Origin of the sequence: Microbacterium sp. che218 (genome assembly GCF_040436305.1) — a bacterium.
In the GTDB taxonomy this organism is placed as follows: domain Bacteria; phylum Actinomycetota; class Actinomycetes; order Actinomycetales; family Microbacteriaceae; genus Microbacterium; species Microbacterium algihabitans.
On record NZ_AP031501.1, the window covers coordinates 625,017 to 682,687 of the forward strand.

Here is a 57,671-nt window from a genome sequence, read left to right on the forward strand (position 1 = left end):
GACGCCCTGGCATCCGTCGACCTCCCCGTCGCCGAAGTGCACATCTCGAACATCCGCGAGCGCGAGAGATTCCGGCACTTCTCCTACATCGAAGACGTCGCCGTCGTGCACGTCATCGGCGAGGGCGTGCCGGGCTACGCACGTGCCGTCGAACGTCTCGTCGAGGTCATCTCGGGCCGCGCCGACGGCTGACGGCGCGCATCACGTAGACTCTGACGTCGGGCTCTCGCCCCACATCGACTCACGAAACGGAATATCGGCACTCATGGCATCCACCGCAGACATCAAGAACGGCGTCGTCCTGAACATCGACGGTCAGCTCTGGAGCGTCGTTGAGTTCCAGCACGTCAAGCCCGGAAAGGGCGGCGCGTTCGTCCGCACGAAGCTCAAGAACGTGATGAGCGGCAAGGTCGTCGACCGCACGTTCAACGCCGGCGCCAAGATCGACCTCGAGAACGTCGACCGTCGCGACTTCACCTACCTGTACAACGACGGTGAGGGCTTCGTCTTCATGGACGTCGCCGACTACGACCAGATCACCGTCGGCTCCGCCACCGTGGGCGACGCCGCGAACTTCCTGCTCGAGAACCAGCAGGTGCAGATCGCGCTCAACAACGGCAACCCGCTCTACATCGAGCTTCCGCCGTCCGTCATCCTCGAGGTGACCTACACCGAGCCCGGTCTGCAGGGCGACCGCTCCTCGGCCGGCACCAAGCCCGCCACCGTCGAGACCGGCTACGAGATGCAGGTTCCGCTGTTCCTCGAGACCGGCACGAAGATCAAGGTCGACACTCGCACCGGCGAGTACCTCGGCCGCATCAGCTGACCTTGAGCGCCCGTACCAAGGCGCGCAAGCGCGCCCTCGACATCCTGTTCCAGGCCGACGTGCGCGGCGAAGAGCTCGCGATCATGCTCGCGACCGAAGCAAAGCGCGCCGCCTCCGAGCCCGCCCGCGAGGCCTCGTGGCTCTACGCCCGCGACATCGTCGACGGAGTGATCGACAACCGCGACGCGATCGACGAGCAGATCACGACGTTCTCGAAGGACTGGTCGCTGCAGCGCATGCCCGCCGTCGACCGCGCTCTGCTGCGCATCGGCACGTGGGAGATCCTCTACAACGACGACGTGCCCACGGCCGTTGCGATCGACGAGGCCGTGGAGCTCGCGAAGGAGTTCTCCACCGACGACTCCGGTTCGTTCGTGCACGGCGTGCTCGCGCGGATCGCGCGCTCGTCCTGAGCAGTCCCGACGTGGTGCGACGCGGCCCCGACCCCCGGTCGGCGGTCGCGTCGCGTCGTTTCACGAGCGGGGCGGATGCCGTGTGCGTGCAGGTTAACGGACCGGTGTCGGGTCGCGCCGAGTCGGGGCATGGCGCGGCGGATGCCGCGTGCCCGCCGACCGGCCTGCCTGCGGCGGGTCGCATCGTCCGACCTCGCGGCGGGTACTCACGCATAAACGCTGTCGGCGCGCGTAAACGCGAGCTGCACGCGTTTATGCGCGGGGAAAGCGTTCATGGGTGGGCGGGGGCGACCGTGCGCGGGGCGCGCGCGTCCGTGTCGGAGGTTGACGGAAGGATCGCGGCGTGACGTCGTGGCGTGAACTCATCCCCTCCGGCGGCGCTCCATCGTACGAGGCGCTCGCGCTGGGCGTCGAGCTACGTCAGCGCGAAGCGTACGACCCGGCGCGGTGGGAGGCGCGGGCGGTCGTGCCGGTGACCCCGCGACTGCTCGCGCAGCGCCAGGACGACCTGCAACTCGCGGCCCGTCCGCTCGTGCGGGGGTCGCGTGAGGCCTGGATCAAGGCGGATGCCACGTGGGAGACGGTCCGCCGCTCGCCCGTCCGCTTCGATCCCGCCCACGTGAACTGGTTCGCCGAACTGTTCGCCCTCGCTCAGGCCTTCCGCACGACCGGCCCCTTCGCGCCCGTCGGCGACACGATCGCGCTCGACACCGTCACCTCGCCCCTGCTGTGGCCGCACCTGGCGGCGGCGGAGCGGCTCGGCATCCCGCTCGTGTCGATGAACCCCCAGCAGAGCGTGCGGCTCGCGAGCGAGGCGACCGCGCGGGTGGCGCTCGACGCCGTGGGCGGGGGAGCGCTGCGGATCTCGGCCGACCTCACGCTCGACGGCGGCACCGTCGACGCGACGCGAGCGCGCGCGATCGGGGCGTCGGGGCTGTTCGCGTTCGAGCTCGATCGCGACCCGGTGCCGATCGTGCTCGCTCCGGTCGCGTTGCCCGAGCCCCTGCCAACTCTCCTCGGCACCGCGGGCGTCGACGTGCCCCGCGGCGAGGCCGACGAGTTCGTCGCCGAGGTGTACCCCCGGCTCGCGCGTCGCGCGCCGCTGTCGGTGGGAGCGGGGGTCCCGACGCCGCCGCCGGATCGTCCGATCCTCGAGGTCGCGGTGACGTATGCCGATGACGACGTCGCCTATCGACTCGAGTGGGTCTACCCGGGTGCTCGTCGCGTGGCGTACGACGCCGCAGACGACACTGAGCGCGACCTCCGCGCCGAGGCGCAGATCGGCGAGCGGTTCGAGACGGCGTGGATGGCGGCATCCGACCTCCCCGTGACGCCCCGCGCGAACCTGCACGACGCGGATGCCGCCGTGTTCGCGACCCGGGTGCTCCCCGCGATCGACGTGCTCGACGAGGTGCGGGTGCGCACGACCGGCACGGCGCCGACGTTCCGCGAGCTGAGGGGCGACCCGTCGCTGCGGATCACGGCGGTCGAGTCGCTCGATCGCGACTGGTTCGACCTCGGCATCGTCGTGACGATCGAGGGGCGCCTGATTCCGTTCGGGACGCTGTTCTCCGCGCTCTCGCGGGGGCGCACGCGCATCAAGCTCTCGGACGGCGCGTGGTTCTCGCTCGCCCATCCGGCTCTGCAGCGGCTTCGCGACCTGCTCGAAGAGGCGGCGGCGCTCGATGAGTGGGAGACCGGTCCGCGGCTTCCGCGCACGCACCTCACCTTGTGGGCGGAGTTCGAAGACCTCGCCGACCAGTCCGAGGCAGCCGTCGAGTGGCGCGGCCTGGCACGCGCGTTGCGGGATGTCTCCGAGGTGCCGGAGGTGCCGACGCCATCCGGGTTCCGCGCCGAGCTGCGCCCGTACCAGCGCGAGGGGCTGTCGTGGCTCGCGCTTCTGCACCGGCACCGGCTCGGCGGGATCCTCGCCGACGACATGGGGCTCGGCAAGACCCTGCAGTTGCTCGCCCTCATCGCCCACGCGAAGGCATCGGGCGAGCAGCGGCCCTGGCTCGTCGTGGCACCCACCTCGGTGCTGCCGACCTGGCGCGACGAGGCGTCGCGCTTCGCCCCCGACCTGCGGGTCGGGGTGGTCGAGGCAACGGCCGTTCGTCGTGCGTCCGCGATCACCGACATCGCCGGGCGTGTCGACATCGTGGTGGCCCCCTACGGGGTCGTGCGGGCGGATGCCGCGGAGTTCGGCGCTGTGCACTGGGCCGGCGTCGTGCTCGATGAGGCGCAGTTCGTGAAGAACCCCGCGACGCGGGTCCATCGCGCGATCGCGGCGTTGCAGACCGACGCGGTGTTCGCCGCCACAGGGACGCCGATCGAGAACGGTCTCGACGACCTGTGGGCGTTGCTCTCGCTCACCGCTCCGGGGCTGTTCCCCTCGATCCGGCAGTTCCGCGAGGACTACACCCGGGCGATCGAGCAGCTGCCCTCCGACGCCCCGACCGCCCTGTCGGCGGCCGCGGCGAGCGCGCACCGCGAGAAGACCCTGGATCGACTACGCCGTCGGGTGCGGCCGTTCCTGCTGCGGCGCACGAAGGACGTCGTGGCATCCGATCTCCCTCCCAAGCAGGAGCAGGAGATCGCGGTTCCCCTCGGTCCCGCGCATCAGGAGCTCTACGACCGTGTGCTGCAGCGCGAGCGGCAGAAGGTGCTCGGGTTGCTCGACGATCTCGATCGGCAGCGCTTCATCGTGTTCCGCTCGCTCACCTTGCTGCGCATGCTGGCCCTCGCGCCGGGGCTCGTCGACGAGCGCGATGCGCATCTGGGGTCGGCGAAGCTCGACGTGCTGCTGGACCGTCTCGTCGAGGTGGCCGCCGAGGGACACCGTGCCCTGGTGTTCAGTCAGTTCACGTCGTTCCTCGATCTGGCGGCGGAGCGACTGGATGCCGCCGGTCTCGCGTACGCGCATCTCGACGGATCCACGGCTCGCCGGGGCGACGTGATCGACGGGTTCCGCGAAGGGGATGCTCCGGTGTTCCTCATCAGTCTGAAGGCAGGTGGTTTCGGTCTGACCCTCACCGAGGCCGAGTACGTGTTCCTGCTCGATCCGTGGTGGAATCCCGCCGCCGAGAATCAGGCGATCGACCGGGTGCACCGCATCGGTCAGACCAAGAGCGTGTTCGTGTACCGCCTCATCGCGGCGGGCACCGTCGAAGAGAAGGTGCGGGCGCTCCAGCATCGAAAGGCTGCTCTGTTCGACGCGGTGATCGATGACGACGACGCGTTCGCCGCAGCGCTCGACGCGGACGACATCCGGGGGTTGCTCGGGCCGTGATCCACCCGTCGGCTCAGGAGAACAATCCGTCGACGATCGTTCCCGCGGCGTCGAGGAGGTGGTCGGTGCCGGCAGCGATGTTCAGCACCCCGTTCACGAGGGCGTCGGCATCCATCACCTGCAGGAGCCCCTCCCCGATCTGCCCGATGACATCCTCCGACGTCTCACCGAGCTCATCGAAGTCGGCTGCGGGAGTCGCCCCCACAGTCGCTGCGCGATCCGCGCGCCGCTGCGGGAGCGGGTGATGTCAGCGCCGGTGGGTCGACGTCCCTCGGGTGTTCGGCACCGATCGCCGGTGCTTCTGCGGAACCTGCTGCGGAGTGTTTCCACCCACCTGCGTTGTTCGTGGGCCCCCGGTCGGACGCCGACGAAGCGGCATCCGGGATCTCAGCCGAGCTCGCCCGTCACGAACTGTGCGGTGCCGTGACCGAACGACCAGTCGGCGTCGCCGTTCTCCGTGATGCTCACGACGAGGTCTTCTCCGCCGATGTCGAGGCGGTCCTTCAGGTTGCGGGCGAGGGCACGGTACAGAGCGACCTTGGCGTCTTCCGTGCGCGCCTTCGACGCGAACCGCACGATCACGAGTCGCTCGGTGCGGCTTATCCCGAGACCGGTGTCGAGGGCCACGATCTCGAACGGTTCGTGCTGGGTGAGGATCTGGTACCGGTCGGTGTCGGGGACGTCGAACGCTTCGACGACGGCGTCCTGAACGGCATCCATCAGCGTGCGCAGCTGCGTCTCGTCGTACTGTCCGCGGATGGTGTCGATCATGGCAAGGGGCATTCGGGGGTCCTTTCTTCGGTACGCCCGGCACGGTACTCGGGCCCGGTATGTGGGGGAGCGGCTTGACGAGGACATCTCGACACCGGTGCACTCCCCGGGCTCTCGCAGTCCGCCCCGCGTAGACTCGACGGGTTCCGCCCACGACACAGGAGCGTTATGAAGATCACCGGCCTCGGCCACGCGGGAATGTTCATCGAGACGCGCGGCGGCAGCATCATCTGCGACCCCGTCATCGGTCCGAGCTTCTTCGGCTCGTGGTTCCCGTTCCCCGACAACCGCGCCCTCGACTGGGAGCGGTTCGGCAAGGCGGACTTCCTCTACATCTCGCACCGCCACCGCGATCACTTCGATCCGGCGATGCTCGAGCGGTACGTGTCGAAGGACATCAAGGTGCTGCTCCCCGAGTACCCCACCGATGACCTCGAGCAGGACCTCATCGCGCTCGGCTACACCAACCTCGTGCGCACCGAGGCGGGCGTTCCGCTGCAGTTCGGTGACCTGAAGGTCATGGTGACGCCGCTGCGCGCGCCCTCCGACGGTCCGATCGGCGATTCGTCGCTGTCGCTCGACGACGGAACCGCGTCGATCCTGAACCAGAACGACTCGCACCCCCTCGATCTCGACACGCTGTTCGACTTCGGCAAGCCCGACGCGTACTTCACCCAGGTGTCGGGTGCGATCTGGTGGCCCATGGTCTACGACCTGCCGCAGGATGCGAAGCAGAACTTCGCCAAGCTCAAGCGCGATGCGCAGAACAAGCGCGCGATGTACTACATCGACAAGGTCGATGCCGAGCACGTGTTCCCGATGGCCGGTCCGCCGATGTTCCTGCGCGAGGAGCTGTTCCGCTACAACGGCACCGGCATGGACGACGACTCGATCTTCACCGACCAGCGCGAGTTCCTCGCCCACATGAAGGAGCAGCGTCCCGACCAGAAGGGGTACCTGTTCCTTCCGGGCACCGAGGTCGAGGTGCAGGGGTCGGATGTCACGGTCACCCAGACCCTGTACACGGATGCCGAGATCGAACGCGTCTTCGGCGACAAGTGGAACTATCTGGCCGAGCAGCGCGACAGCCGCCAGGCCGAGGTTCAGGCCGAAGAGGCGACGCGCGCCGAGGTCATCCCGCCGGCCGAGATGCTGGCCGCCCTGAAGGAGTGGTGGGAGCCGCTGCTGCGTCGCGCCCGGGTGATCCGGAACGGCGTGGGCGGCATGGTGCGGTTCCGCATCGGCGAGCTCGACATGGTCGTGGACTTCCCGAAGGCGAAGCTCCGCGAGTACGCCGGCGAGGAGTGCATCTACTGGTACACGATCCCCGCCGACCTCGTGTCGACGAACATCCGCGATCACGAGATCGACTGGTCGAACTCGATCTTCCTGTCGATGCAGTTCGAGGTGGGGCGCTCCGGCAAGTTCAACGAGTTCCTCACGACGTTCCTGAAGTGCCTGTCGCGCGACCGGATCGAGTACGTCGAGAACTGGTACGCCGAGCAGTCGGACCAGACCGAGGATGCCGAGATCGACGGCTGGACCGTTCAGCGTCGATGCCCGCACCTGCGTGCCGACCTGACGAAGACCGGCAAGATCGAGGACGGCGTGCTCACCTGTTCGCTGCACGACTGGAAGTGGGATCTGGCGTCGGGTCGGTGCCTGACGACGACCGGTCACCCGATCCGTTCGACCCGCGCCGCCGAACCGGCCGAGGTCGCCGCGAGCTGACCCGTGCCGGGTTTCCATCACGTCGAGGTGTGGGTCGCCGACCTGGCCTCGGCGCGTGCCGAGTGGGGATGGCTGCTCACCGCGGTCGGATTCGAACGGACCGGCCAATGGACCGAGGGCGAGACGTGGAGTGAGGGGGACGGCCCGTACGTGACACTGACGACATCGCCGAACCTGTCGGGACCCCAGCATGATCGGCGTGCTCCCGGCGTGAACCATCTGGCGTTCCTCGGCGGCTCTCGGGCGCAGGTGGATGCCGTGATGACCGCGGCGAGCGCTCACGGGTGGCGGCCGCTGTACCAGGAACGCTATCCCTTCGCCGGTGGTCCTTCGCACTACGCGGGGTGGCTGGAGAGCTCCGCGGGGTTCAAGGCGGAGATCGTCGCGGACGAGGACTGACCCGACCGGGTACCTGGTGCTCGGTCACGTGCGTCGCACTCACGAGCGTCGTGCGCGATCACGCGCGTCGCGCTCCGTCACGAGCGTCGCACTCCATCACGAGCGCCGGCCTCCGTCACGAGGGTCGTGGTCCCTCACGCGCGACGCGCTCGGTCACGCCGCGACGCGCCCCGAAACAAGCGACGCGGTCTGTCACGCCACGACACGCCCCGTCACAAGCGTCACGCTGGGCCACGTGCGTCGTGCGCGGTCACGCCGCGCCTTGCTAGGTCACGCCGCGTCGAAGCGACGCGGAGACCTCGACCGCAGCAGCGTGGGCGCTCGCACCTCACCCGTGCGCGGATCGGGAGGGGCGTGCAACCAGTAAGAGTCCCGCCCGGTCACGGGATGCCGCTCGCGCACGATCCTCTCGCCCCGATTGTGCAGACCCAGGTGGTGGTTCCGGCAGAGCGGGACACCGTCGTCGACGTCGGTTCTGCCGCGATCCGCCGCCCAATGGTCGATGTGATGCATCTCGCACTGCGAGATCGGGGCACGGCATCCGATACCGACGCACCCGCCGTCGCGCACCGCGATCGCGATCCGCTGGGCGCGGGTGAAGAGGCGCTGGTGTCGACCGACGTCGAGCGGCCGCCCCGCGTCTTCCAAGGAAACCGGCACCGCACCCGCATCGCACAGGTAGCTCTCGACGACCCCGCCGGGGAGGGCTTCGCCGCCGTCCTCGAGGTGTCCGACTCCGCGCACGGTGGTCACGACACCCAACGCCTCGGCACCACTGGACTCGGTCTCCGCCAGCGCCGGGGCCTCCGCCAGCGCCGACGTCTCCGCCAGCGCCGAGGCCTCCAGCACGATCCGCACCCCGGGCTGCCGGTCGCCGAATGCCTGCGCCGGATCGGCGGCGGCGCCCGTCCGCATGACGGCCATCAGCGTGTCGTAGGCGATCTGCTCGCCCGACCGTTCGTCGGAGGTCTCGGCGACCACGGCGTCCGGATCCCCGAACCGCGGACCCCGGCGCGGACGCAATGCCGCCTGGAGGATCGCATCGACCCAGGCCGCCGCATCATCGTCGAACACGAGTCGTCCGTGCCGTTGCCCCTGCTCGTCGATCCACGAACGATACGACCGGGCCGCGAAGCGCTCCTCGAACCGCAGGGTCACCCCGACGGGATCGAGGCGATCCCGCGCGATCCGCGCGGACGCCCGCAACTCCTCGACCGGCAGGTGCGGCGCCTCGTCGATCAGCCGCTCGACGGCCGCCACCCAGGCGCGGGGGAGGAAGTCCGGATCGAGCTCGGGATACCTCTCGACGGGAGGCTCACCCAACCCCACGCGGATCGCCTGGAACTGCGCGTGGCTGAGCGCCCCGCCACGCAGCGCCCCACTCATGCGGTCGAGCCACTCACCGCCGTCATCTTCCGACACGGTCTCAGATCGACCGCCGTCGGGCCCGCCCGACGGAGCAAGCGAGGGGAGCAGATCGCCCCCGGTTCTCACCGACCGCAACACCTCGCGCCTACTCCGCCCGGTCAACGTCTGCAGCAACTCCGTGGCGTTACGGTGCCCCTGTCGTTGCGCCAGCCCTGCCCCGCCTCGCTCGCGCGCCGACCGCGCGTCGATCACCCGGGCCGCACAGGCCGCCAGCACGTCGAGGGCGTTCCGCGCCGCGGTGATTTCGGCCATGACCCCGACGATCTCGCGATCATCGAGCGCCTCGATCTCACGCCCCGCGATCAGGCCCACAGCGCGCTCGCTCGCCACCCGAAGGCGGTCGACCGGCGCGCTCAGTTCCATAGAACAAATGTACGAACGATCGAACGCCCCCGCCAGAGCCGGAGCGCGACACCACCCGCAACCGCTCGAGGTTCACCCGCCCGCACCCGCTAGACTCGACGACGAATCACAGCAACCTTTAACCCCGTCCCGTGAGGCGGAGAAGGGAGCGGCGGATGAATACGCGCACCGTCATGCACGATGCCGATATCGCCCGCGCTTTGACGCGCATATCGCACGAGATCCTGGAGTCCAACAAAGGACCGGAAGGACTCGTCCTCCTCGGCATCCCGACCCGCGGCGTCACGCTCGCGAATCGGATCGGCCCCCTCGTCAGCGAATTCGGCGGCACATCCGTCCCGGTCGGATCGCTCGACGTGACGATGTACCGCGACGATCTGCACCGCAACCCCACGCGGGCCCCGCGCCGCACCGAGATTCCCGCCGGTGGCATCGACGGCAAGGTCGTCGTGCTCATCGACGACGTGCTGTTCTCGGGTCGCAGCATCCGCGCCGCCCTCGACGCGCTGCAGGACATCGGCCGCCCCGCCGCCGTGCGCCTGGCGACGCTCATCGACCGTGGCCACCGCGAGTTGCCGATCCGCCCCGATTTTGTTGGCAAGAACCTCCCCAGCGCCCGCGACGAACGCGTCAACGTGCGCCTCGCCGAGATCGACGGCATCGAAGAGGTGACGATCGAATCATGAGGCACCTCCTCGACACCCAGCACCTGTCTCGCGAAGACGCCCTCGAGATCCTCGACGTCGCCGAAGACATGGCCGACACCCAGCGCCGCGAGGTCAAGAAACTCCCGACGCTGCGCGGCAAGACGGTGGTCAACCTCTTCTTCGAGGACTCCACCCGCACGCGCATCTCGTTCGAAGCCGCCGCCAAGCGCCTCTCCGCCGACGTCATCAACTTCTCGGCGAAGGGCTCGAGCGTCAGCAAGGGCGAGTCGCTGCAGGACACGGCGCAGACGCTTCAGGCGATGGGGGCGGATGCCGTGGTCATCCGCCATGGCGCGTCCGGCGCCCCGCGCACCCTGGCCACATCCGGCTGGATCAGCGCCGGCGTGGTGAACGCCGGCGACGGCACCCACGAGCACCCCACGCAGGCCCTGCTCGACGCCTTCACGATCCGCAAGCGCCTGTTCGGCGACGACAGCCGCGGCCGCGGGCTCGACGGCATCCGGGTCACGATCGTCGGAGACGTGCTGCACTCGCGGGTCGCGCGGTCGAACGTGTGGCTCCTGCACACCCTGGGCGCGCACGTGACGTTGGTGGCACCGCCGACGCTCGTGCCGCAGGACGTCAGCCGCTGGCCCGTCGAGGTCGACTACGACCTCGACCACGCGATCGCCGCCGGTCCCGACGCGCTGATGATGCTGCGCATCCAGCTCGAGCGGATGTCGGCGGCGTATTTCCCGACTGAACGGGAGTATTCCCGCCGGTACGGGCTCGACGCGCGACGTTTGCAGGCGCTTCCGGGCGGTAGCATCGTTCTACACCCCGGTCCGATGAACCGAGGTCTGGAGATCTCCGCCGAAGCCGCCGATTCGCCTCGCTCGACGGTGCTCGAGCAGGTCACGAACGGCGTCTCCGTGCGGATGGCCGTGCTGTACCTGCTGCTGGCGGGCGAGCGCCCCGACACCGAGAAAGAGGACCTCCGATGAGCCACGCCCCCGCACAGACCCTTCTGGTTCGCGGCGCGCGCGTCGAGGGTCGCGACGCCACCGACCTGCTCGTGCGCAACGGCGTCATCGTCGAGACCGGCTCCGGCCTCTCGCACCAGGGCGCGACTGTGGTGGATGCCGACGGTCTCGTCGCCCTGCCTGGTCTCGTCGACCTGCACGTGCACCTGCGCGAGCCCGGGTACGAGGCATCCGAGACGATCCTCACCGGTTCCCGGGCCGCCGCCGCCGGGGGATTCACCACCGTCTTCGCCATGCCGAACACCTCCCCGGTCGCCGACACGGCGGGCGTGGTCGAGCAGGAACTCGCCCTCGGCGAGGCCGCCGGCTACGTGCACGTGCAGCCGATCGGCGCCGTGACCGTGGGGCAGAAGGGCGAGCGCCTCGCCGAGCTCGGCGCGATGGCCGACTCCCGCGCCCGCGTCCGCGTGTTCAGCGACGACGGCTTCTGCGTGTTCGACCCGCTGATCATGCGGCGAGCGCTGGAGTACGTGAAGGCGTTCGACGGCGTCATCGCGCAGCACGCGCAGGACCCGCGCCTGACCGAGGGCGCGCAGATGAACGAGGGCGCCGTCTCGGCCGAGCTGGGTCTCACCGGTTGGCCGGCGGTCGCCGAGGAGTCGATCATCGCGCGCGACGTGCTGCTGGCCGAGCACGTCGGCTCGCGCCTGCACGTGTGCCACCTGAGCACCGCGGGCTCGGTCGACATCATCCGCTGGGCCAAGAAGCGCGGCGTCAACGTCACCGCCGAGGTCACCCCGCACCACCTGCTGCTGACCGACGAGCTCGTGCGCGACTACGACGCGCGGTTCAAGGTGAACCCGCCGCTGCGCCGCGAAGAAGACGTGATGGCCGTGCGCGAGGGCCTGGCCGACGGCACGATCGACATCGTCGCCACCGACCACGCCCCGCACCCCGCCGAGGCGAAGGCCTGCGAGTGGGCGGCCGCGGCGAACGGCATGGTGGGTCTCGAGAGCGCGCTGCGCGTCGTGCACCACGCCATGGTCGAGACCGGCCTGCTCGACTGGGCCGACGTCGCCCGCGTGATGTCGGCGAACCCGGCACGCATCGGACGCCTCGACGGACACGGCACTCCCGTCGCCGCGGGGCAGCCGGCGACCTTCACGCTGTACGACCCGCGCCCCTCGCGCACGTTCGGTCTCGGCGACCTCCGCGGGCGCAGCACCAACTCGCCCTACCTCGGCCGGGAGCTGCCGGGCGAGGTGCGCTGGACCGTGCGCGCCGGCATCCCGACCGTCGTCGACGGTGCCGTGCTCGACGCTCCCGGGGTGCTCGCATGAGCCGCGAAGGCGCCCTCGTCGTGATGATCGGCGTGGCCCTCGTGCTGCTGGCCGTGCTCGCCTGGGCCTGGGTGCGACGAACGCGGCGCGATGCGCGCTACACGGCCCCGGTGGGGGAGCTGCCCGCAGACGCCGTCGAAACGGCGGTGTTCTCGGGGCTCTACGTCGCCACGACCCGACACGACGAGCCGCTCGAGCGTCTCGCCATCAAGGGTCTCGGCTTCCGCTCCCGCGTCGACGTCACGGTCACCTCGGCCGGCGTCGCCCTCGACCTGCAGGGCCAGCCCCGCATTGCGCTCACCCGCGACCGCCTCGTCGACGCAGCGCAGGCCACGGTCGCCATCGACCGCGTGGTCGAGCGCGACGGCCTGACGCGCGTCAGCTGGCGCATCGACGACGACACGATCGTCGACACCTACCTCCGTCCTCAGGACGCTTCGGCCAAAGCTCTGGCCGACGCCATCCGCCCCCTCACCTCGACAGGAAGCGACGCATGACCGCCCTGATCCCTTCCTCGCGCCTTTCGCGCGACCCGGCCGTCCTCGTACTCGAAGACGGCACCCGCTACACCGGCCGCGCCTACGGCGCACGCGGCGAGACCCTCGGCGAGGTCGTCTTCGCCACCGGCATGACCGGCTACCAGGAGACGATCACCGACCCCTCGTACGCGGGCCAGATCGTGCTGCAGACCGCCCCCCACATCGGCAACACCGGCGTGAACGACGAAGACCCCGAGTCGCGTCGCATCTGGGTCGCCGGTTACGTCGTGCGCGACCCCTCGCGCATGGTGTCGAACTGGCGCGCGAACCGCTCGCTCGACGACGCGCTCGTCGAAGACGGCATCGTCGGCATCTCCGGCATCGACACCCGCGCCGTCACGCGCCGCATCCGCTCCGAGGGCAGCATGCGCGGCGGCGTCTTCTCGGGCGAGGCCGCGGACCTGGATGCCGAGGAGCAGCTGCGCCGCGTGCGCGAGGCTCCGGGCATGGCGGGCCGCAACCTCTCCGCCGAGGTGTCGGTCAGCGAGGTCGAGGTGACCCCCGCGACCGCCGAGCGCATCGGCAACCTCGCCGTGCTCGACCTGGGGGTGAAGCAGTCCACGATCGACAACCTCGCCGCGCGCGGTTTCGACGTGCACGTGTTCCCGCAGTCCGCGACGATCGACGAGATCCGCGCGATCGAACCGGTCGCGGCGTTCTACTCGAACGGCCCCGGCGACCCCGCGGCATCCGACCAGCACGTCGAACTGCTGCGCGCCATGCTCGGCGACGGTCTGCCCTTCTTCGGCATCTGCTTCGGCAACCAGCTGCTGGGCCGCGCCCTCGGCTTCGGCACTTACAAGCTGCCGTTCGGTCACCGCGGCATCAACCAGCCCGTGCTCGACAAGACCACCGGCCGCGTCGAGATCACCTCGCAGAACCACGGCTTCGCCGTCGAGGCGCCGCTCGATGAGATCGTCGACAGCCCCGCTGGCTTCGGCCGCGTCGAGGTCAGCCACATCGGCCTGAACGACAACGTGGTGGAGGGCCTGCGCGCCCTCGACATCCCGGCGTTCAGCGTGCAGTACCACCCCGAGGCCGCCGCCGGCCCGCACGACGCCAACTACCTGTTCGACCGCTTCCGCGAGATGGTTCTCGCCACCCAGGAGAAGAAGAATGCCTAAGCGCGACGACATCCACTCCGTCCTCGTCATCGGTTCCGGCCCGATCGTCATCGGTCAGGCCTGCGAGTTCGACTACTCCGGCACCCAGGCGTGCCGCGTGCTGCGCGAAGAGGGCGTGCGCGTCATCCTCGTCAACTCCAACCCGGCGACGATCATGACCGACCCCGACTTCGCCGACGCGACCTACATCGAGCCGATCACCCCCGAGGTCATCGAGTCGATCATCGCCAAAGAGAAGCCGGATGCCGTTCTCCCCACCCTCGGCGGGCAGACCGCGCTGAACGCGGCGATCCAGCTGCACAAGCGCGGCATCCTCGAGAAGTACGACGTCGAGCTCATCGGCGCCGACTTCGACGCGATCAACCGCGGTGAGGATCGTCAGATCTTCAAGGAGCTCGTGCTCGAGGCGGGCGCCGATGTCGCGGCATCCGTCATCTGCCACTCGATGGACGAACTGATCGCCGGCGCCGAGAAGCTCGGCTACCCGCTGGTCGTGCGTCCGTCGTTCACCATGGGCGGCCTGGGCTCGGGCTTCGCCTACGACGAGGCCGACCTCCGCCGCATCGGCGGCGCGGGCCTGCACGACTCGCCCACCAACGAGGTGCTGCTCGAGGAGTCGATCCTCGGGTGGAAGGAGTACGAGCTCGAGCTCATGCGCGACACCGCCGACAACACGGTGGTCGTCTGCTCGATCGAGAACGTCGACCCGGTCGGCGTGCACACCGGTGACTCCATCACGGTGGCGCCCGCGCTGACCCTGACCGACCGCGAGTACCAGAAGCTGCGCGACATCGGGATCGACATCATCCGCGCGGTGGGCGTCGACACCGGTGGTTGCAACATCCAGTTCGCGGTCGACCCGGCGACGGGCCGCATCATCGTCATCGAGATGAACCCGCGCGTCTCGCGTTCGTCGGCGCTCGCGTCGAAGGCCACCGGCTTCCCGATCGCCAAGATCGCCGCGAAGCTCGCGATCGGCTACCGCCTCGACGAGATCCCGAACGACATCACCAAGGTGACCCCGGCGAGCTTCGAGCCCACGCTCGACTACGTCGTGGTGAAGGTGCCGCGGTTCAACTTCGAGAAGTTCCCGGCCGCCGACACCACGCTGACCACCACCATGAAGTCGGTGGGCGAGGCGATGGCGATCGGCCGCAACTACACCACGGCCCTGCAGAAGGCGCTGCGCTCGCTCGAGAAGCGCGGGTCGAGCTTCCACTGGGGCGAGGAGTCGCGCTCGGTCGAGCAGCTGCTCGAGATCTCGAAGACCCCGACCGACGGCCGCATCGTGGTGCTGCAGCAGGCCCTGCGCAAGGGCGCCACGCCTGAGCAGGCGTTCGACGCGACGGCCATCGATCCCTGGTTCATCGACCAGATCGTGCTGATCAACGAGGTCGCCGAGTTCATCGGCGACGCCGAGAACCTGGATGCCGACACCCTTCGCGTCGCGAAGGAGCACGGCTTCAGCGACGCACAGATCGCGCAGATCCGCGGGCTCGACGAGGCCGAGGTGCGCGAGAGCCGCTACGCGCTCGACGTGCGCCCGGTCTACAAGACCGTCGACACCTGCGCGGGGGAGTTCCCGGCCCTCACGCCGTACCACTACTCCTCGTACGACGCCGAGACCGAGGTCACCCCGTCCGACCGCACGAAGGTCGTCATCATCGGCTCGGGCCCCAACCGCATCGGTCAGGGCGTCGAGTTCGACTACTCGTGCGTGCACGCCTCGTTCGCGCTGTCGGATGCCGGCTACGAGACCGTTATGGTCAACTGCAACCCCGAGACCGTGTCGACCGACTACGACACCTCCGACCGCCTGTACTTCGAGCCGCTGACGCTCGAGGACGTGCTCGAGGTGCTGCACGCCGAGGCGCAGTCGGGCACGATCCTCGGTGTCGTCTGCCAGCTCGGCGGACAGACACCGCTGGGTCTGGCCAAGGGGATCGAGGCCGCCGGGTACACGATCCTCGGCACGAGCCCCGAGGCGATCGACCTCGCCGAGGAGCGCGAGCTGTTCTCGCGCCTGCTCGACGAGGCCGGGCTCGTGGCCCCGCGCAGCGGCACCGCGATCGACGTCGAGGGCGCCGTGACCGTGGCCGAGGAGATCGGCTACCCGGTGCTGGTGCGCCCGAGCTTCGTGCTCGGCGGGCGCGGCATGGAGATCGTCTACTCGACCGACGCGCTGCGCGACTACTTCGTGCGCGTCGCCGACCAGGCGATCATCGGACCCGGCCTCCCGCTGCTGGTCGACCGCTTCCTCGACGACGCGATCGAGCTCGACGTCGACGCGCTGTTCGACGGCACCGACCTGTACATCGGCGGCGTCATGGAGCACCTCGAAGAAGCCGGCATCCACTCCGGTGACTCCTCGTGCACCCTCCCGCCCGTGTCGCTCGGTCGCACCGAGGTCGACCGCGTCCGCGAAGCGACCCTCGCCATCGCGAAGGGCGTGGGCGTGCGGGGTCTGCTGAACGTGCAGTTCGCGATCTCGGCGGGCGTCCTCTACGTCATCGAGGCGAACCCCCGCGCGAGCCGCACGGTGCCGTTCGTGTCGAAGGCGCTGGGCATCCCTCTCGCCAAGGCCGCCAGCCGCATCATGGCCGGCAACACCATCGCCGAGCTCATCGCCGAGGGTCTCCTGCCCGAGCAGGACGGCTCGCGCGTGCCGCTCGATGCTCCGGTCGCCGTCAAGGAGGCCGTGCTGCCGTTCAAGCGGTTCCGCACCGCCGACGGGCACACGGTCGACTCGGTCCTCGGACCGGAGATGCGCTCGACCGGTGAGGTCATGGGCATCGACCGCGACTTCCCGACCGCGTTCGCGAAGTCGCAGGAGGCCGCGTACGGCGGCATGCCGACCTCGGGAACCGTGTTCATCTCGGTCGCCGACGCCGACAAGCGCGCCGTGATCCTGCCCGCCCACCGTCTGCAGGAGCTCGGATTCTCGCTGCTCGCGACCGAGGGCACCGCGGAGATCCTGGCGCGCAACGGCATCCGGGTGAAGGTCGTCGAGAAGTACTCCGAGACGCAGGGGTCGGACCAGCAGAACGTGGTCGACCTGATCAACGCGGGTGAGATCGACATGATCGTCAACACCCCCTCGGGCGGCACGGCGCGTGCCGACGGCTACGAGATCCGCGCCGCGGCCGTGGCCGCCGACAAGGCCCTGTTCACCACGATGGCCGTGCTCGGCGCCGCGGTGAGCGCCCTGGGTGCGATGAAGGACGGCTTCGAGGTCCGCAGCCTGCAGGAGTACGCCGTGGATCGCGCGGCACGCCTGTGAGCGAGACGTTCGGTCAGCGACTCTCCGCCGCCCTCGACCTGCACGGCGCCCTGTGCGTCGGCATCGACCCCCACGCCGCCCTGTTGTCGGCGTGGGGGCAGGATGCCACGGCCGAGGGCGCGCGGGAGTTCGGCCTGCGCACCGTCGAGGCCGCCCACGGGCGGGTCGGCGTAGTCAAGCCGCAGGTGGCGTTCTACGAGCGCTACGGCTCCCGCGGGTTCGCCGCCCTCGAAGACGTGATGGCCGCCGCGCGCGACGCGGGGCTCCTCGTGATCGCCGACGCCAAGCGCGGCGACATCGGCACGACGATGGAGGGCTACGCGCACGCCTGGCTCGCGCCCGGTTCTCCTCTCGAGGCGGATGCCGTGACCCTCTCGCCCTACCTCGGCGCCGACTCGCTGCGCGAGGCGTTGGCGATGGCCGTGCACCACGGCAAGGGCGCATTCGTGCTGACCGCGACGAGCAACCCCGAAGCCCGAGCTCTGCAGAGCGCGATCGTCGACGACGGCCTCGCCGTGGGCGATCACGAGCACGTCGCGGCCCGCGTGGCGCACGACGTGAACCAGGCGAACATCGGCGCCCCCGGAGCCCTCGGCCCGGTCGGCGTCGTCGTCGGCGCCACCGTCGACCGCTCGGCGTTCGGGCTGGGCGACGTGGCGCTGGCCGGCATGCCGATCCTCGCTCCCGGTTTCGGCGCGCAGGGGGCAGCGCCCGCCGACCTGCGCCGCTTGTTCGGGTACGTGGCATCCGCCGTCGTCGCGAACGAGAGCCGCAGCATCCTCGCGGTCGGACCCGACCGTCTCGCCGCCCGCATCGACGAGCGCGCCGCGCTCTACCGGGAGTCCCTGCATGGCTGAAACCCGTCGTCCGCCCGAGGTCGACCGCGCCGCCGCCTCGCGCCGCGCCGTCGAGGCTCGTCGCGAGCGCGCCGCGCTCAAGCGCGACGTGTCGACCCGCGTGATCTCTCCGCAGGAGCTGCTCCGCCGCGGCCTCGCCGACCCGCTGTCAGCGGCCGGGGCGATGCGCGTGACCGAGTTCCTCACGGCGATCCCCGCGATCGGCGAGAGCAAGCGCGACCGCATCCTCGCCTCGCTCGGCATCTCGCCGGTGAAGCGTCTGGGCGGTCTGGGCTCGCGTCAGCGTGACGCACTGCGCTCCTACCTCGACACGCGCTGGCCCGAGCCCGGTCCCCGCGAGGGACGCAGCCGCCTCATCGTGCTCGCCGGCCCCACGGCCGTCGGCAAGGGCACGGTCGCCGCGCACATCAAGGAGAACTACCCCGAGATCCACCTCTCGGTCTCGGCGACCACGCGCAGCGCCCGCCCGGGAGAGATCGAGGGCGAGCACTACTACTTCGTCGACGACGCCGAGTTCGACCGTCTGGTCGAGGCGGGGGAGTTGCTGGAGTGGGCCGTCGTGCACAACAAGAACCGCTACGGCACGCCGCGCGCTCCGATCGAGCGCGTTCTCGCCGACGGCGGCACCGCTCTGCTCGAGATCGACCTGCAGGGCGCCCGTCAGGTGCGCGCGGCCGATCCGTCGGCCACCCTGGTGTTCCTCCTGCCCCCGAGCTGGGACGAGCTCGTCCAGCGCCTGGTCGGGCGGGGGACCGAGGATGCCGAGGAGCGGGCCCGTCGCCTGCGCACGGCCCGCGTCGAGCTCGCCGCGCAGAACGAGTTCGACTACCGCGTCGTGAACGACGAAGTGGCTCACGCGGCCGCCCAGGTCGTCGACCTCGCGTCGGCGCAGCACTGAGCCTCCCGGTTCGGGGCGCGATCTGCGCTTCGGGGCGGGAATTTCCCGCCCCGAGATACCGATTCCGCCCCGAACCCGCTCACCCCGACCCACCCGACGCCCCTCGGCACACGCCGCGCCGGCGTCGGCTAGAATAAGAGGATGCTTCGGCGCTCGAGCGCCGCATCCACCCCATCCCGCCGAACCAGGAGGTTCCCCATGGCCGGACGTGACAAGGGCATCATCGACCCGCCCATCGACGCTCTGCTCGACAAGGTCGACTCGAAGTACCAGCTCGTGATCTACGCGTCCAAGCGCGCGCGCCAGATCAACGACTACTACTCCGACCTGCACGAGGGAAACCTCTTCGACAACGTGGGACCGCTGGTCGACTCCACCGTCGAAGACAAGCCCCTCACGATCGCGCTGCACGAGATCCACGAAGACAAGCTGCGCCTGCGCGCTGCGGAGTGATCCACAGCCGACGCATTTCGTGATCTGTTCACAGATGTGACAATGCCCCGGGCGGCCCACCGCCGCCCGGGGCATACTTGTGCCCGTCCCTAGCCCTCAACTTCCCCGGAGTCGTCTTGACCGACCTGCGCCTGTTCACGTCCGAGTCCGTCACCGAAGGACACCCCGACAAGATCTGCGACCAGATCTCCGACAGCATCCTCGACGCGATCCTCACCGACGACCCCACCGGTCGCGTGGCGGTCGAGACGCTCGTCACCACGGGGCTCGTGCACGTGGCCGGCGAGGTGTCCACGAGCGCTTACGTCGAGATCCCCGCGATCGTGCGCGACGTGGTCAACCGCATCGGCTACACCTCGAGCGACACCGGCTTCGACGGCGAGTCGTGCGGCGTGAGCGTGTCGATCGGCGCGCAGTCGTCCGACATCGCCGCGGGCGTCAACAAGGCGTTCGAGCAGCGCGAGCGCGGCTCCGTCGATCCCCGCGACCTGCAGGGTGCGGGCGACCAGGGCATCATGTTCGGTTTCGCGACCAACGAGACGCCGCAGCTCATGCCCATGGCCGCCTGGACCGCTCACCGCATCGCCGAGCGCCTGGCATCCGTGCGCAAAGACGGCTCGCTGCCGTTCCTGCGTCCCGACGGCAAGACCCAGGTCACCCTCGGCTACGACAGGCACGTGCCGCGCACGGTCGACTCGGTCGTGCTGTCGACGCAGCACCACCCCGACATCTCGCAGGAAGACCTGCGCGCCGAGGTGCAGGCCGCGGTCATCGACCCGGTGCTCGCCGAGACCGGGCTCGCGCTGCCCGACGTGAAGTACTACATCAACCCGGCGGGTCCCTTCGTCATCGGCGGACCGAAGGGCGATGCGGGCCTGACCGGCCGCAAGATCATCATCGACACCTACGGCGGCGCCTCGCGTCACGGCGGCGGTGCGTTCAGCGGCAAAGACCCGTCCAAGGTCGACCGCTCGGCCGCCTACGCCATGCGCTGGGTCGCGAAGAACGCCGTCGCCGCGGGTCTCGCCGACCGCCTCGAGGTGCAGGTCGCCTACGCGATCGGCAAGGCCAACCCCGTGGGTCTGTACGTCGAGTCGTTCGGCACGGCGCACGTGGACGACGAGGTGATCGTGAAGGCGATCCGCGACGTGTTCGACCTGCGCCCGGCCGCGATCGTCGAACAGCTCGACCTGCTGCGCCCGATCTACGCGAAGACGGCGACCTACGGCCACTTCGGCCGCGAGCTGCCCGACTTCACGTGGGAGCGCACCGACCGCGTCGACGAGCTCCGCACCGCCGCCGGACTCTGAGAGTGCGTGGGGGAGTGCGCCCCGGCTCGATGATCGACGCAGCCCCCGGGGACCGGTCTCGTGAGTGAGCGGCGCGTCGCGCGCGTGCAGCTCGAGTCGCCCGTGCCCCAGCTCGACCGGCTGTTCGACTACGCCGTCCCGCACCCGCTCGTCGCCGATGTCGCGCCGGGCGTGCGGGTGAAGGTGCCGCTGCGCTCGGCCGGTCGCATGATGGACGCCTTCGTCATCGAGGTGGTCGCCGACGACGGCACCGAGCGGCCGCTGTCGGCAGTCGAGGCGGTCGTCTCGCCCATGCCGGTGCTGCCCGAACGGCTCTACACGCTGGCCCGACGGGTCGCCGACCGCGCGGCGGGCTCGGTGAGCGATGTGCTGCGCCTGGCGGTGCCCAAGCGCATGGTCCGCGCCGAGAACGCGTGGGCCGCAGCCCCCGCGCCCGAGACGCCCGAGGTGGTGCCCGCGGCCCGAAAGCGCGCCACGGCCCTGCTGCAGCCCTACCCGGGGCTCGCCGACGCCCTCGACGCGGGGGAGCGACTGGCCGTCGACGCCCCGCCGCATCCGCATCCGGAACTTCCGCGCGGTGCCTGGGCCGACCTGCTCGCCGCGTCCGCCGTGCACACGCTCGCGCGGGGACGCAGCGCCGTGCTCGTCGTGCCCGACTACCGCGATCAGGCGCAGCTGCTGGCCGCGCTGGCCGAGCTCGTGATTCCGGATGCCGTGGTGCGCGACGACTCCGACCAGTCCGGTCCCGCGCGCTACGCCCAGTACCTGCGCGCCCTCGCGCCGGTGCCCTGCATCGTCGTGGGCCGCCGCTCCGCCGTCTACGCCCCCGCGCACGACACCGGCCTCGTCGCGATCTGGGACGACGGCGACACCCTGCTCGCCGAGCCCCTGTCGCCGGGCGTGCACGCCCGTGACGCCGCCCTCGTGCGCCAGGAGCTCGAGGGATCGGCTCTGCTGTTCGCCGGCCACACCCGCACCACCGACGTGCAGCGCCTCGTCGAGGTCGGCTACGTGCGGGAGGTGCCGCAGGCGCGTCGGCAGAGCCCCCGCGTCGTGCTCAGCGCCACGCGCGAGGGCGAGCAGCGGCAGTCGCGCGTTCCGTCGTCGGCGTTCGCGGCGGCGCGCGAGGCTCTTCAGCACGGCCCCGTGCTCGTGCAGGTCGCCCGTCCCGGTTACGCCCCGTCGCTCATCTGCGCCGATTGCCGACGCCCCGCGCGCTGCCAGCACTGCGCCGGCCCGCTGCGCGCCGCCCGACCGGGTGCCGTGCCCGTGTGCGCGTGGTGCGGACGCAGCGCGCACGCGTGGGCCTGCGGGCACTGCGGCTCGACCAAGCTGCGCATGGCCTCCTCGGGCAGCGAGCGCACCGCCGACGAGCTCGGCCGCGCCTTCCCGAACACGCGGGTGATCGTCGCCGACGGTGCCCATCCCGTCGCCGAGGTCGATGCCAGTCCCGCCCTCGTGATCGCCACGCGCGGGGCCGAGCCGCTCGCGCGGGGCGGCTACAAGGCGGTGATCCTGCTCGACGGCGACCGGATGCTGCAGAACGAAGCCCTGCGCATCGCCGAGCACTGCCTGCGCTGGTGGTCGAACGCCGCCGCCCTGGCCGCCCCCGGCGCCCCCGTGCACCTGGTCGGTGTCGCGGGGCCGGTCGCCCGGGCGCTCGCGACCTGGACCCACCCGGCGTACGCGCGCGGAGAACTCATCGAGCGCCTTCCCCTGCGGATGCCGCCCGCCGTGCGCGTCGCGAGCGTCGACGGACACGCCCGGAGCGTCGACGTGCTGCTCGAATCGCTGCGCGAGAGCGTGCCCAACCTCGACCCGCTCGCGATCCTCGGCCCGGTCGACACGTCGGAGACGCCCGACGTCGCGACCTCCCGCGCGCTGGTGCGCTTCGACTACGCCCACGGCCGCGCCGTCGCCGAGGCCCTGCGCGCCGGGGTGATCGCCGACGCCCTGCGCGCGCGCAAGTCGCGCAAAGATCGCGGCCCCAAGCCGCGCAGTACGCTCAGAGTCCGCCTCGACATCCCCGAGCCCGACCTCTGAGCGGGTCACGCACCCGTCACGACCCCGAGACTCTGAGGAGACCCATGCGCCTCGTCTTCGCCGGCACACCCGCCGTCGCCGTCCCTTCCCTGCGCGCGCTCGCGTCGGGGCCGCACGAGATCGTCGCGGTCGTCACGCGCGACGACGCGCCCCTCGGCCGCAAGCGCGTGCTGACCCCGTCGCCGGTCGCGCAGGCCGCAGACGAGCTCGGTCTGCCGATCATCAAGGCCGACCGCCTCGACGCCGACGTCACCGCCCGCATCGCGGAGCTCGAGCCTGAGCTCGGGGTGATCGTGGCCTACGGCGGGCTCGTGCGCGAACCGCTGCTGTCGACGCCCGCGCACGGCTGGATCAACCTGCACTTCTCGCTGCTCCCGCGCTGGCGCGGCGCCGCCCCCGTGCAGCGCGCGCTCATGGCGGGCGATGCGGTCACGGGCGCGAGCGTCTTCCAGCTCGTCGCCGCACTCGACGCGGGCGACGTGTTCGCCGAGGAGCGCTACGAGGTACCGGCCGGGGCCACCTCGGCCACGGTCCTCGACGACCTCGCCGAGATCGGCGCTCCGCTGCTGGCCCGCGTGGTCGACGGCATCGCCGACGGCTCGGCGACCGCGACTGCGCAGCAGGGCGAGCCGACCCTCGCTCCCAAGCTCACCCTCGACGACGGTGCCCTCGATCTGACCCGGGATGCCGAGAGCCTCCTGCACCAGATCGCCGGGGTCACGCCCGAACCCGGGGCCCACACCACTTTCGACGGGGCGCGCTTCAAAGTGCTGCGCGCCGCCTACGCCGACGCGCCCCCGTTGCCGCCGGGCCGGGTCGCGGCATCCGGAAAAGACGTCGTCGTCGGCACGGGCACCACGCCGCTGCGCCTCGACACCGTGCAACCCGCAGGAAAGGGAGCGATGAACGCGAGCGATTGGTTCCGCGGCCTCCGCACCGACGAGCCGGAGCTCGGCGCATGAACGTGCAGGGAGCCCGTGCCGTGGCCTACGAGGTGCTGCGCGCCGTCTCGGGCGACGAGGCCTACGCCAATCTGCTGCTGCCGCACGCGATCACCCGTCAGAAGCTGGACGCCAAAGACGCAGGTCTCGCGACCGAGCTGACCTACGGCACCCTGCGCCGGCGGGGCACGTACGACGCGATCATCGCCGCAGCCGCCGACCGCACGGTCGACCGGATCGACCCGGCCGTGCTCGACGCCCTCCGCTTGGGCGTGCATCAGCTGCTGTCGACCCGCGTCGCCTCGCACGCCGCGGTGAACGAATCGGTGGAGCTCGCGCGTCGGCATGGCGGGGGCCGCGGAGCCGCCGGCTTCGCCAACGCGGTGCTGCGCCGGGTGTCGCGCGATAATCCCGGGCAGTGGATGCAGACCATCTCGGCGGCCGCGCGCAGCGACGACGAGCGCCTCGGCCTGACCACCTCGCACCCCGTGTGGATCGTGCGGGCGCTCCGCCGCGCGTTGACCGCCGAGGGGCGCGCCGACGAGCTCGACGGACTGCTCGAGGCCGACAACGTCGCCCCGCGCGTGGCGATGATCGCCCTGCCGGGCCTCGCCGAGGTGCCGGAGGACGCGACCCCGACGAAGTACGCCCCGACCGCCTTCACCACCCGTGGGGGAGACCCCGAGGGACTGATCCGCTCGTCCGGCGGCACGATCCGCGTGCAGGACGAAGGGTCGCAGCTCGCCGCCCTCGCCCTCAGCCGTGCCCTTCCCGTGCGCGAGGGCGAGCGCTGGCTCGACCTGTGCGCGGGGCCCGGTGGGAAGACCGCGCTGCTCGCCGCCGAGGCCCTCGCCCACGGAGCGACGCTGGACGCCAACGAGATCGCCCCGGCCCGAGCGGGGCTGGTGCGCCAGGCCGTGGCATCCGTGCCTCTCGAGGTCGAGGTGAGCGAGGAGGACGGGCGCGAGCGCGCGGCGCGGATGCCGGGGGAGTACGACCGCATCCTCGTCGACGCCCCGTGCACCGGCATCGGCGCCCTGCGACGCCGGCCCGAGGCGCGCTGGCGCAAGACGCCGGCCGACGTGCCCGACCTCACCGCGCTGCAGCAGGAACTCGTGCTCGCCGCCTTCGAGGCCCTGAAACCCGGGGGAGTCGTGGCCTACGTCACGTGCTCCCCGCACCTGGCCGAGACCTCGGGCGTGCTGGCCGAGGTGAAGCGCGCGCTCGGCGATGCGGTCGAGGAGCTCGACGCGCGCGCGGTGGTGCGCGAGATCGCCGAGATCGAGATCGACCTGCCCGACCAGGCCGACGGGTCGCTCCGTGCGCAGCTGTGGCCGCACCGCCACGGCACCGACGCGATGTCGATCGCGCTGCTGCGCAGGCGCTGACCGGCGTCCCACCCGCGCGGGGCGTGGGGGGTCAGTTCTTGTCGCCTGGACGAGCTCTCGGCGACACTCTTCGACCCCTCACGCGATCGGCGACGACGACGGCGCGCCCATAATGGTCGGGTGCCTACCGACGCCCCGCGCATCAACCCGAGCATCCTCGCCGCCGACTTCGTGAACATGGAGGCCGAGCTCGCGCGCATCGCGGGAGCCGACTTCGTGCACGTCGACGTGATGGACAACCACTTCGTGCCGAACCTCACGTTCGGGCCGCAGATGGTAGGCCGCATCCAGGAGACCAGCCCCGTTCCGCTGGACGTGCACCTGATGATCGACGACCCCGACCGCTGGGCTCCGGCGTACGCCGAGCTGGGTGCGGCATCCGTCACCTTCCATCTCGAGGCCGCGGCGTCGCCCGTCACCCTCGCCCGGCAGCTGCGCGCGATGGGCGCGCGCGCCGGAGTGGCCGTGAAGCCCGGAACCCCGGTCGAGAACCTCTTCGACTCGCTCAACGAGTTCGACCAGATCCTCGTGATGACCGTCGAGCCCGGTTTCGGGGGGCAGTCGTTCATGCCCGAGACCATGCCGAAGCTCCGCTCGCTCGCCGACGAGGCGAAGCGCCGCGGCGCCAGCGTCTGGCTGCAGGTCGACGGCGGCATCGGCGAATCCACGATCGCCCAGGCCGCCGAAGCCGGGGCCGACACGTTCGTCGCGGGCTCCGCGGTGTTCGGCGCCGACGACCCCGATCGCGCGATCCAGTCGCTGCGCGCCTCGGCCGCCCGCCACCGCCACTGAACACCGCACGCGGCGCCCGTTGAGGTCGAGCTCCCGCGCCGCGCTCGCGTCGAGCCCGCGGCGTGCCCGCGTCGCGCCGCGCTCGAGCGCGCTGCGCGCCGGCCCTGCCGCACCCACGCATAAACGCGATCCACACGCATGAACACGCTCTCCTCGTGTTTCCGCGCGCAGAAAGCGTTGATGCGTGACAACGCCACGGCATCCGGATGCCGAGACCCCGCGCCCCACCGCACACACACCCCGCGGACAGACCCACCCCCGCCGACCCGATACCCTGGAACCGTGAAAACTTTCGACGACCTGTTCGCGGAACTCAGCGCCAAGGCCGTCGAGCGACCCGCCGGCTCCGGCACCGTCGCTCAGCTGGATGCCGGCGTTCACGCCATCGGCAAGAAGATCGTCGAAGAGGCCGCCGAGGTGTGGATGGCCGCCGAGTACGAGTCCGACGCGGCCGCGGCCGAAGAGATCTCGCAGCTGCTCTACCACCTGCAGACGCTCATGCTCGCGAAGGGCCTGTCGCTCCAGGACGTCTACCGACATCTCTGAGCCGCGCTCCTCCACCTCCAGCTCACACAACACGAAAGCCCCCGTCATGCTGCGAATCGCCGTGCCGAACAAGGGGTCGCTCGCCGAGACCGCCGCCGAGATGCTCTCGGAGGCCGGTTACACCGGACGTCGCGACTCGAAAGACCTGTACACCGTCGACCCCGTGAACGAGGTCGAGTTCTTCTACCTCCGTCCGCGTGACATCGCGACCTACGTCGGCTCGGGTGCGCTCGACGTCGGCATCACCGGCCGCGACCTGCTGCTCGACGCCCGCATGCCCGGCGCGCGCGAGGTCGAGTCGCTCGGCTTCGCCGGTTCGACGTTCCGCTTCGCCGGCCGCCCCGGCCGTTTCACCGACATCGCCGACCTCGAGGGTCTGCGCGTCGCGACGGCCTACCCGGGCCTGGTCGACGCCTTCCTCGACGAGCGCGGCATCGCCGTCGACATCGTCCCGCTCGACGGTGCGGTCGAATCGGCCGTGCAGCTCGGAGTGGCGGATGCCGTGGCCGACGTCGTCTCGACCGGGACCACGCTGCGCCAGGCAGGTCTCGAGATCTTCGGGCCGGTCCTGCTCGAGTCCGACGCCGTGCTGATCGCCGGTCCCCAGGAGGCCGAGGGCACCGAGACGTTGCTGCGGCGCCTGCGCGGCGTGCTCGCCGCCCGCACCTACGTGCTGATCGATTACGACCTGCCCGCTCACCTGATCGAGCAGGCGGTCGCCGTGGCCCCGGGCCTGGAGTCGCCTACGATCTCGCCGCTGCGCGACCCCGAATGGGTGGCCGTGCGGGTCATGAGCCCGCGCCGCGACGTCAACCAGGTCATGGACGCCCTCTACGCGATCGGCGCGCGCGCGATCCTCGTCACCGAGATCCTCGCCGCGAGGCTCTGATGACCCTCGCGCGTCGCGTCATCCCCTGCCTCGACGTCGCCGCGGGCCGCGTCGTCAAGGGCGTCAACTTCCTCGACCTGCGCGACATGGGCGACCCGGTCGAGCTCGCCAAGCTCTACTTCGAGCAAGGGGCCGACGAGGTCACTTTCCTCGACGTGACCGCCACGGTCGACGAGCGCTCGACCACCTACGACGTCGTGCGCCGCACGGCCGAGCAGGTCTTCATCCCGCTCACCGTCGGCGGGGGAGTGCGCTCGAGCGACGACGTCGCCCGCCTGCTCGCGGTCGGCGCCGACAAGATCGGCGTCAACTCGGCCGCGATCGCACGGCCCGCCCTGATCGATGAGATCGCCGACCGCTTCGGCGCGCAGGTGATCGTGCTCTCGCTCGACGTCAAGCGCGCGGCATCCACCCCCTCGGGCTTCGTCGTCACCACCCACGGCGGCCGCACCGAGACCACGCTCGACGCCCTCGAGTGGGCGCGCGAGGCGGTCGAGCGCGGAGCCGGCGAACTGCTCGTCAACTCGATCGACGCCGACGGCACCAAGCAGGGCTTCGACCTCGAGCTCGTGCGCCTCATGCGCCAGGTCGCCGCGGTCCCGGTCATCGCCTCGGGCGGGGCGGGCGCGCTCGAGCACTTCGCCCCGGCCGTGCAGGCCGGCGCCGACGCCGTGCTCGCGGCATCCGTGTTCCACTCCGGCCAGCTCACCGTGGGACAGGTCAAAGACGCCATGGCCGCCGAAGGGATCGAGGTGCGCCGATGAGCGTCGACCGTGTGAAGTACGCCGCCGACGGTCTCGTTGCCGCAGTGATCCAGCAGTTCGACTCGCGCGAGGTGCTGATGGTGGGGTGGATGGATGCCGAGGCCCTGAACCGCACGCTCACCACCGGTCGCGTGACGTTCTGGTCGCGATCGCGGCAGGAGTACTGGCGCAAGGGCGACACGTCGGGCCACATCCAGGTGGTCAAGGGCGCGCGCCTGGACTGCGACGGCGACACCCTGCTGATCGAGGTCGACCAGGTCGGCGCCGCGTGCCACACCGGCGACCACACCTGCTTCGACTCCGACGACCTGCACCCGGTCGTGGGGGAGCGCTGATGCGTCGCGGCCGCTCCACGGCGGTGCTCGCGATGCTCCTGACCGGCGCGATCGGGGTGATCGCATCGACCCAGACCTGGATCGACGTCACCCTCGACGACGGATCGCAGCAGACGCTCGCGGTGCCCGGCGCCGAGGCCCTGCCGGTGCTCACCCCGCTGAGCCTCGCCGCCCTCGCCCTGGGCGCCGCCCTCTCGATCGTCGGCCCCGTGATGCGGTACGTCTTCGGCGCGCTCGGCGTGCTGATCGCCGCCCTCGTCGGGTTCGGCGCCGCGCAGCTGCTGTTCGCCACCCCCGTGTCGGCGACCGCGGCGACCGTCACCGATGCGACGGGGATCTCGGGCACGGATGCCGTGGCCGCCCTGGTCCAAGACCTCGCGCTCACGCCGTGGCCGGCCGTGACCTTCATCGCGCAGATCGTCCTGCTCGCGGCATCCGTCTTCACCCTCGTCACGGCGCGACGCTGGGCCTCGGGCGCGAGCCGCAAGTACCGCACGGCCGAGGAGGCCGCGGCGACCGGCACCGGTCGTCCGCACGACGCGATCGACTCGTGGGACGACCTCTCGCGCGGCGACGACCCGACCGCCTGAGCGATCCTCGCGACATCGAGACGTCGGCGCGGGGACGGCACCACCGTTTCGGTAGACTGGACGCACGCTTTCCCCCGCGCTCGCGCGCGACTGTAAGGAGCCCCATGAGCAACCCCATCGGCGATCCCGGCCACGGACACTCGCCCGCCGCCTGGACGACCGTGATCATCATGCTGGTCGCGATCACGCTCGGCACGCTGTTCTTCTGGTTCGACATGCCGGTCATGGTGTGGGCGTCCGTGGGTCTGCTCGTCGTCGGCGCGATCGTCGGCTTCGTCATGACCAAGGCCGGTTACGGCGCGAACGGCGCGAAGTCCAACCCGAAGGCCCACTGATCGTGCTGGCCGATCTCACGGCCGGAGCGGTGGAAGACGCCGAGCAGCGCGCCCAGTCGCGTCCGCTCGCGGATGTCGAGCGCGACGCCCTCGCGCAGACTCCGGCTCGCGATGCGCTCGCGATGCTGGCTCCCGCCGACCGCGTGAAGATCATCGCCGAGGTCAAGCGCGCGAGCCCCTCGCGCGGCGACCTCGCCTCGATCCCCGACCCCGCTCGTCAGGCGCGCCTGTACGAAGAGGGCGGCGCCTCGGCGATCTCGGTGCTCACCGAGGGGCGCAAGTTCAAGGGCAGCCTCGCCGACCTCGAGGCCGTCCGTGCCGCCGTGAGCGTCCCCGTACTGCGCAAGGACTTCATCGCGACGCCCTACCAGGTGCTCGAGGCGCGCGCGTCGGGAGCCGACCTGGTACTGCTCATCGTGGCCGCCCTCGACGACAAGACCCTCGGCGAGCTCTACGGCCTCGTCACCGACCTGGGCATGACCGCCCTCGTCGAGACGCACTCGGCCGACGAGCTCGAGCGCGCGTCGCAGCTGGGTGCGAAGCTCATCGGCGTCAACGCGCGCAACCTCTCGACCTTCGAGCTCGACCGCGACCTGTTCGGTTCGCTGGTCGAGCGTTTCCCCGCGGATGCCGTGAAGATCGCCGAATCGGCCGTCCTCGCCCCCGCCGACGTGGCGCACTACCGCGCGGCGGGTGCTGACGTCGTGCTCGTGGGCGAGGCCCTCGTCACCGGCGACCCCGTCGCCACGCTCCGCGCGTTCCTCCAGGAGTCCTGATGACCACCGTGCCCGACCAGAAGCTGCGCGACCAGAAGGGGCCGTTCTTCGGCGACTTCGGCGGGCGCTACATGCCCGAGTCGCTCATCGCGGCGATCGACGAGCTCACCGCGGTCTACGTGTCGGCGATGGCCGACCCGGAGTTCCACACCGAGCTGCGCGCTCTGCTGCACGACTACGCGGGTCGCCCCTCGGTGCTGACCGAGGTGCCGCGCTTCGCCGCGCACGCGGGAGGCGCGCGCGTCTTCCTCAAGCGCGAAGACCTCAACCACACCGGTTCGCACAAGATCAACAACGTGCTGGGCCAGGCGCTGCTGACCAAGCGCCTCGGCAAGACGCGCGTGATCGCCGAGACCGGAGCCGGCCAGCACGGCGTCGCCACCGCGACCGCCGCGGCCCTGTTCGGCCTCGAGTGCGTCGTCTACATGGGCGAGGTCGACACCGAGCGCCAGGCGCTCAACGTGGCCCGCATGCGCCTTCTCGGCGCCGAGGTCATCCCCGTCACGACCGGCTCGCGCACGCTGAAAGACGCGATCAACGAGGCCTACCGCGACTGGGTCGCCTCGGTCGAGACGACCAACTACATCTTCGGCACCGCCGCGGGCCCGCACCCGTTCCCGGCGATGGTACGCGACTTCCAGAAGATCATCGGCGAAGAGACCCGCGCGGAGTTCCTCGAGCGCCTCGGCCGCCTCCCCGACGCGGTGTTCGCGTGCGTCGGCGGCGGATCGAATGCGATCGGCATGTTCGACGCGTTCCTCGACGACGAGGGCGTCGCCCTCTACGGCGTCGAGGCGGCGGGCGACGGCGTCGACACCCCCAAGCACGCGGCCTCGATCGAGCGAGGTCGCCCCGGCGTCCTGCACGGTGCGCGCACCTACGTGCTGCAGGACGAAGACGGCCAGACCACCGAGTCGCACTCCATCTCGGCCGGGCTCGACTACCCGGGCGTCGGCCCCGAGCACGCGTGGCTCGCCGACATCGGCCGCGCCCAGTACATCCCCGCCACCGACGACGAGGCCATGCAGGCCCTGCGTCTGCTCTCGCGCACCGAGGGCATCATCCCGGCCATCGAGTCGGCCCACGCCCTCGCCGGAGCCCTGCGCATCGGTCGCGAGCTGGGTCCGGATGCCGTGATCGCCATCAACCTCTCGGGTCGCGGCGACAAGGACATGGACACCGCGGCGCGCTACTTCGACCTGTACGACGCCGAGCACGCACCCGAGGGTCCCGAGGGCGCCCCGCAGACGCGTGCGGCCGAGACCGTGGCATCCGCCCCCGGCTCGCCCGTCGACGTGACCCCGGCTCCGGACGCCGCCAGCGGCGCGGGAGTCGAGCTGTGACCTCTCGCGTCTCGGCGGCCATCGACGCCGCCCACGCCGAGGGCCGTGGCGCCTTCGTCGGCTACCTCCCCGCCGGCTTCCCCGACGTCGCGACCAGCATCGAGGCGGCCGTCGCGCTGGCCGAGGCCGGCGCCGACGTCATCGAGCTCGGCCCGCCCTACAGCGACCCGGTGATGGACGGCCTGGTCATCCAGGAGGCCACGCAGACGGCGCTCGCGAACGGGTTCCGCATGCGCGACCTGTTCACGATCATCCGCGAGGTCACCGCGCGCACCGACGTGCCCGTCCTCGTGATGACCTATTGGAACCTCGTCGAGCAGTACGGCGTCGACCGTTACGCCGACGAGCTCGTCGCCGCGGGCGGTGCGGGCCTCATCACGCCCGATGTGACCCCGGATGCCGCGTCGCAATGGATCGAGACGAGCAAGCGCGCCGGCCTGGACCGCGTGTTCCTCGCCGCCCCCACCTCGTCGGACGAGCGTCTGAAGATGATCGTCGAAGCCTCCACCGGCTTCGTCTACACCGTGTCGACCATGGGCATCACGGGCGAGCGCACCTCGCTCGACGCCGCCGCGCGGAGCCTCGTCGAGCGCCTGCGCTCGTTCGGCGCCGCGCACGCGTGCGTCGGGATCGGCATCTCGAACGCCGAGCAGGTCGCGGGTGTCGTGGAGTACGCCGACGGTGCGATCGTCGGTACCGCGCTGGTGAAAGCGCTGCGCGACGGCGGCGTCGAGGGGCTCTCCTCGCTCGCGAAGGAGCTGTCCGCGGGCGCTTCGAAGCGCGCCTAGACTCGTCTGCATGACGTTCGCCCTCTCGAGCGCCGCCTCCGGCGTGCTCGCCAGCATCCCGAGCCCGACGATCTCCTACGTCGATCTCGGTCCGCTCCGCATCCACTTCTATGCCCTGTGCATCGTCGCGGGCATCATCGTCGCGGTGTTCCTCACGAACGCGCGTCTGACGCGTCGCGGGGCCGAGAAGTGGGTCGTCATCGACATCTGCCTGCTGGCGGTGCCCCTCGCCATCGTCGCGGCGCGCATCTACCACGTGGCCACGCACGCGGGCTTCTACTTCGGCCCCGGCTCCAACCCGTGGAACATCACGCAGCCCGGATCGGTGTGGGCCATCTGGGAGGGCGGCATCGCCATCTACGGCGCCCTCATCGGCGGCGCAATCGGCGCCTTCCTCGGGTGCAAGTGGACCGGCATCCGCTTCTGGACCTTCGCCGACGCGCTCGCGCCGGGCCTCATCATCGCCCAGGCCATGGGTCGCTTCGGCAACTGGTTCAACCAGGAGCTCTTCGGCCAGCCCACCGACCTGCCCTGGGGTCTGCAGATCGACTCCGGCAACCCGGCCATCCCGGTCGGCCTGCCCGCCGGCACCCTGTTCCACCCCACCTTCGCCTACGAGGTCATCTGGAACCTGCTGGGCGCCGCGGTCATCCTCTACCTCGGCAAGCGCTTCACCCTGCAGTGGGGCAAGCAGTTCGCGATCTACCTGGTCTGGTACTCCGCCGGACGCATCGTGTGGGAGTCGATCCGCGTCGACCCGAGCGACATCATCCTGGGGCTGCGCACGAACGTGTGGGCCGCCATCTTCGGCGTGATCCTCGGCATCGTCATCTTCATCGTGCAGTCGCGCCGCCACCTCGGTCTCGAGCCCTCGCCGTACGCGCCCGGGCGCGAATCGAAGGCTCCGGGGGCTGTAGACTCAGGCGACCCCTCTGACTTCGTCGACGTGAGCGAGCCGCCCGCGACGAGCGACACCGTCGGCACCAGCGCCACAAGCAGCCCCGCCACGAACTAACACTCTGGGCCGACGTCGTCCCATTCGAAGCATCAACGTGAGGACGGTTGATATGGCTTCCAGCCTGCGCTCCGACACCGTCGGAGGCACATTCCCCGCCCGACAGGGAATGTACGACCCGTCGTTCGAGAAAGACGCCTGTGGCCTCGCCATGGTCGCCACTCTCCGCGGCGAAGCCGGTCACGACATCATCGACCTGGCGCTGACGGCGCTGCGCAACCTCGAGCACCGCGGCGCCATCGGCTCCGACGCGGGCACGGGTGACGGTGCCGGCATCCTGACCCAGATGCCCGACGCGTTCCTGCGCGAGGTCGTCGACTTCGATCTGCCGCCGGTGGGGGAGTACGCCGCGGGCATGATCTTCCTGCCGCTCGGCCACGACGAGCGTCAGACCATGAAGTCGGGCATCGAAGAGCTCGCGCGTCACGAGAACCTCGAGGTGCTCGGCTGGCGCGAGGTGCCCGTCGAGACCGAGAACCTCGGCAAGCTCGCCTTCGAAGCGCGGCCCGCATTCGAGCAGCTGTTCATCTCACGCCCGGCCACGGGCGACGAGCCGGCGCTGTCGGGCATCGCGCTCGACCGTCGCGTCTACCGCCTACGCAAGCGCGCGCGTCACGAACTCCAGGCGTACTTCGTGTCGCTGTCGAGCCGCACGCTCGGCTACAAGGGCATGGTCACCACGCTGCAGCTCGAGCCGTTCTACCCCGACCTCTCCGACGAGCGCTTCGCCTCGGAACTCGCGGTCGTGCACTCGCGCTACTCCACGAACACGTTCCCGTCGTGGCCGCTCGCGCAGCCGCTGCGCATGCTCGCGCACAACGGCGAGATCAACACCGTCAAGGGCAACCGCAACTGGATGCGCGCGCGTCAGTCGCAGCTCGAGTCCGAGCTCATCGGCGACGTACGCCCCCTGCTGCCCATCTGCACCGAGGGCGCGAGCGACTCGGCGTCGTTCGACGAGGTGCTCGAGCTGCTGACCCTCACCGGTCGCAGCCTGCCGCACGCGGTGATGATGATGGTGCCCGAGGCCTACGAGAAGCAGGCCACGATCGACCCCGACCTGCGCGCCTTCTACGACTACCACTCCATGCAGATGGAGCCGTGGGACGGCCCCGCCGCGCTGATCTTCACCGACGGCACGCTCGTGGGCGCCACCCTCGACCGCAACGGACTGCGCCCGGGCCGCTGGACCGAGACGACTGACGGCCTCGTGGTCATCGGCTCCGAGACCGGCGTGCTCGACTTCGCACCCGAGCGCATCAAGCGCCGCGGCCGCCTGCAGCCGGGCCGCATGTTCCTCGTCGACACGGCCCAGCGCCGCATCGTCGAAGACGAGGAGATCAAGGCCGACCTCGCCGCCTCGCAGCCGTGGGGCGAGTGGGTCAGCAAGGGCCGCGTCAAGCTCAGCGAGCTGCCCGAGCGCGAGCACATCGTGCACCCCATCGCCTCGATCACGCGCCGCCAGCGCACCTTCGGCTACACCGAAGAAGAGGTGCGCATGCTGCTGACCCCCATGGGCCAGGGCGGCACCGAGCCGCTCGGTGCCATGGGCAGCGACGCACCCGTCGCCGTGCTCAGCGACCGCCCGCGTCTGCTGTTCGACTACTTCTCGCAGCAGTTCGCGCAGGTCACCAACCCGCCGCTCGACTCGATCCGCGAAGAGGTCGTCACGTCTCTCTCGCTGGGTCTCGGTCCCGAGCGCAACCTGCTGGCGTGGGGTCCCGACCACACGCGCACGGTGACCCTCGACTTCCCCGTGATCGACAACGACGAGCTGGCGAAGATCCAGCACATCGACACCGCCCTGCCGGGCCGGTCGTCGGTGACGATCCGCGGCCTGTACCGTGTCGAGGCCGGGCACAAGGGTCTGCAGAAGCGCCTCACGCAGATGTGCACCGAGGTCGACCAGGCCATCGAGGACGGCGCCGAGTTCATCGTGCTCAGCGACCGCGACTCGAACAAAGACCTGGCGCCGATCCCGTCGCTGCTCATGCTCGCGGCCGTGCACCACCACCTCATCCGCAAGGAGACCCGCATGAAGGTGGGTCTCGTGGTCGAGGCCGGTGACGTGCGCGAGGTGCACCACGTGGCCACCCTCATCGGCTACGGCGCCTCGGCGGTCAACCCGTACCTGGCGATGGAGACCGTCGAGTACCTCGTCCGCGCGGGCTTCATCACGAACATCACGCCCGAGAAGGCCGTCAAGAACCTGATCTACGCGCTCGGCAAGGGCGTGCTGAAGATCATGTCGAAGATGGGCATCTCGACGGTGTCGTCGTACGCCGGCGCCCAGGTGTTCGAGGCCGTGGGACTGTCGCGCGACTTCATCGACGCGTACTTCACCGGCACCGAGACCAAGCTCGGCGGCGTGGGACTCGACGTCATCGCGGCCGAGAACGCCGCGCGCCACGAGTACGCCTACCCGCAGGACGCGGCGGCCCGCGCGCACGAGCGCCTGTGGACCGGTGGCGAGTACCAGTGGCGTCGCGACGGGGCACCGCACCTGTTCAACCCCGACACGGTGTTCCGCCTGCAGCACGCCACGCGCGAGCGCCGGTACGACATCTTCCGCGAGTACACGCACCTGATCGACGACCAGGCGCACGAGCTGAAGACCCTCCGCGGTCTGTTCGGCCTGCGCACGGGCCTGCGGCCGGCCGTGCCGATCGACGAGGTCGAGCCCGTCTCGGCGATCGTCAAGCGTTTCTCGACCGGTGCGATGAGCTACGGCTCGATCTCGAAAGAGGCGCACGAGGTGCTCGCCGTCGCGATGAACCGCATCGGCGGCAAGTCGAACACCGGTGAGGGCGGAGAAGACGTCGACCGGCTGCTCGACCCCGAGCGTCGCAGTGCCATCAAGCAGGTGGCATCCGGTCGCTTCGGGGTGACGAGCCTCTACCTGACCAAGGCCGACGACATCCAGATCAAGCTCGCGCAGGGCGCCAAGCCCGGCGAGGGCGGTCAGCTGCCGCCGACCAAGGTGTACCCGTGGGTGGCGCGCACGCGTCACGCGACCGCGGGCGTCGGGCTCATCTCGCCGCCGCCGCACCACGACATCTACTCGATCGAAGACCTCAAGCAGCTCATCTTCGACCTCAAGCGCGCCAACCCCTCGGCCCGTATCCACACCAAGCTGGTCAGCCAGTCGGGGATCGGTGCGGTCGCGGCGGGTGTCGCCAAGGCGCTGAGCGACGTCATCCTGGTCTCCGGTCAGGACGGCGGCACGGGCGCGAGCCCCATGAACTCGCTCAAGCACGCCGGCACCCCCTGGGAGCTGGGCCTGGCCGAGACGCAGCAGACGCTCATGCTGAACGGCATGCGCGACCGCGTCGTCGTGCAGGTCGACGGTCAGATGAAGACCGGTCGCGACGTCATCATCGGCGCCCTGCTCGGTGCCGAGGAGTTCGGCTTCGCCACCGCTCCGCTCGTGGTCTCGGGCTGCATCATGATGCGCGTGTGCCACCTCGACACCTGCCCCGTGGGCGTCGCGACGCAGAACCCCGTGCTGCGCGAGCGCTTCACCGGCAAGGCCGAGTACGTCATCAACTTCATGGAGTTCATCGCCCAGGAGGTGCGCGAGTACCTCGCCGCCCTCGGCTACCGCTCGATCGACGAGATCGTGGGTCGTTCGGAGCTCCTGGATGCCAACGAGGCGATCCAGCACTGGAAGGCGCGCGGCCTCAACCTCGCGCCGATCCTCGAAGGACCTCGCTTCGCCGACGACGAGCCGCGTCGCCACGCGCGCAACCAGAACCACGAGCTCGAGGAGCACTTCGACGTGCAGCTCATCGAGCGCGCGCAGGACGTCATCGCGCACGGCGGTCAGCTCACGATCGACCTGCCGATCCGCAACACCGCTCGTGCGGTGGGCACGATGCTCGGCCACCACGTCACCAAGGCGCGGGGCGAGCACGGACTGCCCGAGAACACGATCGACGTGCGCCTGACCGGTTCGGCCGGACAGTCGTTCGGCGCGTTCATGCCCGCCGGCATCACGCTGCGTCTCGAGGGCGACTCGAACGACTACGTCGGCAAGGGCCTCTCGGGCGGCACGATCGTCGTTCGTCCGCCGCGCGGTTCGACCTTCGCCGCGTCCGAGAACGTCATCGCCGGAAACGTCATCGGCTACGGCGCCACGCAGGGGCAGATGTTCCTCAACGGCGTCGTGGGCGAGCGCTTCCTCGTGCGCAACTCGGGTGCGACCGCGGTCGTCGAGGGCGTGGGCGACCACGCGCTCGAGTACATGACCGGTGGTCTCGCCGTGATCCTCGGCGCCACGGGCCGCAACCTGGGTGCCGGCATGTCGGGCGGACAGGCCTACGTCTACAAGCTCGACCGCGACCTCGTGAACCGCGAGGCCATGGCATCCGGTGAGCTCGAACTCGGTCCCCTCGGAGCAGGGGATGCCGAGATCCTGCGCGACCTGCTCGAAAAGCACGTCGCGGAGACCGATTCCACCCTCGCGCGTCGTCTGCTCGACGACTTCGAGACCGAGGTGGACAACTTCGTTCGGGTGCTGCCACGCGACTACGCCGCCGTGCTGCAGACCCGCCAGGAGGCGGTGTCGGAGGGGCTCGACCCCGACGGCGACGTCGTCTGGAAGCGCATTCTGGAGGTGACGGGTGGCTGACCCGAAAGGTTTTCTCAAGACCACGGAGCGCGAGCTTCCGAAGCGTCGTCCCGTTCCGGTCCGCATCATGGACTGGAAAGAGGTGTACGAGCCGGGTGACTCGGCCGTCATCAAGCGCCAGGCCGGTCGCTGCATGGACTGCGGCATCCCGTTCTGCCACAAGGGCTGCCCGCTCGGGAACCTGATCCCCGAGTGGAACGACCTCACGTGGCGCGGCGAGGGTCGCGCGGCCATCGAGCGCCTGCACGCGACCAACAACTTCCCGGAGTTCACCGGTCGCCTGTGCCCCGCGCCCTGCGAGAGCTCGTGCGTGCTCGGCATCAACCAGCCGGCCGTCACGATCAAGCAGGTCGAGGTCTCGATCATCGACGAGGCGTTCGGCAACGGCTGGGTCGAGCCCGAGCCGCCCGAGCGCCTGACCGGCAAGACGGTCGCCGTCGTGGGCTCCGGCCCCGCCGGACTCGCCGCCGCCCAGCAGCTCACGCGCGCCGGGCACACGGTCGCGGTGTTCGAGCGCGACGACCGCATCGGCGGTCTGCTGCGCTACGGCATCCCCGACTTCAAGATGGAGAAGCGCCACCTCGAGCTGCGCCTGCGCCAGATGCAGGCCGAGGGCACGCGTTTCCGCGCGGGCGTCGAGATCGGCAAGGACATCTCGTGGAGCGACCTGCGGGCGCGCTACGACGCGGTCGTGGTGGCCACCGGCTCCACGGTGCCGCGCGACCTCGCGATCCCGGGCCGCGACCTCGACGGCGTGCACTACGCGATGGAGTACCTCATCGAGGGCAACAAGGCCGTCGCGGGCGACCAGGTGCCGCACCAGATCACCGCCGAGGGCAAGCACGTCGTCGTCATCGGCGGCGGCGACACCGGCGCCGACTGCATCGGCACCGCGCACCGTCAGGGCGCGCTGAGCGTGACCAACCTCGCCATCGGCAAGCAGCCCCCGTCGGAGCGCCCGGCCGAGCAGCCGTGGCCGATGATGCCGAACCTGTTCGAGATGGCATCCGCTCACGAAGAGGGCGGGGAGCGCACGTTCCTCGCCTCCACCGTGGAGTTCCTCGGCAACGCCGCGGGCGAGGTGCGCGCGCTGCGCGTCGCCGAGACCGAGTACCTCGACGGTCGTCGCGTGCCCAAGAGCGGCACCGAGCGCGAGATCCCCGCCGACCTCGTGCTGATCGCGATGGGCTTCACCGGTCCCGAGCGCGACGCGCTCGAGCAGCAGCTCGGCACGCAGTTCACGAACCGCGGCAACCTCGAGCGCGACGCGACGTACGCCACCACCACTCCCGGCGTGTTCGTGGCCGGCGACGCGGGTCGCGGTCAGTCCCTCATCGTGTGGGCCATCGCCGAGGGTCGCGCCGCGGCCGCGGAGGTCGACACGTTCCTCATGGGCGAAACGGTGCTGCCCGCACCGGTGCGCCCGACCGATGTCGCCATCGGCCTCCTGCCCGCCTAAGCTGGCAAGGGCCGATCGGCCACTTCCCGAAAATCCTCACGGAGCTTGAAAACGGATGAGACGCGCCAAGATCGTCGCAACACTCGGGCCCGCCACGTCGTCGTATGAGATGGTTCGCGCCATCATTGACGCCGGGGTGGACGTCGCCCGCCTCAACCTGAGCCACGGAGATTATTCCGTGCACGACGCCAACTTCGCCAATGTGCGCAAGGCCGCGGAGGACGCCGGTCGCCCGGTCGCCGCCCTCGTCGACCTGCAGGGCCCGAAGATCCGCCTCGGCAAGTTCGAGAACGGTCCTCACGACCTGCTGCCCGGCGACATCTTCAAGATCACCATCGAAGACATCCTCGGCACCAAAGAGATCGTCGGCACGACCTTCAAGGGTCTGCCCCAGGACGTTCGCCCCGGCGACTTCCTGCTGATCGACGACGGAAAGGTGCGCGTCGAGGTCGTCGAGACCGACGGCACCGTCGTCACCACCCGCGTCGTCGTGGGCGGTCCGGTCTCGAACAACAAGGGCATCAACCTGCCCGGCGTCGCCGTCAACGTCCCCGCCCTGAGCGAGAAGGACGAAGCCGACCTCCGCTGGGGCCTGAGCGCCGGTGCCGACCTCATCGCGCTGTCGTTCGTGCGCGATGCGAAAGACATCGAGCGCGTGCACGAGATCATGGCCGAAGAGGGACGCTACGTGCCCGTCATCGCCAAGATCGAGAAGCCGCAGGCGGTCGACAACCTCGAAGAGATCATCGACGCCTTCGACGCCATCATGGTCGCCCGCGGTGACCTCGGCGTCGAGCTGCCGCTGGAGGCCGTGCCGATCGTGCAGAAGCGCGCGGTCGAGCTGGCCCGTCGCATGGCCAAGCCCGTCATCGTGGCGACGCAGATGCTCGAGTCGATGATCAACAGCCCGGTGCCCACGCGCGCCGAGACCAGCGACGTCGCCAACGCCGTTCTCGATGGCGCGGATGCCGTGATGCTCTCGGGCGAGACCAGCGTCGGCGACTACCCGGTCGTCGTCGTCGAGACGATGGCCCGCATCGTCGAGTCGACCGAGGAGCACGGCCTGGAGCGCATCGCGCCCCTGACCAACAAGCCCCGCACGCAGGGTGGCGCCATCACCCTCGCCGCCGTCGAGGTCGCCGACTTCGTCGAGGCCAAGTACCTCTGCGTCTTCACCGAGTCGGGAGACTCGGCCCGTCGCATGTCGCGCCTGCGCTCGACGATCCCCATGATCGCGTTCACGCCCGAGCCCGGCATCCGCCGTCGCCTGGCGCTGACGTGGGGCGTGCGCTCGACCCTGGTCGAGCACGTGTCGCACACCGACAAGATGTTCCTGCAGGTCGACGATTACCTGCTCTCGCACGACCTGGCCAAGGTCGGCGACAAGGTGGTCGTGATCTCCGGTTCCCCTCCCGGAATCGCCGGCTCGACCAACGACCTGCGCGTGCACCGCGTGGGCGATGCCGTGCACGGTGCGGCTCCCGGTTACCAGGAGGTCTGACCCTCCGACGACGCGCGCCGGTTCTCCGGCGCGCGTCGTCGCGTTCCCCCCGGTAAGTTGGGAACGCAACACCTGCCGGTGTGGCGGAATGGCAGACGCGGAGCACTCAAAATGCTTTGTCGCAAGACGTGTGGGTTCGAGTCCCACCACCGGCACGCTTTCCCACATCCCGGTCGAGACCGGGGTTGTCCGCATTCGTCGTTCTAGGATGGTCCCGTGACTGATCAAGAAGCCGCTCCGGCTACCGCCCCGACCGCACCCCGCCGCGTCGTCGTCGCGGAAGACGAGTCGCTCATCCGCCTCGACATCGTCGAGATCCTCCGCGACAACGGCTACGACGTCGTGGGCGAAGCGGGCGACGGCGAGACCGCCGTCCAGCTGGCCACCGAGCTGCGCCCCGACCTCGTCATCATGGACGTCAAGATGCCGCAGCTCGACGGCATCAGCGCCGCCGAGAAGCTCAGCAAGAACCACATCGCCCCCGTGGTGCTGCTCACCGCGTTCAGCCAGAAAGAGCTGGTCGAGCGCGCGAGCGAGGCCGGCGCCCTGGCCTACGTGGTCAAGCCGTTCACGCCGAACGACCTGCTGCCGGCGATCGAGATCGCGCTGGCCCGCTACGAGCAGATCATCACGCTCGAGGCCGAGGTGGCCGACATGGTCGAGCGCTTCGAGACCCGCAAGCTCGTCGACCGGGCCAAGGGCCTGCTCAACGAGAAGATGGGCCTGAGCGAGCCCGAGGCCTTCCGCTGGATCCAGAAGGCGTCGATGGACCGCCGCCTCACCATGCAGGACGTCGCCAAGGCGATCATCGAGCAGCTGGCCCCCAAGAAGGCCTGACGCTCCCTCCGACACGGAATGGATGCCACTTCGGTGGCATCCATTCGTCGTTTCCGGCACGGTGATCCGCGCCACCCAGGTGGCTGAGCCCGTCGACGGCCCGCGGCAGAGGTGGCTGAGCCTGTCGAAGCCACTGGCCACACGCAGGCCCCTCGCGGCACAGGTGGCTGAGCCCGTCGAAGCCACCGGCCACACGCAGGGCCCTCGCGGCACAGGTGGCTGAGCCTGTCGAAGCCACCGGACACACACGCAGGACCCGCGTCAGAGGTGGCTGAGCCCGTCGAAGCCACCGGCCACACGCAGGGCCCTCGCGGCACAGGTGGCTGAGCCCGTCGAAGCCACCGGCCACACGCAGGCCCTCGCGGCCCAGGTGGCTGAGCCTGTCGAAGCCACCGGACACACACGCAGGACCCGCGACACAGGTGGCTGAGCCTGTCGAAGCCACCGGACACACACGCAGGACCCGGACCCTCCGACAGGCTCAGGGACCTCCACCCGCGATCAGCGCGCGGGGGCGTCCTTGATGAGGTTCGTGATGCGGATCGTCGAGCATCGGCGACCCTGCTCGTCGGACACCGCGATCTCATGCACGGTGAGCGACCGGCCGAGGTGGATCGGGGTGCAGACGCCCGTGACGATGCCCGAGGTGGCCGAGCGGGTGTGCGTGGCGTTGATGTCGATGCCGACCGCCAGACGCCCCGAGCCGGCGAAGAGGTTGGCCGCCATCGACCCGAGCGATTCGCCGAGCACCACGTAGGCCCCGCCGTGCAGCAGGCCGACGGGCTGGGTGTTGCCCTCGACGGGCATGGTGGCGACGCAGCGGTCGACGGTGAACTCGACCCACTCGATGCCCATCTTCTCGGCGAGGGCGCCCATTCCGCGCTGCTTCGCCCAGTCGAGGCCGGCGGACGTGTCAGGGGTCGTGGAGGTCATCATCGCCTTCGATCGGGCCGGGCCGGGGGAGTGTCCGTGGTTCTCGTTACGCTGGAGGGGTGACGGATGCCGAAAAGCCTACTCTCCTCGTCGTCGACGGCCACTCGCTGGCCTATCGGGCGTTCTACGCGTTGCCGGTCGACAACTTCTCGACGAAGGACGGCCAGCACACCAACGGCATCTACGGGTTCCTGTCGATGTTCGTGAACCTCGTGAAGGCCGAGAAGCCCACGCACCTCGCCGTGGCGTTCGACACGTCGCGGCAGTCGTTCCGCACGCGCGAGTACGCCGAGTACAAGGCGAACCGCAGCGAGTCGCCCGCGGAGTTCAAGGGGCAGATCCCGCTGCTGCAGGACTGCCTGCGCGCGATGGGCGTGCCGGTGCTGACGAAGGAGGACTTCGAGGCCGACGACATCCTCGCCACCCTCGCCACCCAGGGCGAGGAGCAGGGCTTCACGGTGCTGGTCTGTTCGGGCGACCGCGACACGATCCAGCTCGTGACCGACGACGTCACGCTGCTCTACCCCAACGTGCAGGGCGTCTCGCAGCTCAAGCGCTACGACACCGAGGCCGTCATCGAGAAGTACGGCCTGCCGCCCGCGCAGTATCCCGAGATCGCCGCCCTCGTCGGCGAGACGAGCGACAACCTGCCGGGTGTGCCCAAGGTCGGCGAGAAGACCGCCGTGAAGTGGCTGACCCAGTGGGGCTCGCTCGATGCCCTGCTCGAGAACGCCGACAAGATCACCGGCGTGGTGGGCAACAACCTGCGCGAGCACATCGACGGCGTGCGCCGCAATCGTTCGCTGAACCGTCTGCTGCGCGACGTCGAGCTCCCCGTCGGTCCCGGCGAGCTGAAGATGCACCCGCTCGACGCCCAGGCCGTCCGCGACATCTTCGCTCGCCTGGAGTTCCGCACCCTGCTGCCGCGCGTGTTCGACGCGCTCGGCGGCGACGCGGGCATCGTCGAAGAGCAGCGTCCCACCGCGACCGCTCCGACGCCCGCGCAGCTCGATGCCGCCGCCCTCGCGGCGTGGGCTGCAGCGGCCACCGGCGAGGTCGGGGTCACCGTCACCATGGCCGGCGGCGCCCCCACCGCGATCGGACTCGCCTCGGCCGACGCCGCGGTTGAGGCCGAGTGGACGCCCGCGGTGCGCGACGCGCTGGCCGAGTGGCTGGCATCCGACGCCCCCAAGGTCTTCGCCGACGCGAAGCCTCAGATCAAGGCGCTCGCCCGCGAGGGCGTGACGGTGGCCGGCGTGGCGTTCGACGTGATCCTCGCCGGGTGGCTCGTGCGCCCGAGCTTCCCCGACAAGACGCTCGGCGACCTCGTGGAGCGCATGCTCGACGAGAAGCTGCCGGTCGCCGACCCGACGCAGTTGGTTCCCGAGACCGAGGGCGCGACCCCGAGCCAGCTGTCGTGGTTCACCCGCCGCGTCGCCGAGGCGCAGCGCGCCGACATGCCCGAGACGGTCGCGAGCGTGCTCGACGACATCGAACTGCCCACGCTCACCGCCCTCGCCGACATGGAACTCGCGGGTGTCGCGGTGTCGCACGAGAAGCTCTCGAGCTTCTCGACCGAGCTCGGCGCCCGCGCCGATGCGCTTGCGCGCGACGCTTACGCCGCGATCGGTCACGAGGTCAACCTCGGTTCGCCGAAGCAGCTGCAGGAGGTGCTGTTCGACGAGCTACAGCTGCCCAAGACGCGCAAGACCAAGAGCGGGTACACGACGGATGCCGCGGCCCTCGCCGACCTGCAAGAGAGCGCGCCGCACCCGTTCCTCGACCTGCTGCTGCGCCACCGCGAGGCGACGAAGCTGAAGCAGATCATCGATGCGCTCGACACGGCCACCGGTGCCGACGGCCGCATCCACACCACCTACGTGCAGACCGGCAGCCAGACCGGGCGCCTGTCGAGCACCGACCCGAACCTGCAGAACATCCCGATCCGCACCGAGGAGAGCCGTCGCATCCGCGCGGCGTTCGTCGTGGGCGAGGGCTACGAGACGCTCCTCACCGCCGACTACTCGCAGATCGAGATGCGCATCATGGCGCACCTGTCGGGCGACCCCGGGCTCATCGAGGCCTTCAACTCGGGCGAAGACCTGCACCGCTTCGTCGGCGCGCGCGTCTTCGGCGTCGAGCCGGCCGAGGTCACCCCGGCCATGCGCACCAAGGTCAAGGCGATGTCGTACGGCCTGGTGTACGGCCTGTCGGCGTTCGGCCTGTCGAAGCAGCTGCGCATCGAGCAGTCCGAGGCCAAGAAGCTCATGCTCGAGTACTTCGCCCGCTTCGGCGCCGTGCGCGACTACCTGCGCGGGTCGGTCGAGCAGGCCCGCCAAGACGGCTACACCGAGACGATCTTCGGTCGACGCCGGCCGTTCCCCGACCTCACGAGCATGAACCGCGTGCTGCGCGAGAACGCCGAGCGCGCCGCGCTCAACGCCCCCATCCAGGGCAGCGCCGCCGACATCATGAAGGTCGCGCTGTTCCACATCCAGCGCGATCTCGCCGACGCGGATCTGCGCTCGCGCGTGCTGCTGCAGATCCACGACGAACTCGTGGTCGAGGTCGCGGCGGGGGAGTGGGACGAGGTCGAGAAGATCGTGCGTGCGCGTATGGCGGACGCCGCCGACCTGTCGGTTCCGCTCGACGTGCAGATCGGCCGCGGCGGCGATTGGGACGAGGCCGGGCACTAGCACCCGCGGTCGCCGCGCCCCGCCGCTGAGCCCGGGGCGCGGCATCCAGAACCGCCCACCTCGATGTGACGCACGCGCGCGGCTGGGCCGAGCGCCAGCATCCGGAACCACCCCCGGGGGCGTGCGCGCGCGCCGCGCCTTCCCTAGGCTCGGAAGATGACTGACGCACAACGCACCCCCACACCGATCGACACGATCGCGGACGCGTGGGTCGACACCCTGGCGGAAAAGGACCCGACGCTCGCGACCTACATCGGCCGCTTCGAGCACAACGGCCGCTTCGGCGACTACAGCCCTGCGGGCGCAGAAGCCCTCGTGTCGGAGGCGCGCTCGACGAAGTCCGCGCTCGAGGCGGCCGAGGCGACCGACGCGATCGACACGGTCACCAAGATGGACCTCGTGCGCGAGCTCGACCTCATGATCGAGCAGCACGAGGCCAAGACCAACCTGCGCGACCTGAACGTCATCGCCTCTCCCGCGCAGGACATCCGCTCGACCTTCGACCTCATGCCCACCGCGACGGTCGACGACTGGTCGACGATCTCCGACCGCATGAAGGCGCTGCCGGCGGCCATCGACGGCTACGTCTCGACGCTGCGCCAGGGCATCGCCGAGGGCGTCGTTCCCGCGCGCCGCCAGGTGAGCGAGGTCGTGACCCAGATCGCTCGCTACACCTCCGACACCGGCTTCTTCGCCGAGTTCGTCGGAGACGCCGCCCCCGAAGAGGGGCAGCTGCCGGCCTCGCTCGCGCTCGACCTCGCCACGAACTCCAACGCGGCGCGGGTGGCCTACGACGGCCTCGCGTCGTTCCTGTCGAAAGAGCTCGCGCCGGCCGCGGGAGAGGTCGACGCCGTCGGTCGCGAGGTGTACGCCCTGCAGTCGCGCCATTTTCTCGGCGCGGAGGTCGACCTCGACGAGACGTACGAGTGGGGCGTCGAAGAACTCGCCCGCATGGTCGCCGAGCAGGAGGCCATCGCGAACGAGATCCTGCCGGGCTCCAGCGTGGAGGAGGCCGTGGCGTTCCTCGAGAAGGACGAGTCGCGCAAGCTCCGCGGCACCAAGGCTCTGCAGGAGTGGATGCAGCGCACGAGCAACAAGGCCGTCGAAGAGCTCGGCCGCACGCACTTCGACATCGCCGAGCCCATCCGCCACCTCGAGTGCATGATCGCCCCGACCAACGAGGGCGGCATCTACTACACCGGCCCCACCGACGACTTCTCGCGCCCGGGTCGCATGTGGTGGTCGGTGCCCGAGGGCGTCGACACGTTCGACACCTGGCGCGAGCTGACGACGGTCTACCACGAGGGCGTTCCGGGCCACCACCTGCAGATCGCCCAGGCCGTGCACAACCGCGCCGAGCTCAACTCGTGGCGCCGCCTGCTGGCCGGCACGAGCGGGCACGCCGAGGGCTGGGCGCTGTACGCCGAGCGCCTGATGGAGCAGCTCGGCTACCTCGACGACCCGGCCGACCGCCTGGGCATGCTCGACGGCCAGCGCATGCGCGCCGCGCGTGTGGTGCTCGACATCGGCGTGCACCTGCAGAAGCCCCGCCTCGACGGCACCGGCACCTGGGACCACGACTACGCGCTGGCGTTCATGCTGAAGAACGTCAACATGAGCGAGGAGTTCGTGCGCTTCGAGGTCAACCGCTACCTCGGCTGGCCCGGACAGGCGCCGTCGTACAAGGTGGGCCAGCGCATCTGGGAGCAGGTGCGCGACGAGGAGCAGGAGCGCCGCGGCGCCGACTTCTCGATGAAGCAGTTCCACACGCGCGCGCTCGACATCGGCGGCGTGGGGCTCGACACGCTGCGCGCGGCTCTGGCCTCCGCCTGATCTCCTCGAGGGGCGTCACCACGGTGGCGCCCCTCGCCGGTTTCGGGGAATACCCGGGGCCCGCGTAAAGTTCATTCATCCGAATGCAAGGAGACCTCATGGACGTTCGCCCCCTCGAGCTCGGCCTCGACACCTTCGGAGACATCTCGCGCGGCCCCGACGGGTCGCTGCAGTCCGACGCGCAGACCATCCGCAACGTCGTGGAACAGGCGGTGCTGGCCGACCAGGTCGGGCTGTCGTTCTTCGGCGTGGGGGAGCACCACCGCAAGGACTTCGCCGTCACGAGCCCTGAAATGGTGCTGGCCGCCGCGGCCGCCCGCACCGAGAACATCCACCTCGGCAGCGCCGTGACGGTGCTCTCGAGCGACGACCCGGTGCGCGTGTACGAGCGCTTCGCGACGCTGGATGCCGTCTCGAACGGCCGGGCCGAGGTCATCCTCGGGCGCGGCTCGTTCATCGAGTCGTTCCCGCTGTTCGGCTACGACCTCGCCGATTACGAGCAGCTGTTCGAAGAGAAGCTCGAGCTGTTCTCGCTGCTGCGCGACGAGAAGCCCGTCACCTGGTCGGGTCGCACGCGCGCCGCGCTGCAGGATGCCGACGTGTACCCCAAGACCGAGAACGGGCTCAAGGCGTGGGTCGGCGTCGGCGGCTCTCCCGAGTCGGTCGTGCGCACGGCGCGCTACGGCTACGGTCTGGTCCTCGCGATCATCGGCGGATCGGCCGCGCGCTTCCGCCCCTACGCCGACCTGTACCGCCGGTCGCTCGACGAGCTCGGAAAGCCGCAGATGCCCATCTCGGTGCACTCGCCCGGCCACGTCGCCGAGACCGACCAGCAGGCCTGGGAAGAGGCGTTCGAAGGCGTCGCCGAGCTCAACAACACGATCGGACGCGAGCGCGGCTGGCCCGAGTACAACCGCATGCGCTTCCAGCACGACGTCGGTCCCGAGGGGTCGATGTACATCGGTTCGCCCGAGACGGTCGCCACGAAGATCGCCGCCACCGTGCGGGCCCTCGGCAACTCGCGCTTCCAGCTCAAGTTCGCCAGCGGCTCCATCTCGCACGACAAGCTGACGTCGAGCATCGAGCTGTACGGTACGAAGGTGCTGCCCCTCGTTCACGACATGCTCGCCGACACCCCGGCCCAGACGCCTGCCAGCGCCTTCGGCATCCGGTGAGCACCGCCACCGACACCATCCGGGTGTCCGAACGCCTCGATGCTCTGCCGTTCACGCGGCGGCACGGGCGGATCCTGGGTGGGTCGGGGCTGGGGTGGGCCCTCGACGCCATGGACGTCGGGCTCATCTCGTTCGTCATCGCCGCCCTCAGCGTGCAGTGGAAGCTCGCGCCGAGTGAGGCGTCGTGGATCGCGTCGGCCGGCTTCGCGGGGATGGCGATCGGTGCGAGCCTCGGCGGCCTTCTCGCCGATCGGTTCGGCAGACGCCACGTCTTCGCGCTCACCCTGCTGATCTACGGCGTCGCGACGGGGGCGAGCGCCCTGGTCGGTGGTCTCGCCGCCCTGCTGGTGCTGCGCTTCGTCGTCGGCCTCGGCCTCGGCGCCGAGCTGCCCGTGGCCTCGACCTACGTGAGCGAGTTCGCCCCGGCCCGCATGCGCGGGCGCCTGATCGTCCTCCTCGAGGCGTTCTGGGCGGTCGGCTGGACCGCCGCCGCGCTCATCGGCTACCTCGTCGTGCCGTCGTCGGCCGACGGCTGGCGCTGGGCGTTCGCGCTCGGCGCGATCCCCGCGGTCTACGCCCTCGTCGTGCGCTGGGGCCTGCCCGAGTCGCCCCGGTGGCTGGCCTCGCGCGGCCGCAACACCGAAGCGGTCGCGATCGTGCGCGACCTCGAGGCCGCCGCCGGCCGCGTGTCGCTCGAGCCCTCGGCCGAAGGGGTCACGGCATCCGTCCCCGCTCCGCGCCCGCGGGTGCGCGCCCTGTGGGCCCCGGCGCTGCGGATGCGCACGGCGAGCCTGTGGGTGCTGTGGTTCTGCGTGAACTTCTCGTACTACGGCGCGTTCATCTGGATCCCGACGATCCTCGTGAGCCAGGGTTACGACCTCGTCCGTTCCTTCGGCTTCACCCTGATCATCACGCTCGCCCAGCTGCCGGGCTACGCGGTCGCCGCGTGGCTCATCGAGGCATGGGGGCGTCGCCCGACGCTCGCGGTGTTCCTCGCCGGGTCGGCGGTGTCAGCGGTGTTCTTCGGCACGGCATCGGGAGAGGTCTCCGTGATCGCCGCCGGCATGGCGCTGTCGTTCTTCAACCTCGGTGCGTGGGGTGCCCTGTACGCCGCGACACCCGAAACGTATCCGACGCCGCTGCGGGCGACCGGCTCCGGCTGGGCCGCGGGCATCGGTCGCATCGCGTCGATCCTCGCGCCGCTGGCCGTGCCCCCGCTGTTGGGGATCGGGGGAGCCCCCCTGCTTTTCGTCGTGTTCGCTGCGTTCTTCGCCGTCGCGGTGGTGGCGGCGCTGTTCCTGCGCGAGCAGCGCGGGCGCGCTCTGGCGTAGGGCTGTCTCCCGGATCTGGGGCGGACATCGCCCGGTTGGGGCGCAGAATGTTCGCCCCGAGCGACGGGATGCGCCCCGAACCGGTGAGTGTGGCGAGCGACGGCCCGCACCACGCGCCCGCGTAGGCTCGAGCCATGGCATCCGTGCGCTACGTCGCGATCGGCGATTCGTTCACCGAAGGAGTCGGCGACGAACTGCCCGACGGAACCGTGCGAGGGTGGGCCGACCTCGCCGCGCAGGGGTGGGCGGATGCCGCGGGCGAGCCGATCGAGTACGCGAACCTCGCGATCCGCGGCAAGCTCGTCGAACCCATCGTCGACCAGCAGCTCGAACCGGCGTTGGCGTTGAAGCCCACGCACCTGTCGTTCAACGGCGGCGGCAACGACATGCTGCGCCCGCGCACGGGCATCGAGCGCATCGTCGACGTCTTCGACCACGTCGTGCGCCGCTGCGATGAAGAGGGCGTGCAGCTGATCGTGCTCTCGGGCGCGAACCCCTCGGCGGGCCTGCCGCTCGGCCGGATCGTGCAGGCGCGCGGCGACCGGTTGTCGCACGCGGTCGAAGCTCGACTCGCCTCGCGCCCCGACGTCATCACGGCCTACAACTGGTTCGACCGCGAGCTCGCGGGCGGGGAGTTCTGGTCGGTCGACCGCTTGCACATGAACGCGCGCGGGCATCACCGCGTCGCCGCGCGCGTGATCTCGTCGGTCGGCCTGACCCCGCCGACGGACTGGTGGCACCTGCGCGAGATCCCCGAGATCGAGCGACTGAAGGGCACCGCCTACTACCGCGAGCACGTCGCGCCGTGGGTGCGCCGACGACTCACCGGCACTTCGTCGGGCGACAACCGTCAGGCGAAGTTCGGCGGCGGCTGGGTCGAGCTGACCCCCGGCGGCTGAGCGCTCAGGGCGCGCGGCAGTCCGCGGTCAGCGAGAAGTGCAGCATCCCGTCGATGCTCGAGCGATCGCGGGCCGAGAGGCGTACGACGCCGTTGTACCGCAGGTCCTCCTGCATCGCGCGGTCCTTGGCGTAGCCCTCGGCGGTCCACGCGTCGAGGATCGCCGCGTAGGAAGCGGCGTTGTCGTCGGTGCGGACGGAGAGGTCGTACGCAGTCGTTCCGTCGCACGGGAGGTCGGAGGGAAGCGGTGCCGACACCCGTACTCCGGCGGCATCCGTGACCGGCGTGCCGGCGGCGTCGAGGGTCCGCTGGACCATGCGGGCGAGTTCGATGCGCGCGTCCGCGGCGGGGGAGGGGGCGGGGCCCTCGGCCGGTTCGACGGGGGGACGCGGCGGCGGCGGAGTGTCTTCCTCGGCGGTCAACCCTCCTGCGAGACCGCAGTCCGTATGGGTTTGAGCCGTGGAAGGACGAACGACGGCGCGGAGGTGATGCTGAGTCGTTCTGTCGCGCTCTGGAAAGTGTTCCAGACACGGAGGGTGTCACCATCGGTGACCGCGATGTACGACCCCTGTTCGAACGGCGTGTGACCGTCGTCCACCTCGGTGCGACCGACCGACGTTCCGATCGGGCCGTCGAGACGACGAACGCTGCCGGAGGCCCCGAAGAGGAACGCGCGCTCGGTCACGACGTACCCGGTCTCGCATCCGTTGGCGACGATCGGAGTCACCGGCTCGTCCGTCACGGAGACGGCAAGACCTCCCAGTGCCATCGCCCCGATCGCGATCACCCGCAACGGCCCCAGGAGCACCCACCACCACCTCCGCGCGGGCACGGCGAACACGATCACCGCGAGCGACACGACGGCTGCCACGATGCTGCCGGTGACGATGACCTTCCCGGTCCACCGACCGATCACGACCTCACGCGCGCCGGCGCTGTCGAGCGAAACGGGCCAGACGACCGCGATCAGCGCGAGCAGGAGCAGGTAGGTCACGCTCGCCACGACCACCGTCCGACGCCGCATCACCCGCACACACTGAACGGAGACCGGCGCCCCTCCGTCGTCCCCCACGCGATCACTCTGGCAGCGCCCGCCGAGCGAACCCCGCACACCGCGCCCACGGATTCGAGGAGCAGACTGAACACATGACTCTCGCGATCGTCACCGGAACCACCAGCGGTATCGGCCTGCACACGGCCATCCAGCTCGCGCAGCAGGGGGTGACGGTCATCGCCACGGTGCGCGACACCGCACGCGCCGATTCCCTGCGCTCGGCGGCATCCGAGGCCGGTGTCGACCTCGACATCCGGGCCCTGGATGTGACGGATGCCGAGGCGGCTCGCGCCCTCGTGGAGGCGGCGGCTCCGGTCGACATCCTCGTCAATAACGCCGGGCGGGGTGCGGTCGGCACCCTCGAGCAGCTCAGCGACCAAGACCTTCAGGACCAGCTCGAGACGAATTACCTCTCCGTCGCGCGCCTGACCCGTCTCGTGCTCCCCGGAATGCGCGAGCGGGGGAGCGGACGCATCGTGACCGTCACCAGCGTCGGGGGAGCCGTGGGCCAGCCCTTCGCCGACGCCTACTGCGGGGCGAAGTTCGCCGTCGAGGGGCTCATGCAGTCGCTCGCCCCGGTCGTGGCGCCGTTCGGCATCGACGTGGCTATCGTCGAGCCCGCCGCGGTCGCCTCGTCGTTCACCGACTCGGTGCACCGCGCCCCCGCCGGCCCGTACGCGGTGCAGCAGCAGGCCTACCTCGACCGCGCGGCGACCTCGTTCGCGTCGGCGCAGTCGGCGGAAGATGCCGCGAAGACGGTCGTCGAAGCCGCAACGACCTCCGCTCCTCGTTTCCGCTGGCAGACGTCGGACGCCGCGGTCAGCTTCGCGGGGCTCTCGCTCGCCGATCTCGACGGCTCGCGCGTGCTCGGCGTGACGGCGGGATGGGTGCGACCGGGGGAGTGACGGGGCGCCCGTCCCGAGAGGCGGGGCCTTCCCGTCGAGAGTGGTTGATCGAAACGGTGACCGCCGCCGAACGTGAAGAGGTGTTCGACACCATCGTCCAGCTCTTCACCTCTCCGTCGGGAAAGCACCGCTTATCGAGCCGAGGAGCGACCGACCTCGTCGGATTCAACACGGTCGAGGCCTGTCAGCGGACGTATCGCATCATCTACCGAGCGCGAGCAGATGACGGCGTCGGCACGATCGAGATCATCGCGATCGGATTGCGCCGCGACGGTGAGGTCTACGCAGAGGCGCACGACCTCATCTACTCGGGGAAACTGACCGAGCAGGAGCAGACCCAGATCTGGGACGCCCTTCGCCTCGTCGACGAGACCCAAGAACGTCTGGGTCTCGAGCAGTGGGACTACTTCGAGGACTCCGCACCTGAGGGGCTCATCAAAGCGGCTGTTGCTGGTGACATCGTCGACGAAGACGTCGCGCGCATGCTGACGAAGGGCGAACTGAACGCAGCCATCGAAGCAGCATGGGCCGGAGGCGCACTCGACAGGGAGGCGGCCCTGGCGGCGGCCCTGAGACGAGTGGCGAGCAGCGCCACCCCGGATCGCGTCTTCACGTCACGCCGCGACCCCCGATGCGGCGCGCGAATGCCGCTGGCCGGCACGCCGTGCATCCGCCGTCGAGGACACGCAGGGGCGCATCGCAGCAGTCGGTGACGTGCGGCACGATGGGGCGGGAATCCCCTAAACCTTTGGATCGCCGCCGCTTCCGTCCGTGGAGTGACGCGAGGGCAGGGAAGAGCTCTCGCCGCTCGTCACCACGGGTTCCCACGAGCACACGGCATCCACCAGCTCCGTCACCGTCGACCGACTGTCGAGGCGGAGGACGGGCTTGGCGACCGTCGCCAGCCACCGGTCGTGCTCGGCGCGACTGCGGCCGTCGAATGCCGGATCGTCGTAGCCCTCGGCCCACGTCTTGAAAGCGCGCCAGGCGTCGTCATCATGGGGCAGACCCCCGCGTCGACCGACCTCGCGGGCTTCGAGTCGCCGGAGCCTCTCGGAGGAATCGAGCGCGATGAAGACGATCGCATCGCACTCCGCGACGACGGACTCCCCCCACCCGAGCATCGAGCCCGACAGCACCCACGCGGGGCGCGCGACGAAGACCTCGCGCATCAGCGCCACCCGTTCGGCTTCGTTTCTCTTCCGCGTGAACGGGGGAGTGGTCGGCATCCAGAAATAGTCGTCCGCGTCGGCGTGCGGAACCGCCCAGCGCGCGGCCAACGCGTGGCCCAGCGTGGTCGTTCCGCTGCCGCTGCCACCCAGGATGTGGACGCGAGCAGGCTGCATCTCGTCAGTTCGCCTCAGGGCAGGATGCTGTCGACGTAGCCGCCATCGACCCGCAGGGCACCGCCGGTGGTCGCCGACGCCAGGGGAGAGGCGAGGTAGACGACCATGTTCGCAATCTCCTCGGGCTCGATGAGCCGCTGGACGAGGGACTGCGGGCGCGCGGTCTTCATGAACTCGCGTTGCGCCTCGTCCCACGGCAGGTTCTCGTCGACGAGTTCGTAGACGAAGTCTTCGACGCCCTCCGTGTGGGTGGGGCCGGCGATGACCGAGTTGACGGTGACCCCCGTGCCGGCAGCCGCCTTGGCGAAGCCGCGCGACACCGCGAGCAGAGCGCTCTTGGAGGCGCCGTAGTGGATCATCTCCTCCGGGATGACGACGGCGGAGTCGCTGGCGATGTTCAGCACGCGGCCCCAGCCGCGCTCCATCATGCCCGGGAGCATCAGACGGATGAGCCGCGCAGCGGATACGACGTTGGTGTCGAGGAAACGGCCCCACTGCTCGTCGGTGATCTCCAGCGCCGGGGTCGACCCGAAGATGCCGAGGTTGTTCACGAGGATGTCGACCGCTCCCACCTCCTCGGCGAGCGCCGCCGCGCCCTCGGGGGTGGTCACGTCGGCCGCGACTCCGCGGACGCCCGCACCCATCGTCGCCACGACGTCGTCGACCCGCTGCGGGGTGCGCCCGTTGACGACCACGTCGGCCCCCGCCTCGTGCAGACGACGGGCGATGGCGAGACCGATGCCCTGCGTGGATCCGGTGACGACAGCCGTCTTGCCGGCGAGGTCGATCGCGATGGTGGTGCTCATGGGGTGCCGCCTTTCGTCGCGACCGAGGCTACCCGGGGCGGCAGGCCGCCGCTCACCCGCGACCGGTCATGCGGGCGAACCACGCCTTGACGCGGCGCGTCTGCCGGTCGGTGTAGTCGTTCGACAGACGCATCGCCTCATCGGTGATGTCGGCACCCGCGTGGATGTTCGCCATGGCGCGCAGCGCGCGTTCCTCCTGCGTCGCATCGTTGTCGTCGGGCATGCGCCCAGCGTACGACGTGCCCAGGGGAGTGTCCCCTCGCGTCAGCCGGCGGAGGAGAGACCGTTCTCCGAAAAGCTGGTTTGCGGCCCAAAAGCCGGGGAGTGGCGGTGCAGAACGCCGGCGGTGTGCTGATCAGTGAAGGCGCCGCTGCCTCGTCTGTTCTGGTCACGGGCTGATTGACGCGTCGCGGTCTGGACATGGCGCTGTCGCGTGCGCTGAGGCGGTCTGCCCGTTGCCGATCGGGGCCGCGGCATGACGCTGTTGTGTGATGTCGATAACAGTGCCTATTCGGGTACTCCTCCTGCGACCCCATCAACTGCGAGCACTTCACCGCGGTAGAAAGTGTGCATGGCGAATACGCGCAGGCCGAATGTAAGTGGGTGGGTGATGCTTGCGGTCGGAATTGCGTTGCTCGTGGTCGGGTCCTTCGTGCTGTGGCGAGCGTGGGACCTAGCCCCGGGGTCTCCCGGTACAAACGGGTTGCTCTTCCCCTTCGTCCTCGGGACTGTGTTTGCCGGCGCCGGGGCCTATTCGCTCGTGAAGAAACAGCCCATCACGGACGACGGGTCAGTGCGCTACCCGTACTTCCCTGGGAACAAGGAGCGGGCCGACGCTTCCAAGACTTCCGTTCCGCCGACGCACGAGGACACCGGCACACGGCACCGCTTCTTCGCTCGGCGTCCGTCACGCCCGACAGCGACATTGGCGGTGGGGTTGGTCCTGGTACTGGCAGGAGCAGCAGTCGTTCCTTACGCGATAGGCGACCCACTCGCAACGAGCGGACGAGGAGTGCCCCTTTACCTCCTCCCGCCCGCTCTGATCATTCCCGGCGCCTACTTCATCGCCACTGGCTCGGTTTGGCGTCGCCGTGACAAACGGATCCGACAGAGTTCGCCCAGATAATCCATGCCGCAGACCGCGGTCTCGCCCCTCGGCTTGGATCCGCTGCTACTCATCCCCGTATATCCCGCCGGCATGAGCTGGCGCCAAGGCGGAAGCGGCTCGCGGCGGTGGTAGAGAGTTTGGGCAACGACGGCCAGACCCCGATACGCTCACCGCATGCGGTGGCGGGACATGGACAAGGTCAGACGGGTCGTCTCCCTGGTCTATAGCGACTTCGCGTGGCTCGCGTTCGATCTGATCTACCGTCGGTGGAAGATGAGGCACGACCAGTTGATCGCGAGTGGAGATGTCAAAAACTGACATAATGTGCATTATCGGCGTGGATCATTCGGGCTGCTTTGCCAAGATCGTCGGAGCGCACCTGATCGGCGTACTCGCTCGGCACCCGTTCGAAGGACGGTGGTCGTCCGCACTCGAACGCCTGCACCTCGCCTAGACTTGCCGTACATTTCGTCGAACTGTTGGGGCCCACATGGACGGAAAGCTTGTTTCTGTCGTCGCGGCGCCAGATGTCATGACGAGAACGGTTGATGCGCTTTCGACAGCGACCAACCTGACCGAGGTGACGGCGGTGGTTGCGCGCGCTGTGCGCGAGTTGACCGGCGCCGATGGTGCGACGTTCGTTCTGCGCGAGGACGATCAGTGTTTCTATGCTGACGAGAACGCCATCGGCCCGCTGTGGAAGGGCAGCCGATTCCCGCTGACCGCGTGCGTGAGTGGATGGGCCATGCTGCACCGGGAGACGGTGATCATTCCGGACATCTACAGCGATGACCGTGTGCCGATCGACGCGTACCGCGCAACGTTCGTGGCCAGCCTTTGCATGACCCCTGTGCGCGCGTCCGATCCGATCGGTGCGATCGGCGCGTACTGGGCTGAGAGTCACGTTCCCGACGCTGAGCAGGTGCGGCGACTCGAGGTGCTTGCCAACACGACGGCGGTGACGCTCGAGAATCTCGAGCTGCGCTCCGCAATCACCCGCCGCAGCGCCGAGCGCGATCAGATGGCGGCTCGAGCCGACGAGCTCGACGCGACCATGCACTCGCTCGTGCACGATCTGCGTGGACCTCTGAGCGCCATGATGGGCTTCGCCGAGCTCATCACCGAGGATCGGACCGCCCCGACCAGCGCCACATACGCCCACGCGGTGCTGCGCGCGGGCGAACGGATGTCAGCCCAGATCGAGCGGATGCTGTCGATCTATCGCATCACGGCGGCCCCCCTGGCGCCCCAGCGTCTCGACCTCAGTGCGATCGCCCGCAGCATCGCCGACGAACTCCTCGCCCGGAACCGCGACCGTGAAATCGACATCCGCATCGAGGATCACGTCGTCGTCTGCGCCGATCCGGTGCTCGTGCAGCTCGCTCTGGAGAATCTCCTCGGCAACGCCGTGAAGTACACCGGGAAGAAGTCGACGGCACACATCGTGCTGCGTCAGGTGGACGCGGGATCCGAACGGGTCCTGCTGGAGCTGGTCGACGACGGCGACGGCTTCGATCCCTCTGATGCCTCCCGACTCTTCCGACCGCTCACGCGCCTGCACTCCCAGGAAGAGTTCCCCGGCACTGGTCTCGGCCTCGCCTCCGCTGCCCGAATCGTGGAACTGCACGGTGGGGCGATCCACGCGGACGGGCGCAAGGGTGTCGGTGCGACCTTCACCTTTTCCCTGCCTGCGGCCGGGCCCGCGCCCATCTGATCGACCTCCGCGCAGGCATCCTCACCGGCGTGGCAGGGAGCGCATCCCCATCCTTTCTCGGACCTCGTCGAGCGTGCGACCCGCGATGCGGACCGTGATGCTGGCGGCACACTCCATTCAGATGCATATTCCAACCGCGCAGGCAAGTGCTCTTCTGTCACTGAGACCCTCTGTCACCATCACCCCATGGCCGCTCGCTCTCCGCACACCGATGACGTCGACGATCACGCCGTCGACACCCTGAGCGCT

Annotated in this window: 52 protein-coding genes and 1 tRNA gene (2 of these 53 cut by a window edge); 44 read left to right on the forward strand and 9 right to left on the reverse strand. The window is 70.0% G+C overall.

Annotated features, from left to right (window positions below; translation table 11 throughout):
- From ABXS86_RS02985 to ABXS86_RS03000, 4 genes are all read left to right on the forward strand, one after another.
- A protein-coding gene (locus ABXS86_RS02985; protein WP_307211026.1) for a type II 3-dehydroquinate dehydratase crosses the window boundary here: on the forward strand, positions 1–192 show its 3' portion. 267 nt of this gene lie to the left of the window's left edge; only the last 192 of its 459 coding nucleotides appear in the window; the start codon falls outside the window, past its left edge; the stop codon is at positions 190–192.
- Positions 193–265: 73 nt separating this feature from the next.
- A complete protein-coding gene (efp, locus tag ABXS86_RS02990; RefSeq protein WP_144833458.1) occupies positions 266–826 on the forward strand; it encodes an elongation factor P in 561 nt (186 codons plus the stop codon).
- Positions 827–828: 2 nt separating this feature from the next.
- On the forward strand, positions 829–1,239 hold the full coding sequence (gene nusB, locus ABXS86_RS02995) for a transcription antitermination factor NusB (protein ID WP_144833456.1): 411 nt from the start codon (positions 829–831) through the stop codon (positions 1,237–1,239).
- 343 nt (positions 1,240–1,582) lie between these two features.
- A complete protein-coding gene (locus ABXS86_RS03000) occupies positions 1,583–4,528 on the forward strand; it encodes a DEAD/DEAH box helicase (protein WP_353665568.1) in 2,946 nt (981 codons plus the stop codon).
- Positions 4,529–4,541: 13 nt separating this feature from the next.
- Here ABXS86_RS03000 and ABXS86_RS03005 read toward each other — a convergent pair whose 3' ends face one another.
- Together ABXS86_RS03005 and ABXS86_RS03010 are read right to left on the reverse strand one after the other, a co-directional pair.
- Complete coding sequence (locus ABXS86_RS03005) at positions 4,542–4,733, reverse strand: hypothetical protein (RefSeq protein ID WP_353665569.1); 192 nt, start codon at positions 4,731–4,733, stop codon at positions 4,542–4,544.
- A 182-nt stretch (positions 4,734–4,915) separates the two neighbouring features.
- On the reverse strand, positions 4,916–5,311 hold the full coding sequence (locus tag ABXS86_RS03010) for a tautomerase family protein (protein WP_353665570.1): 396 nt from the start codon (positions 5,309–5,311) through the stop codon (positions 4,916–4,918).
- Positions 5,312–5,467: 156 nt separating this feature from the next.
- On the opposite strand from ABXS86_RS03010, the gene ABXS86_RS03015 reads away from it, so the two are divergent.
- Positions 5,468–7,030 carry a Rieske 2Fe-2S domain-containing protein gene (locus ABXS86_RS03015; protein WP_353665571.1) on the forward strand — a complete coding sequence of 521 codons (1,563 nt, stop codon included), beginning with the start codon at positions 5,468–5,470 and terminating at the stop codon, positions 7,028–7,030.
- Positions 7,031–7,033: 3 nt separating this feature from the next.
- Positions 7,034–7,429, forward strand: coding sequence for a VOC family protein (locus ABXS86_RS03020; RefSeq protein ID WP_353665572.1), 396 nt, complete (start codon positions 7,034–7,036; stop codon positions 7,427–7,429).
- A 270-nt stretch (positions 7,430–7,699) separates the two neighbouring features.
- Here the strand turns inward: ABXS86_RS03020 and ABXS86_RS03025 are convergent, their stop codons facing one another.
- Complete coding sequence (locus tag ABXS86_RS03025; protein ID WP_353665573.1) at positions 7,700–9,220, reverse strand: HNH endonuclease signature motif containing protein; 1,521 nt, start codon at positions 9,218–9,220, stop codon at positions 7,700–7,702.
- Positions 9,221–9,375: 155 nt separating this feature from the next.
- Here ABXS86_RS03025 and pyrR point away from each other — a divergent pair, with 155 nt between their 5' ends.
- From pyrR to ABXS86_RS03170, 29 genes are all read left to right on the forward strand, one after another.
- Complete coding sequence (gene pyrR, locus ABXS86_RS03030; RefSeq protein WP_144784955.1) at positions 9,376–9,906, forward strand: bifunctional pyr operon transcriptional regulator/uracil phosphoribosyltransferase PyrR; 531 nt, start codon at positions 9,376–9,378, stop codon at positions 9,904–9,906.
- A complete protein-coding gene (locus ABXS86_RS03035) occupies positions 9,903–10,871 on the forward strand; it encodes an aspartate carbamoyltransferase catalytic subunit (RefSeq protein WP_353665574.1) in 969 nt (322 codons plus the stop codon). Before pyrR ends, ABXS86_RS03035 begins: the two co-directional genes overlap by 4 nt.
- A complete protein-coding gene (locus ABXS86_RS03040; RefSeq protein ID WP_307211007.1) occupies positions 10,868–12,190 on the forward strand; it encodes a dihydroorotase in 1,323 nt (440 codons plus the stop codon). Before ABXS86_RS03035 ends, ABXS86_RS03040 begins: the two co-directional genes overlap by 4 nt.
- Complete coding sequence (locus ABXS86_RS03045) at positions 12,187–12,687, forward strand: hypothetical protein (protein ID WP_307211005.1); 501 nt, start codon at positions 12,187–12,189, stop codon at positions 12,685–12,687. Before ABXS86_RS03040 ends, ABXS86_RS03045 begins: the two co-directional genes overlap by 4 nt.
- Complete coding sequence (carA, locus tag ABXS86_RS03050) at positions 12,684–13,853, forward strand: glutamine-hydrolyzing carbamoyl-phosphate synthase small subunit (RefSeq protein ID WP_353665575.1); 1,170 nt, start codon at positions 12,684–12,686, stop codon at positions 13,851–13,853. The genes ABXS86_RS03045 and carA overlap by 4 nt, the downstream gene beginning before the upstream one ends.
- Complete coding sequence (gene carB / locus ABXS86_RS03055; RefSeq protein ID WP_353665576.1) at positions 13,846–17,133, forward strand: carbamoyl-phosphate synthase large subunit; 3,288 nt, start codon at positions 13,846–13,848, stop codon at positions 17,131–17,133. Before carA ends, carB begins: the two co-directional genes overlap by 8 nt.
- Positions 17,130–17,990: an orotidine-5'-phosphate decarboxylase gene (gene pyrF / locus ABXS86_RS03060; RefSeq protein WP_353665577.1), complete on the forward strand. Its 861-nt coding sequence runs from the start codon at positions 17,130–17,132 to the stop codon at positions 17,988–17,990. The genes carB and pyrF overlap by 4 nt, the downstream gene beginning before the upstream one ends.
- Positions 17,983–18,888, forward strand: a complete 906-nt coding sequence (gmk, locus tag ABXS86_RS03065; RefSeq protein WP_353665578.1) for a guanylate kinase — start codon at positions 17,983–17,985, stop codon at positions 18,886–18,888. Before pyrF ends, gmk begins: the two co-directional genes overlap by 8 nt.
- A gap of 198 nt (positions 18,889–19,086) precedes the next feature.
- Positions 19,087–19,341, forward strand: coding sequence for a DNA-directed RNA polymerase subunit omega (gene rpoZ, locus ABXS86_RS03070; protein WP_055837405.1), 255 nt, complete (start codon positions 19,087–19,089; stop codon positions 19,339–19,341).
- Between the two features lie 116 nt (positions 19,342–19,457).
- Positions 19,458–20,651, forward strand: a complete 1,194-nt coding sequence (gene metK, locus ABXS86_RS03075; protein WP_353665579.1) for a methionine adenosyltransferase — start codon at positions 19,458–19,460, stop codon at positions 20,649–20,651.
- 60 nt (positions 20,652–20,711) lie between these two features.
- A complete protein-coding gene (locus ABXS86_RS03080) occupies positions 20,712–22,694 on the forward strand; it encodes a primosomal protein N' (RefSeq protein WP_353665580.1) in 1,983 nt (660 codons plus the stop codon).
- 44 nt (positions 22,695–22,738) lie between these two features.
- Positions 22,739–23,656, forward strand: a complete 918-nt coding sequence (fmt, locus tag ABXS86_RS03085; RefSeq protein WP_353665581.1) for a methionyl-tRNA formyltransferase — start codon at positions 22,739–22,741, stop codon at positions 23,654–23,656.
- The gene (locus ABXS86_RS03090; RefSeq protein ID WP_307210985.1) at positions 23,653–25,023 is read left to right on the forward strand and encodes an RsmB/NOP family class I SAM-dependent RNA methyltransferase; all 1,371 of its coding nucleotides are present in this window, start codon (positions 23,653–23,655) and stop codon (positions 25,021–25,023) included. The genes fmt and ABXS86_RS03090 overlap by 4 nt, the downstream gene beginning before the upstream one ends.
- Before the next feature lie 120 nt (positions 25,024–25,143).
- Positions 25,144–25,815, forward strand: a complete 672-nt coding sequence (rpe, locus tag ABXS86_RS03095; protein ID WP_353665582.1) for a ribulose-phosphate 3-epimerase — start codon at positions 25,144–25,146, stop codon at positions 25,813–25,815.
- A 282-nt stretch (positions 25,816–26,097) separates the two neighbouring features.
- Complete coding sequence (locus ABXS86_RS03100) at positions 26,098–26,361, forward strand: phosphoribosyl-ATP diphosphatase (protein WP_307210981.1); 264 nt, start codon at positions 26,098–26,100, stop codon at positions 26,359–26,361.
- A gap of 46 nt (positions 26,362–26,407) precedes the next feature.
- Positions 26,408–27,250 (forward strand): ATP phosphoribosyltransferase, encoded by an 843-nt coding sequence (hisG, locus tag ABXS86_RS03105; RefSeq protein ID WP_056231810.1) that lies wholly within the window; start codon positions 26,408–26,410, stop codon positions 27,248–27,250.
- Entirely contained in the window at positions 27,250–28,014 is a 765-nt protein-coding gene (gene hisF / locus ABXS86_RS03110) for an imidazole glycerol phosphate synthase subunit HisF (protein WP_056231813.1), read from the forward strand. The genes hisG and hisF overlap by 1 nt, the downstream gene beginning before the upstream one ends.
- On the forward strand, positions 28,011–28,349 hold the full coding sequence (gene hisI, locus ABXS86_RS03115) for a phosphoribosyl-AMP cyclohydrolase (RefSeq protein WP_353665583.1): 339 nt from the start codon (positions 28,011–28,013) through the stop codon (positions 28,347–28,349). The genes hisF and hisI overlap by 4 nt, the downstream gene beginning before the upstream one ends.
- The gene (locus ABXS86_RS03120; protein ID WP_353665584.1) at positions 28,349–28,939 is read left to right on the forward strand and encodes a Trp biosynthesis-associated membrane protein; all 591 of its coding nucleotides are present in this window, start codon (positions 28,349–28,351) and stop codon (positions 28,937–28,939) included. Before hisI ends, ABXS86_RS03120 begins: the two co-directional genes overlap by 1 nt.
- 104 nt (positions 28,940–29,043) lie before the next feature.
- Positions 29,044–29,274 carry a DUF6704 family protein gene (locus tag ABXS86_RS03125; RefSeq protein ID WP_144833410.1) on the forward strand — a complete coding sequence of 77 codons (231 nt, stop codon included), beginning with the start codon at positions 29,044–29,046 and terminating at the stop codon, positions 29,272–29,274.
- Positions 29,275–29,276: 2 nt separating this feature from the next.
- On the forward strand, positions 29,277–30,050 hold the full coding sequence (gene trpC / locus ABXS86_RS03130; protein ID WP_307210971.1) for an indole-3-glycerol phosphate synthase TrpC: 774 nt from the start codon (positions 29,277–29,279) through the stop codon (positions 30,048–30,050).
- Complete coding sequence (gene trpB, locus ABXS86_RS03135) at positions 30,050–31,393, forward strand: tryptophan synthase subunit beta (RefSeq protein WP_353665585.1); 1,344 nt, start codon at positions 30,050–30,052, stop codon at positions 31,391–31,393. The genes trpC and trpB overlap by 1 nt, the downstream gene beginning before the upstream one ends.
- Positions 31,390–32,181 carry a tryptophan synthase subunit alpha gene (gene trpA / locus ABXS86_RS03140; RefSeq protein ID WP_353665586.1) on the forward strand — a complete coding sequence of 264 codons (792 nt, stop codon included), beginning with the start codon at positions 31,390–31,392 and terminating at the stop codon, positions 32,179–32,181. Before trpB ends, trpA begins: the two co-directional genes overlap by 4 nt.
- A 10-nt stretch (positions 32,182–32,191) precedes the next feature.
- Positions 32,192–33,196, forward strand: a complete 1,005-nt coding sequence (lgt, locus tag ABXS86_RS03145; protein ID WP_307210967.1) for a prolipoprotein diacylglyceryl transferase — start codon at positions 32,192–32,194, stop codon at positions 33,194–33,196.
- Between the two features lie 52 nt (positions 33,197–33,248).
- Positions 33,249–37,826: a glutamate synthase large subunit gene (gene gltB, locus ABXS86_RS03150; protein ID WP_353665587.1), complete on the forward strand. Its 4,578-nt coding sequence runs from the start codon at positions 33,249–33,251 to the stop codon at positions 37,824–37,826.
- Entirely contained in the window at positions 37,819–39,285 is a 1,467-nt protein-coding gene (locus ABXS86_RS03155; RefSeq protein WP_307210963.1) for a glutamate synthase subunit beta, read from the forward strand. The genes gltB and ABXS86_RS03155 overlap by 8 nt, the downstream gene beginning before the upstream one ends.
- Positions 39,286–39,340: 55 nt before the next feature.
- Positions 39,341–40,786, forward strand: coding sequence for a pyruvate kinase (gene pyk, locus ABXS86_RS03160; protein ID WP_353665588.1), 1,446 nt, complete (start codon positions 39,341–39,343; stop codon positions 40,784–40,786).
- A 74-nt stretch (positions 40,787–40,860) separates the two neighbouring features.
- Positions 40,861–40,941 (forward strand) — tRNA-Leu (locus ABXS86_RS03165).
- Positions 40,942–41,002: 61 nt separating this feature from the next.
- Positions 41,003–41,623: an ANTAR domain-containing response regulator gene (locus ABXS86_RS03170; RefSeq protein WP_144833393.1), complete on the forward strand. Its 621-nt coding sequence runs from the start codon at positions 41,003–41,005 to the stop codon at positions 41,621–41,623.
- Positions 41,624–42,124: 501 nt separating this feature from the next.
- On the opposite strand, the gene ABXS86_RS03175 is transcribed toward ABXS86_RS03170, so the two are convergent.
- Positions 42,125–42,556, reverse strand: coding sequence for a hotdog fold thioesterase (locus ABXS86_RS03175; protein ID WP_251507320.1), 432 nt, complete (start codon positions 42,554–42,556; stop codon positions 42,125–42,127).
- 59 nt (positions 42,557–42,615) lie between these two features.
- Here ABXS86_RS03175 and polA point away from each other — a divergent pair, with 59 nt between their 5' ends.
- From polA to ABXS86_RS03200, 5 genes are all read left to right on the forward strand, one after another.
- Positions 42,616–45,252 carry a DNA polymerase I gene (gene polA, locus ABXS86_RS03180; protein WP_353665589.1) on the forward strand — a complete coding sequence of 879 codons (2,637 nt, stop codon included), beginning with the start codon at positions 42,616–42,618 and terminating at the stop codon, positions 45,250–45,252.
- Positions 45,253–45,408: 156 nt separating this feature from the next.
- The gene (locus tag ABXS86_RS03185; protein ID WP_353665590.1) at positions 45,409–47,085 is read left to right on the forward strand and encodes a DUF885 domain-containing protein; all 1,677 of its coding nucleotides are present in this window, start codon (positions 45,409–45,411) and stop codon (positions 47,083–47,085) included.
- A 98-nt stretch (positions 47,086–47,183) separates the two neighbouring features.
- Positions 47,184–48,260, forward strand: a complete 1,077-nt coding sequence (locus tag ABXS86_RS03190) for an LLM class flavin-dependent oxidoreductase (RefSeq protein WP_353665591.1) — start codon at positions 47,184–47,186, stop codon at positions 48,258–48,260.
- Entirely contained in the window at positions 48,257–49,591 is a 1,335-nt protein-coding gene (locus ABXS86_RS03195; protein ID WP_353665592.1) for an MFS transporter, read from the forward strand. The genes ABXS86_RS03190 and ABXS86_RS03195 overlap by 4 nt, the downstream gene beginning before the upstream one ends.
- A gap of 134 nt (positions 49,592–49,725) precedes the next feature.
- Positions 49,726–50,490, forward strand: a complete 765-nt coding sequence (locus ABXS86_RS03200) for an SGNH/GDSL hydrolase family protein (RefSeq protein WP_353665593.1) — start codon at positions 49,726–49,728, stop codon at positions 50,488–50,490.
- Between the two features lie 4 nt (positions 50,491–50,494).
- On the opposite strand, the gene ABXS86_RS03205 is transcribed toward ABXS86_RS03200, so the two are convergent.
- Both ABXS86_RS03205 and ABXS86_RS03210 read right to left on the reverse strand, forming a co-directional pair.
- Positions 50,495–50,911, reverse strand: a complete 417-nt coding sequence (locus tag ABXS86_RS03205) for a hypothetical protein (protein ID WP_353665594.1) — start codon at positions 50,909–50,911, stop codon at positions 50,495–50,497.
- A complete protein-coding gene (locus tag ABXS86_RS03210) occupies positions 50,908–51,561 on the reverse strand; it encodes a hypothetical protein (protein WP_353665595.1) in 654 nt (217 codons plus the stop codon). The genes ABXS86_RS03205 and ABXS86_RS03210 overlap by 4 nt, the downstream gene beginning before the upstream one ends.
- A gap of 74 nt (positions 51,562–51,635) precedes the next feature.
- On the opposite strand from ABXS86_RS03210, the gene ABXS86_RS03215 reads away from it, so the two are divergent.
- Both ABXS86_RS03215 and ABXS86_RS03220 read left to right on the forward strand, forming a co-directional pair.
- Complete coding sequence (locus ABXS86_RS03215) at positions 51,636–52,448, forward strand: SDR family NAD(P)-dependent oxidoreductase (protein ID WP_353665596.1); 813 nt, start codon at positions 51,636–51,638, stop codon at positions 52,446–52,448.
- A gap of 56 nt (positions 52,449–52,504) precedes the next feature.
- Complete coding sequence (locus ABXS86_RS03220; RefSeq protein WP_353665597.1) at positions 52,505–53,161, forward strand: hypothetical protein; 657 nt, start codon at positions 52,505–52,507, stop codon at positions 53,159–53,161.
- 27 nt (positions 53,162–53,188) lie between these two features.
- On the opposite strand, the gene ABXS86_RS03225 is transcribed toward ABXS86_RS03220, so the two are convergent.
- From ABXS86_RS03225 to ABXS86_RS03235, 3 genes are read right to left on the reverse strand one after another with little or no spacing between them, the layout of a single operon-like run.
- On the reverse strand, positions 53,189–53,794 hold the full coding sequence (locus ABXS86_RS03225; RefSeq protein ID WP_353665598.1) for a hypothetical protein: 606 nt from the start codon (positions 53,792–53,794) through the stop codon (positions 53,189–53,191).
- A 14-nt stretch (positions 53,795–53,808) separates the two neighbouring features.
- On the reverse strand, positions 53,809–54,600 hold the full coding sequence (locus ABXS86_RS03230) for an SDR family NAD(P)-dependent oxidoreductase (protein ID WP_409988235.1): 792 nt from the start codon (positions 54,598–54,600) through the stop codon (positions 53,809–53,811).
- 52 nt (positions 54,601–54,652) lie between these two features.
- On the reverse strand, positions 54,653–54,823 hold the full coding sequence (locus ABXS86_RS03235; protein ID WP_353665599.1) for a hypothetical protein: 171 nt from the start codon (positions 54,821–54,823) through the stop codon (positions 54,653–54,655).
- Between the two features lie 1,375 nt (positions 54,824–56,198).
- Between ABXS86_RS03235 and ABXS86_RS03240 the strand changes: the two genes are divergently transcribed.
- Both ABXS86_RS03240 and ABXS86_RS03245 read left to right on the forward strand, forming a co-directional pair.
- On the forward strand, positions 56,199–57,422 hold the full coding sequence (locus ABXS86_RS03240; RefSeq protein ID WP_353665600.1) for a sensor histidine kinase: 1,224 nt from the start codon (positions 56,199–56,201) through the stop codon (positions 57,420–57,422).
- A 186-nt stretch (positions 57,423–57,608) separates the two neighbouring features.
- On the forward strand, positions 57,609–57,671 hold the beginning of the coding sequence (locus ABXS86_RS03245; protein WP_353665601.1) for a sigma-70 family RNA polymerase sigma factor. Its footprint extends 552 nt past the window's final position; only the first 63 of its 615 coding nucleotides appear in the window; its start codon is at positions 57,609–57,611; its stop codon lies beyond the right edge, outside the window.

Bases quoted from the DNA above. Each gene is read 5' to 3' on its own strand.
- ABXS86_RS03190 (WP_353665591.1), top strand. From the start codon at position 47,184: ATGGACGTTCGCCCCCTCGAGCTCGGCCTCGACACCTTCGGAGACATC.
- ABXS86_RS03225 (WP_353665598.1), bottom strand. From the start codon at position 53,794: ATGCAGCCTGCTCGCGTCCACATCCTGGGTGGCAGCGGCAGCGGAACG.
- fmt (WP_353665581.1), top strand. From the start codon at position 22,739: ATGCGCCTCGTCTTCGCCGGCACACCCGCCGTCGCCGTCCCTTCCCTG.
- ABXS86_RS03120 (WP_353665584.1), top strand. From the start codon at position 28,349: ATGCGTCGCGGCCGCTCCACGGCGGTGCTCGCGATGCTCCTGACCGGC.
- gltB (WP_353665587.1), top strand. From the start codon at position 33,249: ATGGCTTCCAGCCTGCGCTCCGACACCGTCGGAGGCACATTCCCCGCC.
- ABXS86_RS03090 (WP_307210985.1), top strand. From the start codon at position 23,653: ATGAACGTGCAGGGAGCCCGTGCCGTGGCCTACGAGGTGCTGCGCGCC.
- efp (WP_144833458.1), top strand. From the start codon at position 266: ATGGCATCCACCGCAGACATCAAGAACGGCGTCGTCCTGAACATCGAC.
- hisF (WP_056231813.1), top strand. From the start codon at position 27,250: ATGACCCTCGCGCGTCGCGTCATCCCCTGCCTCGACGTCGCCGCGGGC.
- ABXS86_RS03040 (WP_307211007.1), top strand. From the start codon at position 10,868: ATGAGCCACGCCCCCGCACAGACCCTTCTGGTTCGCGGCGCGCGCGTC.
- ABXS86_RS03125 (WP_144833410.1), top strand. From the start codon at position 29,044: ATGAGCAACCCCATCGGCGATCCCGGCCACGGACACTCGCCCGCCGCC.
- lgt (WP_307210967.1), top strand. From the start codon at position 32,192: ATGACGTTCGCCCTCTCGAGCGCCGCCTCCGGCGTGCTCGCCAGCATC.
- ABXS86_RS03185 (WP_353665590.1), top strand. From the start codon at position 45,409: ATGACTGACGCACAACGCACCCCCACACCGATCGACACGATCGCGGAC.
- carB (WP_353665576.1), top strand. From the start codon at position 13,846: ATGCCTAAGCGCGACGACATCCACTCCGTCCTCGTCATCGGTTCCGGC.
- ABXS86_RS03215 (WP_353665596.1), top strand. From the start codon at position 51,636: ATGACTCTCGCGATCGTCACCGGAACCACCAGCGGTATCGGCCTGCAC.
- carA (WP_353665575.1), top strand. From the start codon at position 12,684: ATGACCGCCCTGATCCCTTCCTCGCGCCTTTCGCGCGACCCGGCCGTC.
- hisG (WP_056231810.1), top strand. From the start codon at position 26,408: ATGCTGCGAATCGCCGTGCCGAACAAGGGGTCGCTCGCCGAGACCGCC.
- ABXS86_RS03045 (WP_307211005.1), top strand. From the start codon at position 12,187: ATGAGCCGCGAAGGCGCCCTCGTCGTGATGATCGGCGTGGCCCTCGTG.
- hisI (WP_353665583.1), top strand. From the start codon at position 28,011: ATGAGCGTCGACCGTGTGAAGTACGCCGCCGACGGTCTCGTTGCCGCA.
- ABXS86_RS03235 (WP_353665599.1), bottom strand. From the start codon at position 54,823: ATGCCCGACGACAACGATGCGACGCAGGAGGAACGCGCGCTGCGCGCC.
- rpoZ (WP_055837405.1), top strand. From the start codon at position 19,087: ATGGCCGGACGTGACAAGGGCATCATCGACCCGCCCATCGACGCTCTG.
- gmk (WP_353665578.1), top strand. From the start codon at position 17,983: ATGGCTGAAACCCGTCGTCCGCCCGAGGTCGACCGCGCCGCCGCCTCG.
- ABXS86_RS03025 (WP_353665573.1), bottom strand. From the start codon at position 9,220: ATGGAACTGAGCGCGCCGGTCGACCGCCTTCGGGTGGCGAGCGAGCGC.
- ABXS86_RS03010 (WP_353665570.1), bottom strand. From the start codon at position 5,311: ATGCCCCTTGCCATGATCGACACCATCCGCGGACAGTACGACGAGACG.
- ABXS86_RS03175 (WP_251507320.1), bottom strand. From the start codon at position 42,556: ATGACCTCCACGACCCCTGACACGTCCGCCGGCCTCGACTGGGCGAAG.
- pyk (WP_353665588.1), top strand. From the start codon at position 39,341: ATGAGACGCGCCAAGATCGTCGCAACACTCGGGCCCGCCACGTCGTCG.
- trpB (WP_353665585.1), top strand. From the start codon at position 30,050: ATGACCACCGTGCCCGACCAGAAGCTGCGCGACCAGAAGGGGCCGTTC.
- ABXS86_RS03240 (WP_353665600.1), top strand. From the start codon at position 56,199: ATGGACGGAAAGCTTGTTTCTGTCGTCGCGGCGCCAGATGTCATGACG.
- pyrR (WP_144784955.1), top strand. From the start codon at position 9,376: ATGAATACGCGCACCGTCATGCACGATGCCGATATCGCCCGCGCTTTG.
- ABXS86_RS03015 (WP_353665571.1), top strand. From the start codon at position 5,468: ATGAAGATCACCGGCCTCGGCCACGCGGGAATGTTCATCGAGACGCGC.
- ABXS86_RS03200 (WP_353665593.1), top strand. From the start codon at position 49,726: ATGGCATCCGTGCGCTACGTCGCGATCGGCGATTCGTTCACCGAAGGA.
- ABXS86_RS03230 (WP_409988235.1), bottom strand. From the start codon at position 54,600: ATGAGCACCACCATCGCGATCGACCTCGCCGGCAAGACGGCTGTCGTC.
- ABXS86_RS03035 (WP_353665574.1), top strand. From the start codon at position 9,903: ATGAGGCACCTCCTCGACACCCAGCACCTGTCTCGCGAAGACGCCCTC.